This is a genomic window from Pseudovibrio denitrificans JCM 12308, assembly GCF_001310815.1.
GTDB lineage: Bacteria > Pseudomonadota > Alphaproteobacteria > Rhizobiales > Stappiaceae > Pseudovibrio > Pseudovibrio denitrificans.
Map to the genome: position 1 here is coordinate 57,672 of NZ_BAZK01000006.1, position 55,638 is coordinate 113,309.

The window sequence follows — 55,638 nt, forward strand, 5'->3', positions numbered from 1 at the left end:
CCTACGGCGTCGGTGGCGATGAGCCAATCAACGTCGCCATTCTGGAACAGGTCGACCTGTGCGTTGCGCGTTCTTGGAGAAAGAGAGCCGAGCACGACAGCTGCACCACCGCGCTGACGGCGGATGAGTTCTGCGATGGCGTACACTTCATCAGAGGAGAAGGCGACAATCGCAGAGCGGCGTGGGAGGCGTGTGATCTTCTTGGAGCCAGCGTAGGTCAGAATGGACATACGTGGGCGAGTGATCACATTAATACCCGGCATCAGCTTTTCGAGCAGCGGACGGATGGTGGAAGAGCCGAGCAGGAGCGTTTCTTCTCTGCCGCGCAGGTTCAGGATGCGATCTGTAAAGACGTGGCCGCGCTCAAGGTCGCCGGCCAGCTGGACTTCATCAATAGCGACGAAGTCTACATCCAGATCCTTTGGCATGGCTTCTACAGTAGAGACCCAGAAGCGAGGGGTCTTCGGGATGATCTTTTCTTCGCCAGTAATAAGGGCGACGAGATCAGGTCCCTTCTTCTCTACAAGGCGGCCGTAGACTTCTCTTGCCAGCAAACGAAGGGGCAGGCCGATCAGGCCGGATGAGTATGCGCTCATCCGTTCGATCGCCAAATGGGTCTTACCCGTGTTCGTTGGCCCCAAAATCGCAGTGACAGACCGTGATCTTGTTGTTCGGTGCAACGTGTTCTTGTTCATCTAGAAGTGCAATTCCGTAGTCTATGGCCAAACGTATCTCGGCACTCAATTCTTTGGCTGGGATACTGAAAATGCCCGTGCGGTGCCTCACCCAATGAAGTGGCATTTATATGGCAGAGAAAAGCGCTGTAAAGCTCTGGAATGAATAAAGACGAAAAATGCTGATGATGAGCACTGGAATGAAGTTTCAGTTTCATACCGGTATAAAAGGGCTTTTTGTGTATACGTTATCGACACTCTGCGGTTTTCGCTGAATAAGATGCATGACTATAACGTGCACTATATGCCGTTTTGGGGAGGTTACATCGTGTTAAATGGTTACAAGAAGCCAGCTGTTACGCGGATTATGCGTAACACATTTGCACTTGTTACTAGCTAAATTTCTGAGTAACTCTCTTGTTTTAGCTGAAAATTTGCCATTTGGTAATGCCCCCGGACATGCTGCGGATGAGTGCTGCAGGGGGGATGTTGCCACTTCTGTTTTAACCAATGGGTTTCTCCGGGGTGGAGTTATCCCCGCTTTCCCCTCAGGCATATCGTTAAGTTTTTTGCATCTATGCAGAATGAAAAGAAACGGAGAATCCAACTGAGAAAAGTCTCAAAAGGTTGGAATATTTTTCCTATATTACATACGCATCCGTATTGATGCTCGGACAATCTAAGGTTAACGAATTGTTAACCTGCTCCTAACAATAGCTTTTTCCTAAGAAATAAGAATTCTCGTTTTAAGTCTAAAGTTTTCCCGTCGGCACTTTTCGAAAAAGACATAGTGCAATTTAACAATGTCAATATATATGGCCGTATTTCTATTGGGAGAGAAGTTAAATTGAATAGATTTCTTTCCCAATATGAAAACAATGAGCTCGAATAGAAGATGGGTGATAGATACACCTTCTATATTGAGTGGATATTGCGTAGAGTAAGGTTGTTGGAGGCATAATATGTAGGGGTGTATAAAATGAATCCGTTGACTGCTGCACTTGAATTTGTTGAATCTATTAATAATGAAGAGACACCTGATGGTGTTTCTAAGCGTATTGCTGAACTTGGCCAATCTTTCGGCTTTACAAGTTTTTGTCTCGCTGCGATCCCCGAAGCCGGCGCATCTTTTGATGGGTCAATTATGTTGAGTGTTGGCGCCCTGAGTGGCAACAACGTTATCTCGACCGTGATTATGTACAAAATGATCCGATTGTCGCGAAAGCGCGCACTGCTAGTCGTCCATTCCTATGGTCCAGTGTTGCACGTGATCGCAATTTGACAGCAGCTGCACAGCAAGTCCTTTCCGAAGCACGTGATTACGGAATGTATGATGGTGTTTGTGTGCCGGTGCATGGCCTTCAAGGCTATCAGGGCATGCTTATCTTTGGTGGACCTGAGGTGCGTTTGAATGAACGCGAGATCAGTGTTCTTCATCTGGTTGGTATTTACGCAAGTAATAAGGTGCGTGAGCTTGTTGGTGCGAACACCAACCGTCCTCGCCATCGCCTTACTCCTCGCGAGCTTGAATGTCTGAAGTGGTCCGATGCAGGCAAGACAAGTTGGGAGATCAGCCAGATTCTGAATATCTCACAGCATACTGCAGATTGGTACCTGGCTTCGGCTGCCAGAAAGCTGCATGCTGCGAACAGAACACACGCGGTGGCTGAAGGTTTCCGCCTGGGTCTTATTCGTTAAGCTATAACGACACCTACACATGCACTCGGCAGGGTTCGCTATGCGAAGCCTGCTGTTTGCACTTGTGCGGATGAGTATAATTTGCCTCCTTTAGTCGTAAAAGTAGAAAAATTTGCATGAGATATATTAGTGAAGTCAAAATTTAGGGTATTTGTGTATATATTTTTACGTGTTTAGTTTTTCTCAATTGTACGATAAACTCCTTAGAATTTCCCCGTTTTCTTAATGTTTTATGACCCGTTAAATATAGTAATGGCTCAAGTGACTATAAATTAATCTTTCCATAGAGGGATTTGCTCGACTATAAAGCCCCAAAATACATAGAGACTGGGGGACCTACTTTGGCTATTCAACGAATATTGGTTGCTAACCGCTCAGAAATTGCAATTCGAGTTTTTCGAGCTGCAAACGAACTTGGTCTCCAAACGGTTGCTGTATTTGCTGAAGAAGACAAGTTGGCTTTACATCGCTTTAAGGCAGATGAAGCTTATCAGGTAGGTAAAGGCCTGGGCCCGATTGAGGCTTACTTGTCTATCGACGAGATTATCCGCGTTGCAAAAGAACAGCGCGTTGATGCAATTCACCCTGGTTATGGTTTCCTTTCTGAAAGCCCGGAGTTTGCTGAGGCTTGTGCAGAGAACGGCATTATCTTTATTGGCCCTTCTCCTGAAACTATGCGCCGCTTGGGTAACAAAGTTTCTGCACGCGAGCTGGCAATCAAAGCCGGCGTACCGGTGATGCCTGCGACTGATCCGCTTCCAGATGACATGGAAGAAGTGAAGCGCCTTGCGCTGGAGATCGGTTATCCGGTGATGCTCAAAGCATCCTGGGGCGGTGGCGGTCGCGGTATGCGCGTGATCAAAGATGAGGAAACGCTGGAACGCGAAGTTGTTGAAGCTAAGCGTGAAGCACGTGCTGCCTTTGGTAAGGATGAAGTTTACCTCGAAAAGCTGGTTGAGCGTGCCCGTCACGTTGAAGTGCAGATCCTTGGCGATCAGCATGGCAACCTTGTTCATCTGTTTGAACGTGATTGTTCTATTCAGCGTCGTCACCAAAAAGTGGTTGAGCGCGCTCCGGCTCCTTATCTTGATGAAGAGAAGCGCCGTGAGCTTTGTGAGTATGGCCTGAAGATCGGCCGTGAAGTTGGCTATTGTGGTGCTGGTACTGTTGAGTTCCTGATGGATGCCGATACCGGCAAGGTTTACTTCATTGAAGTGAACCCGCGTATTCAGGTGGAGCACACGGTTACTGAAGAAGTGACTGGCATTGACATCGTTCGTGCGCAGATCCGTATTGCTGAAGGTGGTCGCATTGGTGATGAGAACGTCACCGGTGTTCCTGAGCAGGCTGGTATTGAGCTGAATGGTCATGCCCTTCAGTGTCGTATTACCACCGAAGATCCTGAGCATAACTTTATTCCGGATTACGGACGTATCAGCGCTTATCGTGGTGCGACCGGCTTTGGTGTTCGCTTGGATGGTGGCACCGCGTATGCAGGTGCTGTGATCACCCGCTTCTACGATCCGCTGCTTGAGAAAGTCACTGCGTGGGCGCCGACACCTGAAGAAGTTTGCGCGCGTATGGATCGTGCTCTGCGCGAGTTCCGTATTCGCGGTGTTGCGACGAACCTGATCTTCCTTGAGCGGATCATTGGTCATCCGTCATTCAAGGATAACTCTTATACGACCCGCTTCATTGATAATACGCCTGAGCTGTTTGAGAACATCAAGACGGCTGACCGCGCAACGAAGCTTTTGAACTACATCGCTGATGTGACTGTAAACGGGCACCCGGAAACTAAGGGGCGTCCGACACCACCAGCAGATGCGCCATCACCTGTTGCGCCGAAGTTCAAACTACCAGTTATGGATGGCACGCGTCAGAAGTTGGAAGAGCTTGGTCCCAAAGACTTTGCCAAGTGGGTGAAAGCGCAGCCGCAAGTGTTGGTGACTGACACCACCATGCGTGATGCGCACCAGTCTTTGCTTGCTACACGCATGCGTACCTATGATCTGGTGCAGGTTGCGGACAGCTATGCGCAGGGTCTGCCTGAGCTGTTCTCTCTGGAATGCTGGGGTGGCGCGACCTTTGACGTGTCCATGCGCTTCCTGACTGAAGATCCATGGGAGCGTCTGCGCCTTGTTCGTGAGAAAGCGCCAAACCTGCTGATGCAGATGTTGCTGCGTGGTTCCAACGGTGTGGGGTATGCGAACTATCCGGACAACGTGGTGCAGCACTTTGTTCGCCAAGCTGCTGAATCTGGCGTGGATGTGTTCCGCGTGTTTGACTGTCTCAACTGGGTTGAGAACATGCGCGTGTCTCTGGATGCGGTTCAGGAGCAGGGCAAGCTTTGTGAAGCAGCGCTTTGTTACACTGGCGACATTCTGAACAGTGCGCGTCCGAAGTATGATCTGAAGTACTACGTCAATCTGGCGAAGGAGCTTGAAGCGGCAGGTGCGCATATTCTTGGTATTAAGGATATGGGCGGCGTGCTGAAGCTCAGGCCGCCAAGGTTCTGATCAAAGCGCTGAAAGATGAGATCGAAATTCCGATCCACTTCCACACGCACGATACTTCCGGTATCGCAGCCTCAACTGTTCTGGCAGCTGTCGAAAGCGGTGCGGACATTGTTGATCTGGCGATGGATTCCCTGTCCGGCCTGACTTCTCAACCATGCATGGGCTCTGTTGTTGAAGCGCTGAAGGGTACTTCTCGTGATAGTGGTCTGGATACTGACCGTATTCAGCAGATTTCCTTCTACTGGGAAGCTGTTCGTACTCAGTATCGCGCATTCGAGAGTGATCTGCGCTTTGGTGCTTCTGAAGTTTATCTGCACGAGATGCCAGGTGGTCAGTTCACCAACCTGAAAGAACAGGCTCGTTCGCTTGGTCTTGAAATGCGCTGGCACGAAGTTGCGAAGGCCTATGCTGACGTGAACATGATGTTTGGTGACATTGTGAAGGTTACGCCAAGTTCCAAGGTTGTTGGTGACATGGCGGTGATGATGGTGTCTCAGGGCATCACACCTGAAGATGTGATTGATCCGAACAAGGAAGTTTCCTTCCCAGAATCCGTCGTCAACATGATGCATGGCGATCTCGGCATTCCTCCGGGAGGTTGGCCTGCAGACCTGCAGAAGAAGGTTCTGAAAGGTCAGGAGCCGATCACGGTTCGTCCGGGTTCTCTGTTGGAAGCTGAGGACATGGATGCCAAGCGTGAGGAACTCTCTGGCATTCTGGGCCGCAAAGGCTCTGAGCAGGAACTCTCTTCCATGCTCATGTACCCGAAGGTTTATACCGAGTTCACCAAGGCACAGGACAAGTATGGTCCAACCAGCGTGCTGCCAACTCCAACCTACTTCTACGGTCTGGATGTTGGTGATGAAATTATGGCCGAGCTGGAGCCGGGCAAGACCATGGTTATCTCCTGTCTTGCGATTGGTGAAACTGATGAGCATGGCGAAAAGCGTGTGTTCTTTGAGCTGAACGGTCAGCCACGTAATATCCGTATCATCGACCGTACCCATAGCGCAGCCAACACACCTGCGCGCCGTAAGGCAGATGATGACAATGAGCTTCAGATTGGTTCACCTGTGCCGGGCGTTATCTCAACGCTGGCGGTGAAGGCAGGTCAGACCGTGAAAGCTGGCGATCTGCTGGTCTCCATTGAAGCGATGAAGATGGAAACATCTGTTCATGCGGAACGTGACGGTGAGATCAGTGAAGTTTGTGTAGCACCTGGCGATCAGCTTGATGCGAAGGACCTGATTGTTACCTTTAAGGGATAGTGCTTGAACTGCACTGATTGATTGAGATTAACCAGCAATGCGTTTGGTGCATGAGCACTATGCATTGCTGGTTTTTTCGTTTGTAGGTTTTAATTATCTAATTATATCAGTCGTTTAATTGATTTTTGAAGCTACGTTTTACGTTAGGTATTGCTACGTTCCGTAGTAGTGCGGTTGTTCCGGTTTCGGCCCTTCTGTATTCAGCGCTCCAACTAATTCGAGAGTGTGTTTCCCAATTTCTGTTCTTCAGGAGCTGTCTTCCTAATGGGTCAGAGTTGGGTTTTTTATTGAGGGTGCGACCGTGCAAACTAAAACAGGAAACCCAGCAGTTATCGGCCTTGCTGGATTTGGTATGACGACCTTTGTTCTGCAGATGGTGAACATTGGCCTGCTGGACAATATGGGTCCGGTTCTTTGGCTGGGCGTTTTTGTTGGTGGCCTTGCGCAGTTGGTTGCAGGTTTCCAGACTGGTAAAACCGGCAACAACTTCGGCTACAGCGCGTTCACCATTTACGGTGCATTCTGGCTGGCGTTTGCAGGTATTCTTGTTGGAAACAAACTGGGCTTCTACACGTCATCCCACACCGATATCGGTTTCTTCCTGCTGCCATTCACCATCTACACTGGCATCATGTTCTACGGCGCGCTGCACATTCACACTGCAGAAGCTTCCATCTTCGGTAGCCTGCTGCTTGGCTTCATTCTGCTGGTCCTGGGGCACTTTGGTCCTGCATTCTTCAACGTGATTGCTGGTTACGTGCTGATCCTGTGCTCTTTCTGTGCGTGGTACGTGATGGCGCACATCATCTACAAAGATGTATGTGGTCGCGATGTTCTGCCAGTTGGTTCTCCAGTGCTGCAGCCGGGCGAGAAAGTTTCTGCAGCTGAGGCTGTTGCTGCTGAGTAAGCTGCGTCCAAACCAATGAAAAAGGCCCGGCAATGACCGGGCCTTTTTATTATTTGCCTGTGTGGGATGACCAACTGCTGGCTGGCTCGGATGCGTACCCGATCCAGTTATCCATGAAGGCTTCCAACCAGTGCAGAACCGCTGGGTCATACACGAAGCGCTCGCGGAAATGTTCGCCGCGTTTTTTTGCTCCCGGAAGTACCAGACGGTGAGCAGCGCGTGTGGTCCAGCGGTTCATCATGGCGTAGGTCAGTTCCGGATGAAACTGAATGCCGAATGCATTCTCGCCAACTCGGATGGCCTGATTTTCGTAGGTCGGACTTGAGCTAACAATTCTGCGCCTGTAGGAAGAGAGAAGCCTTCGCGGTGCCATTGGTAGACCTGTTTGGGCCATTCCATGAGGTCGGCGCCGGACTCGGTAGCTTCCAGCGGATAATAGCCAATCTCAACCAGACCATCGTCATGACCGGTGACCTTGCCACCAAGGTTTTTGGAGAGCATTTGCGCTCCAAGGCAGATGCCGAGGAATGGCTTGTTTTCCTTAAGCGGAACGCTGATCCAGTCGATTTCCTGCTTCACGAAGTCATCGCCGTCATTGGCACTCATCGGGCCGCCGAAGATGATGGAACCTGCGTGATCTGCCAGAGTTTCTGGCATAGGATCGCCAAACCGTGGGCGGCGGATGTCCAGCTCAAATCCACGTTTGATCAACTGCTGCCCGACACGACCGGGATTGGATGTTTCCTGATGCAGTACGACCAGAACTTTGGCCGGGTGCTGTTTGTTCCGCTCTAACATTTCAAACTAAAACCTTCAGGTAGAGGAGGGGCTACTACCACTCTGTCGCTGAGCTACTTTCTGCTTAAGCTGCATGCGGTCTCTGGAGGAGACGCCAAGAAGCTCTGCAACGCGCCAAATTGTGTTGTCTTCAAATTCATGGACGGACCCATCGGCGAAGACCATCTCCCAGAGAGCCTCGATCACTTTCAGGCGCTGTTCCGGTTCCAGCTTGCGCTTGAGAACGGAGGTAAAGCCGTAAAGATCGACCGCTTCTTCGTCGCGCACTTTGGCGAGCTCCATGAGCTCTTTCGTGTCTTCCTCGTTCAACTCATATTGTTGCTGCAAGACGCGTTTCAACTGGTCCAGTTCCTGCTGCTCAATCTCGCCATCAACGGCGATGATGTGGAACATGAGTGCTGCGACCGCCAGCCGTTCATCATCTTCAGAAAAGCGTCCAGCTTCCTCCTGCTCGTTTGACAGGTCTTTGAAGAATTTTTTCAGGGCGTCCAGCATTCATGTGCTCCGTGCAACTATTGGTTTTCTTGCACTTTTAAATAGTGCATTTCTGAGGTGCTTAAAGATGATTCAGGTCCGAATGAACTACTATTGATACGCAAAAACAATTACAAATGCCAAAGAAAAGGACCGAAATACGCCAATTTGAAGCCACGTGATACTGCGACAATTGGGAGCAAATATGATAGGACTCTCTGGTTCAGAATACGTAGTTCTTTTGTTCTGGCCCTTGAAAGGCTTTAACTAATCATAATTTAGACGTTTTCTACGGGCTTTTTGCCCTGTATTTGTTGAGTACAAGCTGCTTACATGAGAGTCCTTTTCCGGGCCTCACGAAATCGTCCACTAGGATACTGAGACTAAATGAAACGCTCTCTTCTTATCTTTGGAGCTCTTGCCGCTCTTGTGGTTTGTGGTCTGGTGCTTGCACCGCTGCTCGTTCCACAAAAACAGCTGAAAGCCCAAATTGCAGAAACGTTCGAGACCGCGACCGGGTGGAAGCTGCGTCTTGATGGGCGGACGAGTGTGGATCTGCTGCCGACGCTGGCCATCGAGATTGAGAATGTTGGTGTTGCCGGTGTTGCACGAGCTGACGGGATTGAGTTCGCGCGGGTTGAGAAAGCCCGTTTTGAGCTGAACTCTCTGCGTTTGCTGACCGGTGGCAACATCATCCGCAACATTGAGCTTGTTGAGCCGACCTGGACTTTGGAGTTTGATCAGAAAGGTGGCGCTTCCTGGCAGCCGCAGCTGGCAAACGGCAAAGAAGGGGAAGCCTCTTTGGTTGCTGCCAACATTGCGGGCCGCGTGGCCTCCTTCATGCAGAAGTTGGATCTGGATACCGTCGGCATTCAGCGTGGCGTTGTTTCTTATAGCGAGCCTGATCAGTCGGCTCCGCTGGTGTTCTCTGATATTGACCTGATACTGAACTTTGAGAGCGGTGGTGATGCGCTGACAGCTGAAGGTGCGTTTGTTCAAGGTGATGAACAGTATGCTGTTGGTGGTCGTGTTGGCTCTGTTACTGCGCTGAGTGAAGCGCGGGCGACCTCTGTTGAGGCGCATCTTGTCGGACCTGCACAGGAGAAGATTGGCTTTAACGGTCAGCTTGCGTTTGGTGTGCGGCCTGTCGGAACGCTTCAGGTTTCTGTTGAGTTGCCGGATCTCGCTGCTGTTGCTGCCCAACATGAGGCGAAGCTGCCCGAGGCTGTTGGGAGTGCTGCGCTTTCTACTGAGCTTCAGTTCCGTCAGCGTGGCGTTCGGACCAAGGATCTTTCGATCACTGCTGGCTCTGTTGGTTTTGGCGGTGATGTTGCGCTGAACTATCTGGAAGACGGCTATGAGCTGAAAGGGCAGGTTGGCGGACAGTCTTTGAACTTTGAGCAACTGCTGCGTTTGGCTGGGCTCGACGTTCCTGCTTCCGGTTTTGCCAATGTGGATGCCTCCTTCTATGGCGTTGGCCAGTCTTATGATGAGCTGGTTGCTGCGCTGGAAGTTGATGGCGGTGCTATCCTGCGCAAAGGGCGCGTCTCGGACATTCAACTGCCGAAGTTGCTGGCAGTTGATGGGCGTGATGAAGCTCTGGACGATATGGATCTGACCTTTGTGTTCTCTGGTTTGTCCAAGCCGCTTGAGCTGAAAGGCACTGCGCGTTGGAATGGTGAGCCGATTGTTTTGCAGGGCGGATTACGCTCTGATGCGAATGTTGATTTAGCATTTTCGAGTGAGATGTTTTCTGGAAGCCTAACCGGTCCATATTCTCTGCGTGATGGATTTGGCGGTATCTTCGCATTCCAGACTGATGACTTTAACAATTTTGCGCGTTGGTATGGACGTCCGTTGCCACGTTATCTGCGTGGACAGAAGCTGGTGCTCTCTGGCCAGTTTGATGCGGATGCAAATGGTGTAGCGTTCCAGAATGCGCGGTTCCAATTGGATGACACCAGCCTTCAAGCAATGGCCGGTTGGATACTGGTGAAGTTCCAAAGTTGAGTGGCCAACTGGAAGTGGCGCATGCCTCCTTCGACAAGATGTTCTCTCGTCATGATGCCAAGAACGCAAAGGGGGAAGGGGATTATGACTTCTCTGTTTTACGCAGCTTTGATCTGGACCTTGGGCTAACCATTCAAGACCTGAAGCTAGGTGCTTTGCGTGGACAGAATGCTGAATTGAGAGCCGCGCTTTCAGAAGGTCGGTTGGCTTTGGATGTGAAGCGAGTTGGTCTTTACAAAGGTGAAGGGGCTGGCAAGCTACTGCTGAATGGTGCGACTGTGAAGCCAGGTATTTCTGCTGAGTTCTCGCTGAAAGGTATCAACGCAGCTCCGTTCCTTGCTTCTCTCGGAGATATGCCGCGTGTGGATGGCAATCTCTATGCTGAGATGGACGTAAACACCTCTGGTAAGACGCCGACCGATCTTTGGGTCAATATGGGCGGTGCGCTGAGCTTCCAGCTTGGCAATGGCATGCTGCATGAGCTGGATGTTGATCGCCTGGTTGCATCTGTTGGCAGCAAAGGTATCACCGGCTGGCCGTTTGCTGAGGCGGATCAGACTGAGTTCTCCAGCTGGGGTGCTGACGTTATCTTTGAACAAGGCACTGCAGAGTTTCAGGCTTTGACCTTGCAGAGTAAAACGGCTCTGGTGGAAGGTCGCGGTGCAATCAACATCAAGGATGGTGAGGTTCTCTGGTATTTGCAGCCAAGTATGCTGGATCAATCCAAGCTGGATGGTGAGGGGACCGCAATCACTCAGACTGCTGATATGGCGCCATTGAAGATCCGCGGTTCTATCAATCTGCCGAGCTTTGAGACTGTTGATATTCAGGAGTATGCGAGTGCGTCCTTCGGGGATGTAAAGCAAACCCAGAAGCTTTCTGAGAAACTGGCGCAGGATTTGGAGACTGCAAAGACAGTTGAGGAAGCTCAGCGTTTGCGGGCAGCTGCTGCTAAGGATGCGCTGACAGCATCTTCTGAAAGTGCTGAGGCTGCCCCTGAGCTGACTGTGCTCGCAGAGCCTGCTACTGAAGGAGGCGCTGTGAATACGGCTTCCATCGGTGATGGGGATTTGCCTCCACTGGCTGAAGGGGCTGTTGCCAACACTGACACTTCTAAAATCCTCATGCCTGTCGCGAAGCCGGGTGAAGCACCAGCATCGGCACCTGCTGCTGTGGCGGAGGCACCGAAGAAGTCACGCGTTATCGCTGCTCCGAAGCGCGATCTGAAGCGGCGTGATGTGGTGCCTCGTGGGCCAGGCAATGTGAACGTGGAAGCGGTTGCTGAGGGAACGGCAGATACGGATGCAACGCTGACCTCACTGGAAGAAGCGTTTGGTATGCCTGCTGGTTTCCTATCTGACTGATCTAAGTTCAATCTGAATAGAAAAAGCCCGGAGCGGTGAATGCTCCGGGCTTTTTTTTGTTGTTAGATGAAGTCGATCTCGTTGCTGAGTGGCATTTGCCTGATGCGTTTGCCGGTTGCCGCGAAAATCGCATTTGCGAGAGCTGGTGTTGACGGTGGTGTTCCCGGTTCACCAGCTCCCCCCATACGTGGAGAGTTCTCCAGCAGCTCAATCGTGATCTTCGGTGCCTGATACATGCGCATGGCGTCATAGGTGTCGAAGTTGGCTTGCTCCACCTGTCCGTCTGCCCATGTGATTTCCTGACCGAGCGCCTGGCTGAGGCCGAAGTTGATGCCGGACATGATCTGGTCTTTGAACATGCTGGGGTCCAGCACGATGCCCGGATCTGCAGCTGCCCAGACTTCCTCGATGGTGACGGTATTGTCTGTGACGTCGACCTGAACCACTTGTGCTGTCCATGTGCCGAATGAAAGAACATGGGCAATGCCACGTCCTTTGCCTGCTGGCAGCGGTGTGCCCCAGCCTGACATCTCTGCAACGCGTTTCAGCACTTCTCGAGCTGGCAGGAACTCGTCGCTGGTCAGATGGCTAGGCGGAACTCAAGCGGGTCTTTGCCTGCCTTGTGGGCTGCCTCGTCCATGAAGCTTTCATGGAAGAAGCCGTTGATGGAGTTACCGACTGAACGCCAGAAACCCAGTGGAACCTGAAGGTCGGCCACATGGGCCTGACAACGGATGTTTTCGACATCCAGAGGCTGATTGAATGCGCCATCAAGCACTGTGTTATCCGGGCCAGCTGGGCTGATGCCCGGGAAGATCCTTGGCATCACGCTTTGGATGATGGATGGGGAGGCCACGTGCATGTCCATGGTCTTCAAGGTGCCATCTGGTGTGACCTGACCTTTGAACTCACCAATCGCCATTGGACGGTAGGTGTCATGCTGCGTGTCTTCTTCTCGCGTCCATGTGACTTTGACTGGATGCGGCGCCGTTGCTTCCGCGATCACTGCGGCATAGAGAGCGAAGTCGACTTCTAGACGGCGTCCAAAACCACCGCCGAGGCGTGTTGTGGTGACGTCGATATCTGCGCTGTCCATACCGAAGTGACTGGAGACCACAGACTGGATCAAGCCGGGAGCCTGCGTACCGGTCCAGACGCGGATTGTACCTCCGTCGTGCTGAGCGGTTGCGTTCATTGGCTCCATAGTGGCGTGGGCGAGGAAAGGAACGCGGTATTGAACTGATACGGCTTCACTTTCCGGAATGGAGGTGAAGACTTCGGCGTCAGATCCTGTGCCGCCGAGCTCAAAGGTGGCTTCCTGTGTCAGCGCGTTTTCAAGGGCGGACCACATCTGATCGGTGTTTTGAAGGGAAAGTGGATCGTCCCACTCGACTTCGAGCGCCTCTGCGCCTTTGAAGGCCGCCCACGTATTTGTCGCGATAATGCCGAGACCTTCGCCAGCGATGGTTTTGATCTCAACCACGTCTTTTACGCCGGGAATAGCGAGGGCTTCAGTTTTGTCGTAGCTCTTGATGCTAACGCCCTTGCGTGGGGCCATTTTGACGGTGCCGTAGAGCATATCCGGCAGCTGGACGTCGATGCCGAAGATACGGCCACCCGTGACTTTCTCCTTCAACTCAACACGCTTCTGCGATTTGCCGAGGATCTTCCAGTCTTTGGCTTTCTTCAGCTTCATCTCACTTGGTGGGAGATAGCTGCTGCTTTGCGGGCCAGTTCGCCGTACGTGACGGACTTGCCTGAGGCTTTGTCCGTGATGGTTCCGTCTGCGAGCGTCAGGTTCCCTTCAGAGGTGCCAAAGTGCTCAGCTGCGGCTTTGACCAATACGTACTTTGCTGCGTATCCGGCTTCGCGCATCTTCACGAAGGCGTCGGTCATGGAAGAGGAGCCGCCGGTCATGTTCAGGCCGAGGAATTTGGCGACGATCTTCATGGAGCCACGGGCCATCTCTGCCAGCACGCTTTCATCGTAGAACGGGAATGGTGCGGACTCTTCCAGCATGGAAGAGTTGTAATAGGCCGGGCTGGATGGTCCGTGTTCTACGACAACCTGTTCCAGTGGAACTTCCAGCTCTTCTGCGACCAAAGCTGCGAGGGTTGTGTGGACGCCCTGACCCATTTCAGCGCGAGGGGCGATGATAGTGATGGTGTTGTCTGCATCTACCATCACATAGGGATTGAAGGGTGTCTCGCCTTCCGCCTTCTTTGCGTCCAGCGGGTTGGCATAGGGCTTCTGGTAGAAGTAGTAGCCCACGGCGAGGCCACCGGCAGCTGCAACGCCAAGGCCGAGAAAGGCGCGGCGGGTGTATTTTCCCAATCGGCTCATCTTCAAGCTCCCAGCGTTTGAGCTGCGTCTTTGATCGCGGCTTTGATTTTTGGATAGGTGCCACAGCGACATAGGTTGGTCATGGCATCGCTGATGTCTTCATCAGATGGGTCCGGGTTCTCTTCCAGCAGAGCAACCGCAGCCATGATCTGGCCGGATTGACAGTATCCGCATTGCGGGACGGAGTGTTTCATCCAGGCCTGCTGAACGGCGTGGAGCTCATCTCCCTGAGAGATGCCTTCGATGGTGGTGATTTCACCTTCTACTTCGCCTACTGGCTGGGAACAGGAACGAACAGCTTCTCCGTCAATGAGAACTGTGCAAGCCCCACAGGCGGCGACACCGCATCCGAACTTAGGACCTTTGATGTCCATGATGTCCCGAAGCGCCCACAGGAGTGGCATTTCCGGATCGGCTTCAATCTCTTGTTTTTGACCATTCACGGTCAGAGGAATTTTCGGGTACATTTGTTTGGCGATCCCGTAAATTTAAAGTTAGGAGACTTTCGTTCTCTTAACTTATGATCTAACGGAAGTTTGTCAATGCACATTGCCAAGATTAATTGACATGCATTGGAAGGGGACATATCACCACTTTATGACCAACCAGAGTTTTCAGCGCGCCAGATCCGCCGAAGCAAAGGCGCAGCGCCATAATGATCTTATTCGTGCCGCGACCTGTGTTCTTGAGCAGGACGGTGTAGATGGACTGACCCTGCAGGCGATTGCCAGCCGCGCGGGCATTGTGAAGTCCAATATCTATCGGTACTTCGAAACGCGGGAAGCCATTCTGGTGGAATTGCTGCTGCGTGATTTCGTGGAGCTGATCGAAGATATGGAAACCAAGGTTTCTGGTGAGATGGCGCCTGCCGATATGGCGCAGCTTCTTTCTGAGATGTTTGCATCCCGTCAGCGTCTGTGTGAGCTGATGAGCGAAATTGCGCCGACAATGGAAAAGAACATCTCCATTGATTGCATTCGCAACTTCAAGCGGGCTTTACTGGCTGAAGCCAGTCGGGCAACTTCTGTTTTGCAGAAAGGTCTGCCATGGCTGAATGCTGAGGAAGCAATGGCTGTGTTCTTCAGCATTCACGTGTTTGTTGCCGGGCTATGGCCTGTGACCAATCCTCCGCCTGCTCTGGTTACACTCTACGAAGAGCCGGAGTTTGCACCGCTCAAGTATGAGTTTGCACCGGCGTTGTTTGGTATGATCACCGCCCACCTGCTTGGTCTGGAAGCGTCCAAAAAGCTCAGCGCATAAATGCTGTGATTGCTTGTTCCAACCGGTTGATGCCGACCTGAGGATCGTTGGTGTTCTGAATTTCCACCAGATGCGGCAGCTCGGGCAGGGACAAGTCTGCACGTCTTAAGCGTTGCTCAATGTCTTCTGCGGTTTCGCGGCCTCTCATTGATAAGCGCTGGGCGAGCACGTGGATCGGTGCCGTGATGTGTACGACCAGCAGTTTCTCGTATTTCTCGACTGCTTCTGCCAGTGCTTTGCGGGAACCGTTGGCGATGGCTATACCGCCTTTGGTGATGTGGTTATCGACACATTCCGGCAGGGCGTAGGTTAGTCCATGGGCGGGCCAGGATAAGGCGACGCGGCCTGATCAATGAGCTGAGACATCTCTTCATTGCAGACGGCTTCATGTGGCTCGGATCCTGCATCTGCTGGCCGGGTGATCAAGCGGCGAGCAAACATGATGTTTGCGTCACCTTCACATCGATCTTTATAGCCATAGATGAGCGTGTCTTTGCCTGCGCCGCTTGGGCCGACGACCATCACCAGAGCGCCGGGACCAAGTTTGCCTGCTTGCTGGCTGGTTTTGTCCAGAACTGTCACGACAGATCCATCTCCTGATTGCCTGCGTTAAGCGACGCGGTAGCCTTCGCGCCAGACACCGCGCACGATTGGCACATCACCGACCATGCGTACCTGAACCAGATCAGCTCGGCGGCCAACTTCCAGCGCTCCGCGATCAGCAAGACCAACGGCTTCTGCCGGGATCTTGGTGACTTTCTGGAGAGCGTCTGGCAGGGAGATGCCTTCGATTTGCTGGGCGAGCAGGAAGGATGCTTGCAGGAGGGAGACTGGGACGTAGTCTGAAGACAGAACATCCAGATAACCAGCTTCGGCCAGCTCACGAGCGGAGATGTTGCCGGAGTGGGATTTACCACGCACAACGTTTGGCGCGCCCATGAGCACGGCCATGCCAGCTTCGTGAGAAGCTTTGGCAGCTTCCAGCGTGGTTGGGAACTCAGCCACGTTGATGCCGAACTGAACAGCTTCTTCCACGTGGGCGAGGGTAGCATCGTCATGGCTAGCCAGCATAATGCCTGCTGCTTTGGCCCGTTCTGCGATAGCGCTGCGGTTTTTGTCGGAGTTGCGTTCAGCACGTGCTTTCATTTGCTGCATGAACTCCTGCAGCCGCTCCTCTGAGAAACCTTTTTTGGTTTTGTAATAGAGCTCGAACTGTTCCAGTGAGGTGAACTGACGTTGTCCCGGCGTGTGATCCATCAAGGAAGCAAGGCGCACGCGTGGGTCATCGTTGAACAGGTCGAAGCCTTCCACGCAGTTGTCTGCTGAGACTTCGCAGCGCAGGTGGATGTAGTGATCTGCGCGCAGGCGGCCTTCCTGCTGGCCAATCTCAATGGCATCCGCCATGGCGCGCATGTCTTTTGCGGTCAGGTCTGCATCATCTTCCATGCCAACGCGCAGAGCATCAAACACGGTTGTGATGCCGGAGCAAGCGATCTGGGCGTCGTGGGCTTGTACTGCAGACACCGCATTCCAGGTTACGCCTGGGCGTGGTTTGTAATGGTTTTCGAGGTGGTCAGTATGCAGTTCAACAAGGCCGGGTATGAGGTAATCGCCTTCACAATCCAGCGCATGAGAAACGTTGCCGCTGCTTAAATCGCTGATTTTGCCTTTATCAACCGCCAATGTGCCTTCCACCACCTGATCAGGCAGGATCAGCTTTGCGTTGGTGAAGGTCATTGGTGTGTGTGGTTCGACCATTGTTGATGTCTGGTGTGGCGCTTCGCCGACTAATACATCGCTCATGCTGATTGTCCTTCCAATGGTCTGATTTCAATGACTTGAAATGGCGCTCCGGCCTCTGGTTCAACACAGAGGGCGAGGTGCGAAATGGAGATTGGTTGATGAATGACAGGCTTGAAGTGGTCTTCTGCGGCAGCTTTGAGAGCTTTGCGCTCCGTCTCGTCTTCAAGCCGTTTTGACAGGGTCATGTGAAAATGGAAATGCTCGAAAATATAAGGGTAGCCCCATTCCAGCATATAGGCATCCTGCTGTGGTGTCAGGTTGGCCTTACGGCGGCGTTCGATATCCTTGTCGCTTAATGGAGCGCGCAGGTGATCGAACTCCTTGATGCATTGTGCTGCCAGCCCGTTGAGTTGCTCTGACGGCTGGGTTGGTGTCAGCGCTAGAAACTGCCCCAGAAAGTTGGGTGCTAATCCTTCAATGGTGAAGGCCGGTGTTTGCCTGGCAAAAGCGGAAAATGTTGCTTTTACATCCTTCAAGGACCTTCCAGTTGCCAGATGAAAGGGTGGCTTCATGGTGGCATGAAAGCCGTAGCGACGTGCGTCCTCAGTAATTGAATGCAGGCGTTCTTCAGCCAGCGCATTGAGTTGAGGTTGCTCAAGACTTTCATTTGAGAACGCTGATCGCCCGAGCCACTGACTGCCCAGTTCGGTAAGTTTGGCTGACTGCGGGTGGGTGAAATAGATTGAGTAACGCATTTCCAGAATATCCTTGGGCTTCGAGTTACCGGGCAAACAGTGTCAGTCCTATGACACGTCAGGCCGGTTCGAAGTGATCCAGAAACCTTTCCACAGTCATTGATTGAAACAGCGGGAGACGCTCGAAGATATCGTCTTCGTGCCAGTTCCACCATTTGAGTTTGATGAGGCGGTCTGCCGCTTCCTGCGAGAACCGCCTTCTGATTGGTTTGGCAGGAACGCCGCCTACGATTGTGTAGGGTTCAACATCCTTTGCCACCACAGCACCAGCTGCGAGGATTGCTCCGTCACCGACGGTTACTCCGGGTAGTACAGTTACACCGTGACCGATCCAGACATCATTGCCGATGGTGACGCGTGCAGCTCTCCGGTCAGCAAAGAACTTGTGGTCCCGCTCTTTGTCTTCACGGTAGTACTCTGGTGTGTAGGTGAAGCGATGTTGGGAAACCCGCTCCATGGGGTGATTGGGAGGACCAAGACGAACATTGGATGCAATGGCCGTGAACTTGCCGATTGTGGTGTCCGCAACCGTAGAGTTCGGGCCAATGTAGGAGTAGTCGCCGATCTCACAATATTCCAGATAGGTTGGGCCAAGCACTTCGCATTGCTTGCCAACCTGAGCCTCTCTTTGGATGACGGTTGACTCAATGACCGTCTCCGCAACTTTGGGGGGCTTTACCATGGAGCGGGGTTCCCTTTTCTGCATACCTGTTGCAGGCATGCGTTAAGCAGCTGAGGCGAACGAGGTGACGTCGATGATCCGGTCAGCAATGGCATCGCGCACATCATGGTCGTGCAGGATGCCAACCATTGCCACACCTTGTTGCTTCTTCTCTTCCACCAGTTCCACCACCACAGCTCTGTTGGCAGCATCGAGGGAAGCTGTTGGTTCGTCGAGAAGCAGGATTGGGTAGTGTGCGATGAACCCGCGGGCGATGTTGACGCGTTGCTGCTCGCCGCCGGAGAATGTGGCCGGAGGCAGTTGCCACAGGCGTTCTGGCACGTTGAGGCGGGAGAGCAGTTTGCCCGCTCGTTCAAATGCTTCGTCTTCTGCAACGCCTTGCGCCATCAAAGGCTCAGCAACCAGTGTGAGAGCTGGCACGCGCGGGATGGCCCGTAGGAACTGGGAGACATATCCGATTGTGGTTTCGCGCAGGCGGATGATGCGGCGCGGGGTTGCATCTGCCACGTTCACGATCTCATCGCCGTCCGTAATCAGGATCTGGCCTTTCTGGCAGCGGTAGTTGGCGTAGATCATCTTAAGGATTGAGCTTTTGCCGGACCCGGATGGTCCGCCCAGCACAACGCATTCTCCAACAGACACCGAGAAGTTGACACTGGAGACAACCGGGATTTCCAGGCCGCCCTGCAGGTGCATTTTGAAGGACTTGGCAAGATCTGAAACGAGCACTTTCGTCTTGGGTGTGTTTGACATCGTCTTGTCCTTAAGGCTGTAGAATGGAGGAGACGAGGAGCTGGGTGTAGCTCTCTTGTGGGTCGTCCAGCACCTGATCTGTCAGGCCGCTTTCGATCACGTGGCCGTGGCGCATAACCAGAATACGGTGTGAGAGCAGGCGGGCTACTGCCAGATCGTGGGTTACGATGATCACGGAGAGACCGAGGTCTGCCACAAGACCGCGCAGAAGATCCAGCAAGCGGGCCTGTACGGATACATCGAGGCCGCCAGTTGGCTCGTCCATGAACACGAGGCGCGGGCCAGTCACAAGGTTCCGCGCAATCTGAAGGCGCTGGCGCATGCCGCCAGAGAAGGCGCGTGGGTCATCGTCGATGCGGTCTTCTGCGATCTCTACACGGCCAAGCCAGTCTGTTGCGGTGTCACGGATGTTACCGTAGTGACGCGCGCCGACTGCCATGAGGCGTTCACCAACGTTGGCGCCTGCTGAGACTGTCATGCGCAGGCCATCTGCCGGGTGCTGGTGGACGAAGCCCCAGTCAGTGCGCATAAGCATGCGGCGTTCTGCTTCGCTCATCTCATAGAGATTGCGCATCTGGCCCATGCGGTTGCGGTAGTTAACCGAGCCGGAGGTTGGGGTGAGGCGCGTTGCGAGGCAATTGAGCAGCGTTGTTTTGCCCGAGCCACTCTCGCCTACAATAGCAAGCACCTCACCCGGATAGAGGTCGAAGCTGACATCTTTACAGCCAATGCGACCGCCATAGAGTTTTGTCGTGTTGCTGACTTGAAGTAGCGGAAGGTCTTCAGTGCTTTGAATAGGCAGAGACATTAGTCGTTTCCTTCTGCTTCCAGCGGGTTGGTTCCCAGGTGACCAACATGGCCTGCTTCGCGGCGGTCCTCGCAGAAATCACTGTCGGAGCACACGAACATGCGGTTGCCGTCGTCATCCAGAATGACCTCGTCCAGATAGACGCCTTCTGCTCCACAAATGGCGCAGGGTTGCTCGAACTTGGTGACTTCAAAGGATGATCTTCAAAGTCGAGGCTCACCACCTTGGTGTGTGGCGGGATGGCATAGATGCGCTTTTCGCGGCCTGCTCCAAACAACTGGAGCGCTCCATCTGGTCCATCTTGGGGTTGTCGAACTTAGGTGTCGGAGATGGGTCCATCACATAGCGATCCTGCACCATGACCGGATAGGCATAGGCCGTTGCGATGTGGCCGAACTTGGCGATGTCTTCATAGAGCTTCACATGCATGAGGCCGTACTCTTCCAACGCATGCATCTTGCGGGTTTCGGTTTCGCGAGGCTCTAGGAAGCGGAGTGGTTCCGGGATTGGGACCTGATAAACAAGCACCTGATCCTTGGTCAGAGTGTCTTCCGGAATACGGTGGCGGGTCTGGATGATGCTGGCATCTTTGGTCTTGGTTGTGGTGTCTACGCCTGTGGTTTCAACGAAGAAGTTGCGCAGGGCGACAGCGTTTGTGGTGTCGTCGGAGCCCTGATCAATCATCTTCAGGCAATCATCTTTGCCGATGACAGCAGCCGTCACCTGAACACCGCCAGTGCCCCAGCCGTATGGCATTGGCATTTCGCGGGCGGCGAAGGGGACCTGATAGCCGGGGATCGCGATGCCTTTGAGGATTGCACGGCGGATCATGCGTTTGGTTTGCTCATCCAGATAAGCGAAGTTGTAATGCTCGCCGGAGATGCCTTGTGTCTCAACGTGCTCGGTCATTGTGCTGCCTCCGCAACGAGTTCCTGTTCAGCTGCTTCGCGCTTTTCCTGCCATTCCTTGCGAACCTTGCGGATCAACTCCAGCTCTGACTGGAAGTCCACGTAGTGGGGCAGCTTGAGGTGCTCAACGAAGCCGGTGGCCTGAATGTTGTCTGAGTGGGAAAGGACAAACTCCTGATCCTGTGTTGGAGAGTCGATCTCTTCCCCTAGCTCTTCAGCTCGTAAAGAGCGGTCTACGAGAGCCATAGCCATGACTTTACGCTCGCCCTGACCGGGAACCAGACCGTAACCGCGAGTGAACTGCGGTGGAGCGGAGGCAGAGCCTTTGAACTGGTTGATCATCTGACATTCGGTGACTGTCATGGTGCCCAATGGAACCTCGAAGCCGAGCTCTTCCATGAAGAAATCAACCTCGACTTCTCCCAGGCGGATTTCGCCTGCGAATGGGTGGGTTCTGCCGAAGCCGCGTTGGGTGGAGTAGCCAAGAGCTAGCAAGAAGCCTTCGTCTCCGCGGGCGAGGTTCTGCAAGCGTAGATCCCGATCAGCCGGGAAGGTGAGTGGTTCGCGGGTGATGTCGCCAACCGGTGCATCTGGTGCGCGTGGCTCGTCTTCTTCAATCAGGCCTTCGTCATTCAGGAGATCGGTGACACGAGGAACAACTTCTTCCTTTTCGAACTCCTGAGTTTTGGGTGCTGGTGCTTCACCATCTGCAGCCAGTTTGAAATCGAGTAGGCGCTGGGTGTAGTCGAAGGTTGGGCCTAGCAGCTGTCCACCGGGGAGATCCTTGTAAGTCGCAGAAATGCGGCGGCGGATCAGCATCTTCGCCGTGTCGATCGGTTTGGAGTAGCCGAAGCGTGGCAGGGTGGTTCTGTAGGCGCGCATCAGGAAGGCGGCTTCAATAAGGTCGCCGCGGGATTGCTTGATGCCCAGTGCTGCCAGTTCAGCGTCGTACAGTGAGCCTTCTGCCATCACGCGGGAGACGGAGAGGTAGAGCTGCTCGGAGATTTGCTTGAGACTCAGGGATGGGATGCTGGTATCACCACGGCGATCTCGAGCCATGAGCTTGTGGGCGTTTCGGATGGCTTTTTCGCCACCTTTCACAGCAACATACATGGGTTAAGCCTCCAAACCGGTGATTTTCGTAGAGCGTGGCAGGCCTGCGACCTGATTGGCTCCGGCGAAGATGACGTCGATGCCGAGCGGATAAAGCGTGCTGTTGTCTTGCATCTGCTGCCAGAAGGTTGCTGGTGCAGGTGTGATGCTGAACTGCTTCTCAGTTTTGATACCCGGGCCTTTGAGGGTGACGCCGGTATCTTCGGTCAGTTCGTCGACCATTAGGATGATTGTTGTCGAGCGGTCCGGATACTCTGCTGTTCCTGCTGAAAAGCTCGCGATGGCTGGTAAGAGCTTGGTATTTGAAACCAATGCGAATGCTGCATCTGCAGGGCTTTCAACAAAGGGAGCTGCTGTGTGGAAGCGGATGTAGTTTTTTACGCTTTCATCCGCTGCAAGCGCAGGGTCCAGCCATAAAGGCGTATCGTAATCGCAGAGTGTCAGTACTAGTGCTGTTGCAGCAACGGACAACGGTGCTGGAGGTGTGAGTGTCAGATCATCCAGCTGCTGCACTGTGCCTGGCTGTGCCAATGCGTTCATGGTGGAACGGAAGATGGACTGGGCGTTGTGGACTGGATCTGCAAAGCCGGGAGCGGGTGCTTTTGCGAAAATTGAAGTTGCGGTTTGCGTGCTCATGTCATTCTCCCCGTACCATGGTGAAGAAGTCCACTTTGGTGGCGGCGACTTCAGCGCGTGTTTCGTTTTCAGCTTGCCCCTGAGCATTTGCCAGTGCTGAAGAATTTTCGCTTCAATCAACTCGCGGTTTTCGGGCTGTTGCCAGAGAGCATCGACCAGTGCGGCTTGCAGAACCTTTTGCTTATCCCGGCCAAGGGCCTGACCAAATCCTGTGGTGCCGTCTTCAAGGGCGATGACGCAGCGGGTGACGGTGGCTTCGCACATGTTGAAGGGAGCACCGGTGCCGCCTGCGCGGCCACGGACCATCACCAATCCGATTTCTGCTGGACGGATAACGGTGTAGCTCGGCTCCAGACCGAGGTTGCTCCAGACGTCAGCAAGATCTTGCGCTGAGGCCTTGGCCAGAATGCCCATGGCATTCTGCCTAGCTGCAATTTCGGGTGAATGCTCTTTGAGCGAACTTGCCGTCATTTCAGCCCCTTTGACTTTCAGGAACACGCTGGTTCTCTGACATTGTGTGGTGACGCTTTGATCAGGAGGTTGGTCTGCGCGTCTGAATTTGGTTGCTAAGCTAGAATGAATGTTGTCTAGTTGTATAGACAAATATTTTGCTCGCCAACTGAGTAGTGTTGTTTCATGACGAAGACATGACGAATCCGATGAAATTTGATTTTTCTCCGATTGAGCGACGTGCCGGCGTTGCCATGTGGAAGCAGATTGCAGAAGTGCTGCGCACTGAGCTTTCGCGTGCTGAGGTTTCTGAAGGCGAGAAAATTCCTACAGAACAAGAGCTTGCCCAAAGTTTTGAGGTGAACCGCCACACCGTTCGGCGAGCAATTTCAACGCTGATTGAAGAAGGTTTTCTGCGTTCAGATCAGGGGCGGGGCACCTTTGTTGCCCGGGCTCCGCTGGTTTATCCCATCGGTCCGCGCACGCGTTTTTCGGAGAATTTGTCGGGTCAGGCGCAAGAGGTTTATGGGGATATCTTCCGTACAACAGAGGTGGTGGCAGATGCTTACACCGCTGAATTGCTGGAGGTAGACCTCGGCACGGCGCTGTTTAAATGCGAGTCTGTGAGCTATGCCGATGGGACACCGGTTATCGCAGGAACGCGCTGGTTTGAGGTGTCTTGCTTCCCAAACCTGCCTGCAGATTTGCGGGAGACCAACTCAATCACGAAGATCATGGAGAAGTATGATTTCGGCGATTACCGGCGCAAAGAAACGCGGATTACTGCGGCTCTTTGTAGTGCACACAATGCGGAGCTGCTGAAGATTTCCGAAGGATCGCCGGTGCTTGTGATGGAATCCATCAATGTGAATGCGAGCGGTGCACCTATACAAATCGGTCGGGCTTATGTGGCGGCTGACCGGATGCACCTGACTGTCAGAAACGACTGAACCTGGATCAGTGCCAGTATTTGGGGGCTTCTACCGCTGCGTTCCAGCGTTCCTGGGCTTCCAGCCAAGCGTTGTCGGCGCGGGCTTGATGCCAGCCAGCGACGAAGCCGATGACTGTTGAGACTTCGTTGTTTTGTAAGGATTGCGGAAGCTTCATTGCGACGAGACGGTCTGCCATAGCTACATCATTCAGGTAGCCGAAGGTATTTTGCAAGCGTTTCAGGCACTTAAGGAAAATGCGCAAGTCTTCTGGCTCGTAGAGTGAGCGGAAGAACTCAACGGTGTAACGCATTTTTTTGAGCGCTTTTCGCAGATCATGGCGTTGCTCAATCGTAAGATCCTGCAGGTTCTCAGCCCGCTTTTCGCAAGCCCGCCAGCGTTTGGAGAGGGCGTTTTGTGCGAAGGTCTGGATCGGCAGGTCGAGTTTTCTGGTGTCTGTCAGGCCCAGATTTTCTTTCCATGCCGGGCTGTGAGAAAGTTCCCCCAGCTGCAGTAAGAAGCCGTTGAGTTGCGGATTTATCAGGTCTTGCCTCAGCTCAACCTGCGCTTCCACATGGGCCAGTTTGATGGCTTCGAAGAGTGGTTCGACCGAGTGGGTAACTGGTAATAAAGGAATGACGGGTGTGATGATGTCTTCCACCAGCACATCGATATCCCTTTGATTTCCTGCTGTTGTTGCCAGTTGTTTTGCGGAGGCATCTAGGTCAGCGATGATTTCGTTGTTTGGTAAGGCTGCCTTGTAGATGTTGAAGGCGCTTCTTAAACGGCGGAGACCAACGCGCAGTTGGTGTGGACCTTCGGAGATGTCTTGCTGCAAAACACAGGAGCGATTGGCGACGATCTGATTGAGACATTCGCCAAGGATTTTCTGGAGGGCGGACCCTGCACTTTCCTCTGGTTCCAGCTCGATATAATTGGAATGCTGTGCTTCTGATGGGAGCTCAGGTGGTTGACCACTTGCCAGCCGGTAGCCAACTCCTGCTTTGTTGCTGTTGGAAAACAGAATTGGTCGATCTTTCATGAGAGCGCCAGCCAGTTTGTATAGGCTCTCGACCGGACCTTCCATGAGCTCCAGTTCCACTTCGTGGATGGGATGCTCATCTGTCTTGGTTTTGGCAATGCCGCTGTCAAAAGCGACTTCGATCTTGGCACCGGCTTTGTCGGTGTAGTAGGTCAACGTGCGGGAGATGGCGGTTTCAAAAAGGATGCCCCAATCTTTATCTTGCAGCAAAGACAAGAGCTTCTGACGAACTTCCTCATCTGTGATCGCATCAAAGTCTGGTTCGATCCCACCAATGGGCAGCTCAAGCTCAATCCGTTTGGAGAGCCCGGACTGCATGCCGCCGCCTTGCTTGATGGTTTGCAGCCAGTTGGTGCCGTTGTGGCGGGTTCTGAGGGAAATACGTGCTTTTTTGAGCGTGTGGTCTGGCGTGTCGTAATAGACTGAACGGAGCTTTTTAGTCGACTGTTCGCTGACAGCAAAGCCTTTGGGTGGCTTGGCCTTGATCAGCTGCGCCAGTGTTGCTTCATCGACGGAAAGTTTGAGCTCAATCTCGTGCATGATCGCAGGACCACCTTAAGCACAGCGTGCGATGCGGAAGCGTGTTCCATCCCACTCTTGTTGATTTTACGTAGTAAACATCTCGCGAACGCAACCCGGTGTAAAGGGTGCAAAACGTCTATGGGAATTTATCAAAGATATAATCCCCATTTGGCAACGGTATCATGAAATGTGCTCTATGAATGCCCGTTGGTGCGTTACGCGGGTGTGAGTGGATCCTGCTGGAACAGATAGGCATCAAAGGCTGGATCATCCACGTCAGACAGCTCCATAAGGCGCTTCTTGACGTTCTCAAGGTGTTGCCACATCGCCTGTTTTACTGCCTGCGGATCGCGGCGCTGAAGGGCGTCCAGAATGTCCTGATGGTCGTTCAACCACTCTTCGCGATAAGTGTGGTCGAAGATGCGTTCGTGCAGTTTGTCCCACATTTTGGAGCGGGTGCGTTGCTGCCAGAGGTTTCTGACCATGTCGACCAAAACGGAGTTCTGAGTGGCTTCTGCGATCAGAAGGTGGAACTCTTCGTCTGCTTCGTAGCCACCGGAGCCTTTGGCAAGGTCTTCGCGTTCCCGTTCCAGAGCATCGCGCATGCGCAGGATGTCGGCTTTGGTGACCATGGATGCAGCGAAGGCAGCGATGTTGCTTTCCATCAGCTGGCGTGCCTGTAGCAATTCGAATGGGCCAATGTCTTCCAGATTGGAGTTGGGAGTAACCTGATCGGTATCCGGTAGGCGAACGACGTAAGTGCCTGAACCTTTGCGCACATCGATCAGACCTTCAATCTCCAGCATGATCATAGCTTCGCGCAGGAGTGAGCGACTGACGTTCATTTCTTCAGCAATCTGGCGTTCCGGACGCAGGCGATCACCGACCTTGAACGTTCCGTTGCTCAGTTCTTTGCGCAAGACTTCAGCTACTTCCTGATAGCGGCGGCGCTGACCATCCATTTCGCTTGTTCTCCCATGCCTGCGCGGTTGGCGTATTTTTAATGATTGCTGCACGCTTAAGATACTAAATAAAGCAGATTTGCAAGCGAGACAAAAGGCCAGAGATCTGCGTTGTTACTCTGGCCTTTCGCATTCTTGTAGAGGCTTACTGGGTCAACGCTTTGATGCGTGTGATCAGGGAGCCAACTCTTTCAGATTTTTCCGCTGCTTCTGCATGCATTGGCAAGACAGCTTCAATGAATGGCGCTTTATCCACCTCAACGAACTTCACGCCCAGCTCAGATTTTGCCTGCTCAATGTGCTTCTTGGTCATGTCATTCCACTGGGCACGGTGGAAGTGCATGGATGACTTGGCGGCGTCACGAATAGCTGTTTGTTCGTCAGCGCTTAGCGTGTTCCAGATGGTTGTTGAGATCACCACGATAGATGGGATCATGGTGTGACCGTCATCGGAGTAGACTTTGGAGACTTCGCCGTGGCGTGCTGTGGTCAGCGCGAGTGGGTTATTCTCTGCACCATCAACCACGCCCTGCTGGAGTGCACTGTAGAGTTCGCCCCAAGCAATTGGGGTTGGGCTGCCGCCGAGCAGCTCCACCATGCGGATTGCGGATGGGGATGGCTGAACGCGGATCTTCATGCCTTTGAGATCGGCTGGTGAGTTGATGGCCTTGTTGGCATAGAAGGAGCGGGCGCCCTCCACGTAAAAGGTTAGGCCAATGAAGCCCTTGTCTTTGGAAGCGGCAAGGATGTCGTCGCCAATTGGGCCGCTGAGAACGTCGAAATAGTGGTTCTCGTCAACGAAGATGTAAGGCAGGTTTAGTGCGGAGTAAGACTCTTCAAAGGCTTCGAGTTCGCTGGCGTTGGTTTTGGCCATGGCGAGGGTGCCTTCCTGCACTAACTCCATGGATTCCCTCTGAGTTCCCAAAGCGCCGTTGCCGTAGATGCGGATTTTGAGTGAGCCGTTGGTGGCTTCCGCAACTTTGTCTGCCATGTGCTGCATGGAAATGTGCAGAGGATGCTCTGGCCCCTGATTGTGGCTGAGTTTCAATGTCTTCGCGTAGGCGAATGAAGTTGTTGCAAGTAGAGCAGCGCACAGAACTGTCGCTTTGGCAATCTTTCTCGTAAACATATGCTTCCCCCCTGATTATCGCAGCGAATGTATTCGTGAGATGAAACTAAGGAATGCTGAGGCCGCGATATGTAATGGAAAGCATTGGACGGATTCGGGGAGTTGTCAAACCATTTTATATATTGGTTGACCTTATGTGAGTGCGTTTAGTTTTCCGTCTAAGGTGAATTTATATATTTAATCAGGTCAGTAGAGAGAGGAAAATATTTGGCTATGTAAATGAGTTGTTTTGATTGGTCTGAGTTCTTCTAGGGAAGGTGCAGATTGGTCAACCGAAACAGGCTTTATAGAAAAACAACCCCAGAAGTTGTCTTCATGGGGCTGTGATTGCTGATATCAGTTCATGTTCTTTGGCTTCCATCGCCGCAGCAGCATGGCGTTGGTGACTACAGATACTGAACTCATGGCCATAGCTGCGCCTGCGATGACTGGCGAGAGTAACCCGAGCGCTGCCAGTGGAATACCGATGATGTTGTAGATGAAGGCCCAGAACAGGTTCTGTCTGATTTTTCTGAGGGTTGCCTTGGAAATGTCGAGTGCTGTCGGGATCATTTTCGGCTCGGAGCGCATGAGAGTAACTCCTGCAGTTTCCAGCGCAACATCAGCACCAGATCCCATGGCTATGCCCAGATCAGCAGCGGCCAGAGCAGGGGCATCGTTAATGCCATCGCCAACCATGGCTACATGATAGCCTTGTTCTTTCAGATCGTTGACGACTTCGTTCTTGCCTTCTGGCTGAACGCGGGCCTGGAACTCGTCTACGCCGACCTGATCGGCGATGTTTTTGGCGGCGAGTTCGGTGTCGCCGGTGATCATGACTGTGCGAATGCCTTGTTTTTTAAGGGATTCTACAGCTTCTCTAGCGGAGTCTCTTGCCTGATCTACGAAGGCCAGGACGCCGATGGCGCGGTCGCCGAGGGCGACTGTGACGGCGGTCTTTCCGGCGGATTCATAAGTCTTTACAAGGCCATCGCCCATCATTGAGGGGGCGACATTGAGGTCTTTCATCAGGCTGCGTTGCCGATGGAGACCTGCTGGCCGGTGAGCTCTGCGATCAAGCCTTTGCCGGGGATAGCTTTGATGGACCGTGGGCGGGTGAGCTTGAGGTTGCGCTCCTCTGCTGCGCGGATAAGTGCGCTGGCGAGTGGGTGCTCACTGCCCAGCTGGATGCTGGCGGCGATGGTCAGCAGGCGGTCGTCGTTGCGATCAAAGGCCTGAGCATCCGTCAGAACTGGCTTGCCGACTGTGAGTGTGCCGGTTTTGTCGAAGAGGATGGTGTCGACTTTGTGTGCCCGTTCCAGCGCTTCGATATCGCGGATAAGTATGCCTGCTTTTGCTGCTGCACCGGTACCCGCAACCAGAGCTGTTGGGGTAGCAAGTCCCAGTGCGCAAGGGCAGGCGATGACGAGGACGGCGACGGAGGCGCCGACGGCTGATGTGACATCGCCGGAGTAGACCATCCAGCCAGCGAAGGTTGCCAGTGCGATCAGGACGATAACGGGGACAAAAATAGCGGCGACTTTGTCGACTAATTTCTGCAGAGGCGCCTTGGAGGCCTGTGCGCCTTCAACGAGGCGGATAATCTGGGCTAAGCGTGTTGATTCACCAAGGGCGGTGGCGCGCACAAAGATTGCACCGGAACCGTTGATTGTTCCACCGGTTACTTGATCGCCTGTGTTTTTGTGCACCGGAAGGCTCTCGCCGGTGAGCATAGATTCATCCAGCTCGCTTTCGCCGTCTTCAATCAGGCCATCGGTTGGAACACGCTCACCAGGTTTGACAACAATGTAATCACCCAGACGCAGATCAGAGATGCTGACGGGGATAATCTTGTCGCCAACGATCTTGTTGGCTGTTGTCGGGCGTAGGGCAATCAGAGAACGGACAGCAGCGGATGTGGAGCGTTTTGCTCTGATTTCCAGATACTTACCCATCAGAATGAGAGTGAGGATGACAGCGGATGCCTCAAAATAAAGGTCCGCGGCCTCAGCCTGAGACGCAAAGAAGACGTTGTATACGCTGTAAAGATACGCGGCGGATGTGCCCAGAGAAACGAGGACATCCATGTTTGCGCCGCCATGGCGCAGGGCTGCGAATGCGCCTTATAGAATCGTGCACCGACGAAAAGTTGAATTGGCGTTGCTAATGCAAACTGCAGCACGCCAGAGAGCTCAAACTGCACGCCAAACGCCATCAAAACCATTGGAATCACTAGAGGAATTGCCAGCAGCGTCGATAGAGCGAAAAGTTGAAAGGTTTTGCGTTCTTCTGCGTCGCTATGTGCTTCGCGCTCTTCAAAAGCCTTTTGTGCTGCCTCGGCTTCATCCCGGCGCTCTTTGGCCTCAAAACCAGCTGTGGTGACCACATCAACCAGATCGTTTGCAGCGATCTGTGGCAGGTGGTCGACCTCTGCCATTTCCAGCGCGAAGTTGACGGTGGCGTTGACCACACCTTCAGTCGCTTTCAGAGTCTTTTCCAAGCGGGAGGCGCAACCTGCGCACGTCATTCCGGTGATGTCGAGTTTGACGGTTTGGGCTGCGGAGGCTGAGGGTGTGTTCATCAGAGCTATCTTCGGTTGCCGAGTTCAGACCATCAGGACTTATTACCATTGGTGATGGCGGGTCAAGAGGTTGTAGAGTGGGTGAATACGCAAGCTCCCCTATGTGATGTAGAGCTGCTGTGATCGTGATCAAAGCTGCGATCACGCTTTGATCAAATTTGCAGAGAACACATAGGGTTTGAGGCTCTTTGAGGTGTTTTTGCTTTGCTGTGTTGAAACGTGGTGCTGTGGATAGTCACGTTATGGGAAGTGGTTGAAACTACGTGGTGAGCAGGGAGATGATCTGGCTGATCTCTGCTGGTGGGTTTGGCAGGCTGGCGCATTCCAGGATGAGGGACTTTCCGGTTGGGTGCCATGGGGTGAAAGGGGCTTTGAGATCGCCCTTTTGCAAAGACGGTTCGACAAGGGCTTTGTGACCCATCAGAACGCCAGCGCCGTTTCTGGCTTCTTCCAATGCGATGGCATAGAGGGAATAACTCGGGCCTTGGTTTAAGCCTTTGAGTTTGGGCGCGTTTGCTTTTGCCCAGAGTTGCCAGTCTTCGGCCCAGATCGCGTCATGCAGGAGTGTGGTTTGCTCCAGATCTTCCGGTGTTTTCAGCTGGCTTGCTGTTGAGGGGGCACAGACCGGAGTGATGAAGTCTTTTGCGATGATCCGCTCCTGAGCTGTGCCTTTGGGTTTGCCGATGAAGATGGAGAGGTCGTAGATCTCACGGTCCAGATTGGGCGGTGTTTCCAGTGCGATGACGGAGATGTTGGTGTCTGGCAGAGCTGCGCGGATTTTGGGCAGGCGTGGAGAGAGCCAGAGTTGAGCGACGCTTGGCAGGGCGGCTATGTGAATGGTTTTGCGGCTGGTTTTGGCTCTCAGCTGTCTGACAGCATTGCCCAGTTCATCAAAGGCCTTTGAGAAATGCGGGGCGATCTCCTGTCCTAGCTCCGTCAGGTGAACGCCTTGCGAACGGCGCTCAAACAGGTCTGTGCCGACCCATTCTTCCAGTGCCTTGATGTGCTGCGAGACGGCACCCGGGGTGACGCTCAGTTCTTCTGCTGCATTGGCAAAGCCGCCAAGGCGGGCTGCTGCTTCAAAAGCGCGGAGGGCGTTGAGGGGCGGGCCTTTGGGCCGGGATGGAGAAACTGACATCGCTTAGCCTTAGTTTTTCTAGGCCAATAATTACATATTCTGGTTTGCGCTCTCAAGCATCCTGTCCGCACACTGCTCTTAGCAATTGGGAGGTTGTGATGGTTTTAGCGAAACGAAATTGGGTACCGGCTGAGTGTGAAGCACTGGTGCAGGAGGTTGTGCAGCGTACGCAAGCGCAGAGTTCCGCGGCTTTGCTGGATAGACTGGATACGCTAGCTGCTCAGAACAGAGAGATTCATGAGGAGCAGTGCTTCAACCTGAACCCGGCGACCAATGTGATGAACCCGCGCGCGGAAGCGTTTCTGGCTTCTGGCATTGGCTCTCGCCCTTCGCTCGGTTACCCCGGTGACAAGTATGAGATGGGTCTGGAAGCCATTGAAGAGATTGAGGTGATCGCCGCTGAGCTGAGTGCGGAAGTGTTTGATGCTCAGTACGCTGAGATCCGCGTTCCTTCTGGTGCCATCGCCAACCTTTATGGGTTCATGGCCACCTGTCAGCCGGGAGATACGATCATCGCGCCGCCAGCTTCCATCGGCGGGCATGTGACGCATCACATCGCAGGCTGTGCAGGCCTTTATGATTTGCGGACTGTGCCAGCTCCGGTGAATGCGGATGGCTATACCATTGATGTGGATGGGCTTCATGAGCTTGCCAAAGCGGAAAAGCCGAAGCTGATCACAGTTGGGTCCAGCCTCAACCTCTTTGAGCATCCGGTGCGTGCTGTTCGTGAGATTGCCGATGAGGTGGGCGCGAAGGTGATGTTTGATGCGGCCCATCAGTGCGGGATTATTGCAGGTAAGACCTGGGCGAACCCGCTGGAAGAGGGCGCGCACTTCATGACCATGAGCACCTACAAGAGCTTGGGCGGGCCTGCAGGTGGTCTGATTGTCTCCAACGACGCTGAGCTGATTGAGCGGATGGATGCCATTGCGTTTCCCGGTATGACGGCCAACTTTGATGCGGCGAAGTCTGCTGCTTTGGCGGTGACCATGCTGGATTGGAAAGAGTATGGGCAGGCTTATGCTGCAGAGATGATTGCCGTCTCCAAGGCTCTGGCACAGGCGTTAGATGCGGAGGGTATTCCGGTCTTTGCCAAGGCGCAGGGCTTTACGCAGTCGCATCAGTTTGCGGTTGAAGCTGCTGAGTTTGGTGGCGGGCAGGCTGCCTCCAAAAAGCTGCGCAAAGCTGGCTTCCTTGCTTGTGGCATTGGATTGCCGATTGCAGAGGTGGACGGCGATATGAACGGGCTGCGCATTGGCACCCCTGAGCTGGTGCGCTGGGGCGTTGGTGTGGAGCATGCCACTGAGATGGCTCGCCTGATTGCGGCAGCGCTGCGTTCTGACCAGCCAGAACAGTATCTCGCAGAGGTTTCTGCATGGCGTCAGCAGTTTGACAAGCTGTGTTACGTGATGGCTGGAGAGCCTGTTTCAGCATAACCACTGCTTTGCAGAGAGCGTGTCCGCCAGCAGGTCGAAGACCAGGCGGATGCGCTTTGAGGTGTGCAGCTCGCGGTGTGTTGCCAGCCAGAAGGGCACATTGAACGGCTCAAAGCTTGGCAGCACCTGTTCCATCTCTGGAAACTTATCTGCGATCTCCCGGATCATGACGATGATGCCGAGATCGTTTCTTGCCAGCTCCCACCCCACCAGACCGCTGGCGGTGGTTTGCTTGAAGTTGTGCTCGCTCAGCGGCAGGTCTGTTTCGCTGAAATGCTTGAGGAACAGATCTGGCCGATCAAAAGCGATGAACTCGTGGGTTGCCATGTCGCTGGTGGTCTGAGGGCGGCCTTTGCGGTCCAGATAGGTTTTGCTGGCGTAGAAGTGGGCCGTTGTTTCCCTGACGAGCCGTGCGGTGAGGTCTGGCTGTTCCGGCCTAACATGGCGAATGGCGATATCGGCTTCGCGCAGCTGAAGGTCGCTGACGGCATTGGTGGCGACGATCTCAACATGGATGCCGGGTGCGATCTCGCGGAGTTTCTTCAGGATTGGTGGGAGGATGTAGGCTGAAGCCGTGTCGCTGGCACTGATGCAGACGGTGCCGTCGATCTCCTGCGATTGGCCTGAAGCCGTCAAGGAGATGCGGTTGGCAGCCTCGCCCATGGACTTCACGTGTTCCAGCAGTTCCATGCCTGCCTGCGTGAGGGAGAGCGAGCGGCTAGCACGTTCAAACAAGGTTACGCCGAGGGCTTCCTCCAGCGCTGTGACCTGTCTGCCCAGTGTGGGCTGGGTGAGGCCCAAAGCCCTTGCAGCAGCCGAGAGGGAGCCTTCCTCCGCAGTGACGAGGAAAGCGCGGGCCTGGTTCCAATCAAAAGAGACGCTCTGCCAATTCATGCATATTTGTATACCTCAGCTGCGAATTTTGGCAATTTGTTTTGAGAATATGCATGGATACACTGCAGGAAATGGAGGGTTTTCTATGCGGGATACTGCAGGATTTTGGGACAAACATGCGCCGGGATATGTGGCGCGTCCTATGAAAGACGTTGCTTCCTATGAGAAGGCAATGGACCGTGTACGTTCTTATCTCACCGCTGAGCAAGAGGTGCTGGAGCTGGGGTGTGGTAGTGGTTCAACCGCGATGCTTTTGGCCAAGCATGTCAAGCACATGACTGCCAGCGACATTTCCGGAAAGATGATCGAGTTTGGGCAGGAAAAGGCCTGGAACGATGGCATTGAGAACATCAGCTTTGTGCATACTCCCGCTGGCAGCAGTGTGTTTGAGGGCAAGAGCTATGATGTGGTGATGGCCTATAATGTAGTTCATCTGATCAAGGGGCCTGCCAGTGTTCTCAAGCAGGTACATCGGATGTTGAAGCCGGATGGGTTGTTTATCACCAAAACGCCGTGCGTGGGTGATTGTCCGTTTTACTGGCGGTGGTTGATCAACGTGATGCGTCTTGTTGGTTACGCGCCCTATGTGAACTACCTGAAGCAGGTGCAGCTGGAGCGGATGATTGAGCAGTCGGGTTTCAAGATTGTTGAAACCGGCAACTACCCATCTTCGCCGATGGGCCGCTTTATTGTGGCGCGGAAGGTTCAGGCTGCTTAGAGATCGACCTGTGCATAGAGGCCGTGGTGGTCTGAGCCGTAATAAGGGCGGAGAAATGTTTGGCCGCCCTTTGGTGCGAGTACATGGTCAATACGCATGGCGTAGGTGCCTTTGAACAGGAAGCTGGCTTTGAACGGGCCAGCCATCTGTGTGTTCGTTACCTCGGTGTATTGGCCCATAATATGGGACCAGGGCACCATGTTGAAATCACCCGCCACGAGCTTGAGGCCCTTTAGCTCAGACAGGATCGGGATGATCTGTTCCGCCTGATTTTCCTGATAAAATGGCCAAGGCCAATGCTGGTGGATGGAGACGACCCACAGCGGGCCTTCCTTGCTTTGGATATGCAGGGCGGCAATTCCCAGGCCGATCTCACAGCGGAAAGAATCCGTGGCGAGAGGCAGGCGGGAGAGCACGGCCACAGCGCCGACTGCCGTGAACGGGCAGACGATGTGGTAGGGGTAGTTTTCCTTCAGCGCGTTGATCAGAGGCAGGTGCCTTTTATGGACCTCCTGCATGGTGATAACGTCCGGTTTCAGCATCAGGATATCTTCCAGCACATCTACACGGTCGCCGGGGCGGAAGCTCAGGTTCTTCTGGTAGACGGTGAGGTCATAGCTGTTTGGAACGCTCTCTCCCTGATACGCCCACAAAACCGTTGCGCTGCTGAAGATGGCGATGATGACGCCGGTGATCATCATGGTGGGCTGGCGGTAGCAGAACAGGGTGAGGACTGCGAGCAGGACCGCCAATGGCAGCCGGAACACTGACAAGCTATCGCCGAGCGGATGTACCATGCCCAGAAAGGACATGAGGAGTAAGAGGATTACTCCGATTATGGAAAGGCGCATAAACATGACAGGTTTTCGTCTGCGAAAGAAGGAAGATGCGAACCTGCTATGTGTACGCCTAACTTTGGCGAATATTTGACAGCGCAATCATTTGGCGGAAACGCTTGGTTTTTGGGAAGTTTGACGGGCCGCCGTGCGCCGAAGAAAATGCCGCGCCACTGGTGGGTGGCACGGCATGAGAAGCTGCTCGTTTACTCGGTCAAAGCTTGTTTTGTGCTCTAACGAGCTAGAGGCTTGTCTTGTCAGGATTTGTCTGGTTGTCCAACAGTGATGTGACCGCGGCAGGTGCCATCAGAAAATACGCCAGTGACTGGATTTTCACCGATCAGGCCGGAGGCAAACATCTGCACTTCAACAGGTGGGTTGTTTGCGCTGTCTTCAAAGACGATTTCGTAGGTGTTTGAAATCGTGAAGATGCCTTCGCCAACGGTGCCGTCAGACTCTGCAATTAGAACGCCGGAATCCTCGGAGGCTGCCTGATCTTGGCTTGTGTCAGCTTTTCCGTTCTTCGGGGTTGCTGTGTAACCGCCGGAGTAACGTGTTTTGCAGGTGCCATCATCAGGCGAACCATCAACCAAAGACAGGTTGGTGAACTCGACTTTGGGTTGGCCGGTGTCGTGATTGTCAGCCAGTACTGGAGAGATGAAAAGGGCCAGTGCGCCAAGGCCAGCGATGGTAGCAGTTGTTTTTTTCATTGTGAGCCTGCTCTGATCGGGAGAAATTGCATTTGTAGCTTTGAGTCCTCGCGGACGCGCAGACCATAGCGGCGGTATCCTTAACGAAAATCCTAGTGTGCCACGTTAGTTTTCTCTGAAGGTAATACGGGGTGAAGATGGAGATGGCGAGTTTAAACGCTATTGAGTTAGAGGTTGTGGGATCGCGTTAACTTGTCTGGCGGCGTGCTGGCAAAAGAAAAGGGCCCGTGGGGGCCCTTTGTGGTGTTTGGGGTTTGGGTGGCGTCAGGCCAGTTCTTCTTCTAGGTTCTGGCGGGACAGGCCTTCCATGCTTGGCATCAGGGAGAGGAGCTCCTTGGTGTAAGCGTGTTGCGGGTTGTCGAAGAGGTCTTCGGTGTCCGCGACTTCCAGAAGCTGGCCGTGGCGCATAACGCCGGTGCGGTTACACATCTGCCGGATGACTGCGAGGTCGTGGCTGATGAACAGCATGGTGAGGCCCAGCTCGTCCTGCAGATCCTTCAGCAGGTTGAGGATCTGTGCCTGAATGGACACGTCCAGCGCAGAGGTTGGCTCATCACACACCAGGAAGCGTGGGCGGGTCGCCAGTGCGCGGGCAATGGAGATACGCTGACGCTGACCGCCGGAGAACTCATGCGGGAACTTGGCAGCCGCTGCAACGCCAAGGCCGACGTGCTCCAGAAGGTCATCAACGATCTGGTTTACTTCGCTGTTGGTGCTGGCCAGTTTGTGGAACTTGATTGGTTCCGCAACAATGTCACGCACACGCATGCGAGAGTTTAGGGACGAGAACGGATCCTGGAAGATCATCTGCATCTGACGACGCATTGTCAGAACCTGCTTCTTGTCCTTCAGACTGGTCAGTTCCTGTCCGGCGAAGTGGGCGGTGCCACCTGCTGGATGGTAGAGACCAGTGATGACGCGGGCCATGGTTGATTTACCGGAGCCACTTTCGCCCACGAGGCCAAAGGTTTCACCTGCGTGGATGTCAAAGCTGACTTTATCCAGAGCGGTGAAGTACTGCCTGTTCTTAGAAATCCATGCGTCCTTGGTCAGGAACTTCATGGTGATGTCTTTTACATCCAGCAGTGGGCCATCGACAGACTTGTAGTCACGTGCCTTGCCCAGCCAATGGGTGGCAATGTCGATCTGCTTGAATGGCTTTGCGGAGCCTTCAATATAGTCCACCTGTGGGAAGCGATGCACTTTCACGTCTGGACGCGGCACAGCAGCGATCAAGCTCTGGTATATGGGTGCTTTGGAGCGCCCAATACCTGCTTGGATTCGCCGTACTCAACCAGATCACCACGGTACATAACCGCCACGTGGTCGGTGAGGTCTGCAATCACGCCCATGTCGTGGGTGATGACGACCATCGCTACGTTCTTCTCTTCACACAGACGCTTCATCAGCTTCAGGATTTGCGCCTGAATGGATACGTCGAGAGCCGTTGTTGGTTCATCAGCGATGACAACTTCCGGGTCTGCGCAGAGGGCTAGTGCAATCACAACGCGCTGACGCATGCCGCCAGAGAACTGGTGCGGGTACTGCGAGATACGCTCTTGCGGGTTTGGAATGCCGACCTGATCCAGCAGATCCACCGCGCGGGCACGCGCTTCTTCCTTAGAAAGCGGCAGGTGCAGGCGGATGGTTTCGACCAGCTGGAACTCGATGGTCTGAAGTGGATCCAGAGAGGTCAGCGGATCCTGGAAGATCATGCCGATGCGCTTACCACGCAGCTTACGCATGCTTTCCGGATCAAGGTTGTCGATGCGCTGACCGTCGAGGTGGATTTCACCTTCTGCAATGCGGCCCGGATGTTCCAGCAAGCCAATGGTGGCGTTACCAACGGTGGACTTACCTGCGCCACTCTCGCCCACAACGCCGAGGATTTTACCGGCGTCTACGGAGAGGTTGACATTGCGGGATGCCGTGAAGACGTCTTTGCGGCTCGGAAACTGAACGGTGAGGCCGCGAATATCTAAGATGCTCATGGTCTCTCTCCCTAGCGCAGTTTCGGGTTCAGTGCGTCGCGGAGCCAATCGCCCAGCAGGTTCACTGCCAGAACGAGGATCGCGAGCGCCAGACCTGGGAAGATCGCAATCCACCACTCGCCTGAGAACAGGAAGTCGTTACCGATGCGGATCAGCGTGCCCAGAGATGGCTGTGTTGATGGAACACCAACGCCGAGGAAGGAGAGAGTTGCTTCTGTGATGATTGCCAGAGCAAGGTTGATGGTTGCAATAACCAGAACCGGGCCAAGTACGTTTGGAAGTACGTGACGGATCATGATGATCCATGCCGGAATGCCGATCACGCGGGCTGCCTGAACGTATTCCTTGTTCTTCTCAACCAGCGTGGAGCCGCGGACTGTACGTGCATACTGTACCCAGAAGGACAGGCCGATAGAGAAGGTGAGGATCCAGATCGCCCAGGTTTCACGGTCGATGTTACCGAAGATGCCGTTTGCGATACCGTCAATAAGCAGCGCCAGCAGGATTGCTGGGAAGGTGAGCTGAACTTCTGCGATACGCATGATGATCGCATCTGTGCGGCCACCCACATAACCGGAGATCAGGCCCAGAGAAATGCCGAGCACAGCTGCGAATGCAACGGACAGGAAGCCCACTGCCAGTGAAATGCGCATACCGTACAGGATGCCGGAGAGCAGGTCACGGCCCTGATCGTCTGTGCCCAGCAGGTAGCGTGGGTCGGACCATTCCATGCCGATTGGCGGGATACGTGCGTCCAGAATGCTGATCTGGGCCAGATCGAACGGGTTGAATGGTGCCACGATTGGTGCAAACAGAGCGGCCAGCATCAGACCCAGCGTTGTGATGGCCGCAAGAACGGTCACCTTAGAGCTGAGGAAGCTGTGAAGCAGGTCGCTGTCCAGAAAACGAGCTAATGCGGAGCGGGAGGCTTCTGAAGCCTCGCTGCCGGAAACGGTTGGTGTGTTATCTGTCATGATTGTTGTCCTTACCGTTTCTTATGCGCGGCCGCGTTCGGTGCGCAGGCGTGGGTCAATCACGACGTAGAGAATGTCTACGATGAGGTTGATGACCACGAAGATGAAAGCGGTGAGCAGCAGGTAAGCTGCCATGATCGGAATATCCACGTTCTGCACGGCTTGCAGGAAGAGGATGCCCATACCTGGCCACTGGAACACGGTCTCGGTGATAATCGCGAAGGCGATGATGGAGCCGAGCTGCAGGCCGGTGATGGTGATAACAGGCACCATCGTGTTTTTGAGTGCGTGGATGTAATAGACGGACCGGTTCGGCAGGCCGCGTGCGCGGGCGAACTTGATGTGATCGGTGCGCAGAACTTCCAGCATCTCAGCGCGAATCAGGCGCATGATGAGGGTCATCTGATAAAGACCGAGCGTGATCGCTGGCAGGATGATTGCCTTGATACCACTGATGGTCAGGAAACCTGTGTCCCAGAAAGAGCCGAGCTGGGTGACTTCGCCACGGCCGAAGCTTGGCAGCCACTGCAGGGTGACTGAGAACAGGAAGATAAACAGAATGCCGATAAAGAATGTTGGCAGGGAGATACCTACGAGAGATACCGACAGGAACATCTTTGAGAGCCATGAATCGCGGTTCAGACCGGTGTAAACGCCCATTGGAATGCCGAGTGCCAATGCGAAAACTGCAGAAGCAAAGGACAGTTCCAGAGTTGCAGGCAGACGGCGACCGATCAGGTCTGCCACAGGCTGCTTGAACTGGTAGGAGTTACCGAAGTCGAATTGGATCGCACCCATGACATAGCGGAAAAACTGAACGAGAACAGGGTCATTCAGGCCGAGGCTTTGGCGCAGGGCTTCACGTTGCTCTGGGGTGGTCTCAATGCCCACCATCTGGTTTACAGGATCTCCAACGAAGCGGAAAAGCAGGAAGGAGATTAAGGCTACGACAAACATGACCACGAGAGCCATGGCGATACGCCGGGAGATAAAGCCAAACATGGTGTTTTATAGTTGTTCCTGAGAATAGAGGTGCCCGGCGCCGAGGGCGCCGGGCTATTATCTTTTTTTGGCTAAGCGTTAAACTTAGTTCTTCACTACATATTTGAAGTGGAACTCGTTATCCGCGCGCTGCTTCAGAGTAACCTTGTCGGAAACACCCCAAGCCAGACCCTGCTGGTGCAGAGGAATGTGAGATACTTCGTCGTTCAGGATTGTGTAAGCTTCTGAAATCAGAGCGTTACGCTTCTCTTCGTCGTTTTCGGAGAGAACCTTCTTGGTCAGCTCGTCAACTTTCGGGTTACAGTAACCACCCAGGTTGAATGGGCCGCCAGCGCCTTTGTCGTCACGACAGTTGTTCAAGTTCAGCAGAACGTTGTAGCTGTCGAAGGAACCTGGGGTCCAGCCGAGCATGTAGAAGGAGGTGTCGTAACCGCCGGACGCGAGAACCTTCGCGAAGTACTTCGCTTTAGGCTGTGCGTTCAGGTTCACTTTGATGCCTACGCGCGCGAGGAATGCTGCGGTTGCCTGACAGATTGCTTCGTCGTTCACGTAACGATCGTTCGGGCAGTCCATGGAAACTTCAAAGCCGTCACCGTAGCCAGCTTCTTCAAGTAGCTTCTTGGATGCTGCTGGATCGTATGGGTAACGAGAGAAATCGCCGGAGTTTGCGAACAGGAATGGTGAGATCATCAGAGCTGCTGGCTCGGACAGACCACGCATGATTTTCGCTTTGATCGCGTCAACGTCAATTGCCTGGTAGAACGCCTTACGAACGCGAACGTCCTTGAATGGGTTCTTGCCTTTGATGTTGGAGTGGAGCAACTCATCACGCTTCTGGTCGAAACCGAGGAAGATGGTGCGCAGCTCAGGACCTGTCAGAGCAGTAGTGCCTGCATTGCCGTCTACACGCTTGATGTCCTGTACCGGGATCGGGAACGCCATGTCCAGCTCGCCAGAAAGAAGAGCTGCAACGCGGGTTGCGTCAGATCCGATTGGAGTGAACTCAACGCCAGTCAGATTGTGTACTTTGTTGTCCCACCAACCGTCGTTTACGGTGAAAGTGGTTTTAACGCCTGGCTCGTGCGTTGCGATCTTGAACGGGCCGGTGCCGTTTGTGTTCAAAGATGCGTAGTTTGGATTGGTGTCAGAAGCAGAAGTCACCTTTACAGCGTTGTTTGCTTCAGTCCATTCCTTATCCATGATGTACCAAGTGGACCACTCGGAGTGCAGGATTGGGTTTACGCCTGGCAGGATGAAGTCAACGGTGTAGTCATCGACCTTAACAACCTTCACGTCCTTCGCGATGCGGGTTGTCATGTCGGAGCCTTCAGCGCGCACACGGTCTGCAGAGAAGACCACGTCGTCAGCTGTGAAGTCGTTACCGTTGTGGAACTTTACGCCTTTGCGCAGGTGGAAGCGCCAGCGGGTTGGCTCAAGAACTTCCCAGCTTTCAGCGAGAGCTGGTTCGATCTTAAGGTCTGCGGAACGGCGCACGAGGCCTTCATATACGTTGCCGTGCATGCCGAGTGTAAAGGTTTCGTTCAGGCTGTATGGGTCCAGCTGGTTGTATGTCCCCTGAAACGCGAACTTAAACGTTTCTGCATTTGCCTGAGTTCCGGCAGCAAGCGTCATAGCCAATGCAGCGGATGCAATCTTTAAACGCATTCTATTTTTACTCCCCTTGTCCCCCTCATGCAGATAATTAATTGTTCTGCAGGGGCCCCTCTGGTTTCGCCGTCCACTTATTAGGCGGATTCTGGCGTCTTAGTGATATTACCCATATGAATGAATGCGTCTAGGGGGCATTGCGTAGTTGAAACGAGGAAATAATGTGGGAGCAGCGCAATTTCATAGCGTATTCAGGCGCTAAGGGATGTATTTCTTGCGGTTTAATGCGTATCTGTTGAGAGACACTCCAACGTTAAGATGAGTATATTTCATCTAATGATGAGGAAATGAAGGGTTCTGATCTTGTTGATTATGTATGGTATTCGCAATTGCGACAGTGTTCGCAAGGCTCGTAAACTTCTGGATGAATCAAAAGTCGACTACACTTTTCACGATTACAAAAAAGATGGTGCAGATGAAAATGCACTGAACGAGGCCTGTGAAAGATTCGGGTGGGAGTCTGTTCTTAATAAACGCGGTACCACATGGCGCAAACTGGACGATGAAACCAAGGCGGGCGTGAGTGATCAAGGCAGTGCTATCGCGTTGATGATGCAAGAAACTTCATTAATTAAAAGGCCACTTATTACGGGCGGAAAGCAGCTTTTGCTTGGTTTTGATGCGGCTTTGTGGGGTGAAATTATGGAAAAAGGAGAGCTGTAAAAGCTCTCCTTTTTTGGACGGGAAAGTTCCAGGGTTGGGATCCTTTGGGCTTTGCCATCCTTCCAATGGTATGAGGCGCTGGCAATCACGAAATCTGAAGCGTGGTTGCCAACCCGAAATCTTTTATCTGACGAAGTTTTCTCGAAGCTGACCGCGACACTGAGTAAAAATGCTGCGAGAATTCTTCCGCCCCTGCCTCAAGCTCTTCACAGCTCATGTTTTTTGGTTGGTAGACGGCGTGGGCACCATCGTACTCCCCCCAGTTGTCAGAGAGTAATCTGTCTTCCTGTTCCAGCTGTTTGTAGAAGCGTGAACCAGGGAACGGAATGGCAATGGCTGGGGCAGTAATATCGACCCCTATCTCATGGTAGAACTTGGCGGTTTCGATGAAAATTTCTGGTGTATGTTCGTCAAAGCCAAAAATTGCTGTGGTGTCGACAATAATGCCATGTGCATGAATGTTAGAAATTTGAGATTTTAAGTTTTCAGGTTTCACAAAACCCTTTCCGGCACGCTTAAGAGCTGCTTTGGATGGGGTTTCTATTCCAATCAGCAAGTACTTCGCACCAGACCGGGCAGCTGCTTCGAGAAGTTCCGGGTCATCTGCTATGCGAATAGTGGTCTCACCAGCCCATCTAATCTTGAGCGGTTCTAACGCTTTGAACAGCTCAAGAGCGTAGTCGCGATCTTCGGTCAGGTGGTCGGCGTGAAGCTCCACCCAATCCGTTTCCATTTCAGAAATCTCATTAATAATGTCTGGAATAGGCCGGTAGCGGGTTTTTCCGAGCATGCCGGGGATGATGCAGAAGCTGCAATTGTGTTTACAGCCACGGCTCACCAGCACGGACCACTCCCAATTGTATTGCTCAGCCGTGATGAGGTGGCGTGGATATGGGTTGAGTTTGGACATGTCGGCATAGGTGCCGGTGTATCTTGGTTTGAGGTCGCGGTTCTGGGCGTCCTGCAGCAGTTCATCCCAGACGTTTTCGCATTCACCTGTCATCACTGCATCTGCATATTCGCTGGCTTCATCCGGCATGAAGGTGGCGTGGAGGCCGCCGATCACAACCTGACTGCCTTTTTCCGAGAAGGCTGAGGCGAGCTCGTAGCCTCGGTTGGCATCAGGAGTTGCGAAGAAAAGCACCACGAGGTCGGCGGTCACCTTGCGGGGATCGACCATCCTGATGGTTTCGTCATGCATCTCCAGCTGAAAATGGCGGGGGGTTGCTGCCGCAGCTGAGAAGATGGACTGAGGCGGGCCTCCACGCGCTTTCTTGTAATCTTTAAAGTAGCTCGGTGCAGATGCTTTGATGAGACAGATCTTCATTGCCAACCTCATGTGTTTGTTTTGAGTAAACTGTCACAAATGACAATTTATGGCAAGGGGAATTTTTGCGAGGCATTACCGCGTTGAAATTGCGTGATTAATTCAGGTTCTGGTTAGTTCGTGTTGAAAGAAGAGACATCAAATCTTTGCACGTCACGCAGGAGTTTGATGAACTCCTGAGAGGCATGTGTGAGGGAAGCCTGACCTTTCTCCGCTGTGGCGAGCGCCGCGTTGCCGAGGGCTCCGGTCTTGTTCAGATCCTCGCTCATCCAGCCATATTGATGGCGACCATGAGCGCGCAGGTAAGCATCGTTGTTGATGTGCTCGGTTTGGGTGGAGGTGAAGTCTGTTGCCTGATCCATGCGCACCAGATCCGGACGCAGGGCCAGCATGATGGATGTTTCGATGTCGCCGCCATGAATGCCGTAGGTGAACTCCTCCTCAGCATAGAGGCCTTCCGGTTGCCCGAAGCGGAGCCAGCTGGATTCCACGGCGAGCATATTGTGTTTGAGACGCAGATCGCGGGTGATGATGTCCATCAGCGGTGAGTTGCCGCCGTGGGAGTTGGCCAGCACCAGTTTGCGAATGCCTGCTCTGGCGACACATTCCCCAATCTCAATCCAGGCTTTGACAGCGGTTTCCCATGTGAGGCTGAGTGTGCCGGGGAATGAGTGATGCTCGTCTGACTTACCGACAGCCTGAACGGGCAGGAATGTGACCGGCAGATCATCGGGTAACAGCTCAATCGTGCGAGCGACTTGCCCTTCCGCGATGCAGGTGTCTGTGTAGACCGGCAGGTGAGGGCCATGCTGCTCAATTGCCGCAATCGGCAACACCGCGATCCAGTCGCTGGTGTCATTCTCAGAGAAGTCAGTCGTTGTCATCTCATGCCAAAAACGGCGGGGCAGGGCGCTCATATTGTTTTCCGGTGCTTGTTGTCTTGCGCGCAGAGTAACGCGTCGGAGTGCGGACGTCATGGGGGAAGGCGTGGGATGCTCTGGTTTTTCAGAGGTAGTGGGTAGGGAGGCGTTTACTCTGGTGATTGGCTGTTGGGTCTAACGGTTCACGCGGGGAGCAATGCCCCGTCCTTCTTGGTGGCTAACAATAAGAAGGAGAAGCCGATTATGTTTTCCAGAAAGACACGAAAAGGACTGCTCGGCGGCGTTGTGCTGGCGCTGGCTGGGCTGATGGCTGGTGAGGCTGGTGCTGCAGGAGGAATGCTCATTACTAAAGCTTACTGTGACAAGTTTACAAATCCACGCGATATCCTTTGGGCACATTCTCAGAGAGACCATAACAACCGTCGCAATTACACAAATCTTTTCTATATGAAGCCCAATGGAAACATCATCAAAGTGTTTGGTGAGAATGCATTTGATGAGGTTGATAAGCTTTTCATCACATCACACGGAACCTGCGCTGGCGTTGGGGATGTTGGAGGTATGGAAAATGCGGCCTTTGCGCAGAGCATTCGAAACGCGCAGGGTGGTCATGCACGATTGAATGAAATCTTGACGGTCTCGTGCCAGGCTGCGAGCAGAACGGCTGGCGGCCTTGGACCAAGTTTCCTTAAGTCCTTGGCAGACAATGTGCGAACGAATGCAGCGACTACAATTTCTGGCTGGCCCGACAACGTGGTGATGGTTGGTGGCAATGGATTGCTTGTCAATTCCATTTATACAGATCAATTTGATGTGGCACAGCCTCAAGACTTGGCAAACTTGATATTTGCCGCGTCGTCAATTTCAAAACGTTGGGATAATGAAATTGTACGCATGGAGCTTTTGCCTCAACGGATTTACACGAACTCATTCAGAGCGCAGTGTGAAAATATGCTGGAGACGTTCGAGGTAGATGGTCCATCTGCTCTGACGGCAAATCAGCGGGAGCGCATGTTTGAAGAGTTCAACAGTGTCGTCAGAACCAAGTTTCTTCCGGCTGATCCATATCGAAATCCGATCAGATCTTTTGCTTATCTTGCAGGCTTGACCAGGAGCACTGCAGACAACAAAGTCACCTGTGGACCAGGTGTTGGTGTAAACTGTCCATAATCATCGAAGAAACTGGCAGATGATGCTATGCGTTTGTTATTGGCGCATAGCACTCCATGAAAGATCATCCAGATGATAAACTCCCCCCTCCTATCCCTGAACAACATCTCCAAGACCTTTGAGAATGGCACCACCGCAATTGATAGGTTTGATCTGGATGTACGGGCGGGGGAGTTTTTGAGTATTCTTGGGCCGTCAGGGTGTGGGAAGTCTACTATTCTGCGGCTCATTTCCGGGTTGGAGGAGCCAAGCTCAGGCGAGATCGTTCGGTCTGGACAGGGTGAGGTTGGGTTTGTGTTTCAGGAACCGACCTTATTGCCGTGGGCGAACACCTTTGAGAATGTCTACTGGCCGTTGAAGGTGAAGGGTGTTTCTAAGCGGGATGCGAAGGATCGCGTGGAAGAGGCGCTGGGGATGGTTGGGCTTTGCAATTTTGCGACGCATATGCCCTCTGAGCTTTCCGGCGGTATGAAGATGCGGGTTTCCATTGCACGGGCTCTTGTGACCAAGCCGAAGCTGTTGCTGATGGATGAGCCGTTTGCGGCGCTGGATGAGATTACCCGTAACAAGCTGAACGATGATCTGCTTGAGCTGAAATCCACCCATGACTGGACCATTCTGTTTGTGACGCATTCTGTTTATGAGAGTGTGTTCTTGTCTTCCCGCATTGTGGTGATGGCCGCTGGGCCGGGGCGGATTACCCATGATATGACGCTGGATGCTTCTTACCCACGTTCGCTGAACTACCGCATGGAATCACAATACGCGGCGTATTGCCGTGAAGCGGTGGATGCTTTGGAGCAGGCTATGGGACACCGGATAAAAGTATCCGCGTAACCTCAAAAATCCCACTGAGTAGAACTTAAAGAGCTTATTCGCCTAAGAAATCTCATTAGGTCACTAAATAATTATCGAACTGTCATCTGAGTTATATATTCGGCGGCTATCACTGCTGTACGGCGCCTTTTTCGGGCGTTTTACGTTGATCGGGACAGCAGCGAGATTAGCCAGACCATGGGTTTCAATTTTAAAAAGAGCACGACTTTTCGTCTTGCTCAGGCCGCGAAAGCGCAGCGTGCGCGTTCTGGGGCACACTTATCGCGCATTGGATTGCATCCGGGGCAGGAAGCGGTTCTGAAGGTTTTAAGCGAGACAGATGGCAAGACCATGAGCCAGCTGGCTTTGGCGCTTGGTGTGCAGCCACCGACAGTTACGAAGATGGTGACACGTCTAACCGCGCAGGGGCTGGTGTTTCGTCGGATCTCCGAGACGGATGGCCGGCTTGCGCGGGTGTTTTTGAGTGAAGAAGGCCGTGATCGGATCTTGCAGGTCGACCGTGCATGGAAGCGTCTTGAGAAAGAAGCGCTGGCTGGCATGGATGACAAGGACCGCAAGAAGCTGCGTCGTTTGTTGCGTCAGGTTGAGAAGAACCTTTCTGCGAGTTTTGAGGATGATCCGGATCTGGAAGATGAGCTGGAGAATGAAGACAAAACTGCTGAAGCGCAGGCGGAAAAGAAAGTAGAGCTGGAAGCGGCTGATTAAGCTGTCGGCTTTGGCCTGCGCATTCAACACAGGCCTTTATATTTTAATGATTTAAGCGTCCTGGCAGAGAAACAGCAGATCTGTATCTGGTGTTTCCAGTCCGAACTGGGTGAGCAGAGTTGTTATCTGCCCCCGGTGATGGGTTTGGTGGTTGAAGAAATGCAGCACCAGATCCCCGAAGTTTTTCGTCGCTGGTATGCCCTTCATGTTGGCATATGAAAGAGCCTCACCTGCCTCAGATGGGGTGATGTCCCCTGCAAATTCTTCAATGATTTTATCCAGGCTCTGACGTGCTGCTTTCAGCTCCTCCCAGTCTTCAAAAGAGATGGAGGTAAGAGCTGTTGGTATTGGAAATGACTCCAGTTTCTGCAGGCTTTTGTAGCTTGGGGAATGCTGGGCGAAACGGCGCAGCATGTCAGGTCTCCCACCACAATATGATTGAAGGTTGCAAAGATGGATTGGAAAAATGCGCCGCGATCTTCCTTCAACTGCTCCTCGCTGAGTTGCTCCGCACATGTGTAGAGCCGGGTGTTCATCCAGGTGTTGTATTGGGCGAGCAATTTGAAGTCGGAATACATATTCTGAAACCTGCCAATGCGATTATGAGTTATCAGCAAATATATCAGGATGTCTGATGGGTTTAACAAGTGACTGAAACTTGAGAATTCATAATGAATTCTCTTTGTTGGCAGTCTGGAGTATTGCTATTTGCTAATGTTGCTGTGCATAAGTGCTTAAGAATACAAAACGGATCCGGCTGGATATGCGAGGACATCAGCATTGAGCGGCACTGGTAAACCATTGAGATTAGGCGATCTTGCTGAGAAACTGGGTGTTTCGACGGCTACAGTTTCCTTGGCTCTGAGAGATTCTCCTTTAATCGCCAAAGCCACCAAAGCGCGGGTGAAAGCCTATGCTGAGGAAGTGGGTTATATCTATAACCGCTCGGCAGCATCTTTGCGGACATCTCAATCCAACATGATTGGGGTGGCGGTACACGATATTCTCAATCCTTACTTCGCTGAGGTGTTTCGTGGGCTGGAAGAAACGTTGGCACAGCACAACAAAACCATCCTGATCTGTAATCACCGCGATATCGTGGAGCGTCAGAAGCACTTTACAGACACGCTGCTGCAGCACCGCGTGGATGGGCTTATTCTTTGCGCTTCCGTTGGCACTACGGAAAAGGACATCAACTCAATTGTGCGGCAGGGTGTGCCGGTGACTTTGGTGTGCCGGGATGTGGCTGGTGCGGATGCACCTTGTGTTCGCGGGGATGACTTTCTTGGGTCCTACCGCATTACGAAGCATCTGATTGAGCAGGGGCATACTCAGATTGCCATGGTTGGTGGTCGGCGTGGCAGTTCTGCTGGCCGGGACAGAAACCGTGGTTGGCGCTCTGCTTTGGAAGATGCGGGCATCAATGCGGATGATCAGATTGATATTCCAGAGCTGATGACGCAGGATGATGGCCGGTCTGTTGCCAGACAGATTGTTGAAGCAGACCCGAAGCCAACGGCTGTGGTGTGCTTTAATGACCTTGTGGCGCTGGGCGTGATGAGTGCTGTGCGGCGACTCGGTGTGGAACCGGGGCCGGAGCTGGCGATTGTTGGCTATGATGACACTGACGGCACCGAAAATCGTACGCCCGCTTTGACCACTGTGGACAATGGTGCGAGCACTATTGGCGTAAAGGCTGCAGAGCTCATGCTTTCTCAGATGAAAGGCGAAAAGCTCAATAGCGAGTTGATGTTAATTGAGCCCAAGCTGCGCATTCGCGAGAGTGCTCCACCTCCGGGTGAGCGCCTTGTTTCCGTGGATGGGTTGTGAGCGAATCCTGAGTAACTGACCTTTGAAATGGTGTGGTGGCCGTGTGATCGTGAAACTGCCGCATTGAAACTCTATGTTTACTATGCCGCGCTTATCTAAGCGGCATCTTGTATTGCGTTTTGGAGTTTCACCATGGTCAGTTTCCGCGGTAGTGTTGAGGATCATAAAGACCTGAAGATGTTCGGCTTTTTCACGCTGGCCATGACCTGTATGGTGCTGCTCGTCGGCTAATCAATCAAACGACTCATCTGTTTTTGATCAAGGAACGCTCTGGAATGAGCGCTCCTTTTGTCGGCTTGGTGCTTAGCCGATATTCCTGATATTCAAGTTGCCGCCCTGAATGCGGATAATGTGCTTGCCGTCGCCTGTATCATTGCTGACAGGAGGCTGGTTGTTGTTGCGTTGCCTGATCAGGTCGCGCAGGCGGTTGTAGCCATTGGTGAGCGCTCCGCCGGTATTCCTCCATTCATCCGTTGCTCCAAATAAAATGGCTTCGTCGAAGTTGGCAGAGTTTTCTTGCAAGCGCAGGCTGTCGATGTAAGCAAATACTGTGTCTGCATCTGCAGCGTTGAAGATTTGCAGGTTGGCTGGCGCAACATAAGGGATTTGCTGGCCGTACATGACGAGATGAGCAGCCATGAAGCGATTGCCAACGCGGACGGCGACGCCGATACACGAGTTCAAAGTCGTTGTGATTGCATAATCGAGCAGGCCTGTTGGGGTGGCAAATTCCTGCTCTGCCAATGCCTGCGGGTTGCAGGCCTGGTTCATAACGTACGCCATTTCGTCTTCCTTGTTTGTTGTTGTTTTGAATGCGGGAAGGGCCGCTGACCTTAGAAGACGAAGAGGCGGTCGATTTGTGAAGCAAATCACCTAAAGCGGATGTGCTTTGCACTTCATGTAAATAATAACTAGTATATAATTTGATTTATTTTAGATTGTATCTGTACTTCACAAGTAATGCGTGTATTTGTTTTTGTGTTAAATCCATGAATAATTTATGTTTTTAGAGCTGTTATCTCTCGCTTAATTTCTTGTTAACCTTGAGTTAACTGATTGCGCCCAGAATCTGAACATAAAACAGATCCTGGAGGCTGTTCGCATGCGTGGGATTTTGAGAAAAACAGTAGTAATGGCTGGCGCAACCCTGGCGTTTGCTGGCTTAGGCGTCCTTTCCAGTCAGGCCAGCGTGATTTCCGGCCACTGGTCCATTTCTGATGCGTTGTCATCCAAAACCTGTTCTGCGCAACTGGAGACTGAGCCAGCTGCGAGCGGGTATGGCAATACGTTCAAGACAACCAACTGTCAGGGGCTTTATGCGCCAATCTCCAAAGCCACGGCGTGGCAGTGGAGCTATGAAGAAGGTTTGTCTCTTCTGGATGCCGACGGGCAGGTGGTGCTTCAGTTCGATATTGACGAACTGGATGGCTTGACCTCAGTTGGTCCGTCCTCGCTGTTCCTCATCATGCAGCCAGTGTATCATGATAGCAAAGTTTCCGACCTTTCCGAGCTGATCGAAAAAGCCATCGTGGTAACAGCGCAGCGCTAAAATTTAGCTCTTGTTCGCGTCCAGAAAGTCGGCCACGCGGCCTAATGCGCGCCTGATGTTTTCCTCCGAGTTGGCATAGGAGAAGCGCAGATAGCCTTCTCCCAAAACGCCGAAATCCGGTCCGCCGATGAGAGCGACGCCTGCTTTCTCCAACAGAGCTGATGCCAGAGGTTTGGCTTGCCAACCGGTTTCTTTGATGTTCGGGAAAGCGTAAAAGGCGCCTTTGGGTGTTTTGCAGGAGATGCCGGGGAGGGCGTTTAGTCCTTCCACTACCAGTTTGCGCCTGCTGTCGAAGGCTTGCATCATCTGATCAACTGCATCCTGTGGCCCTTCAATTGCGGCGATACCAGCGTATTGGCTGGGTGTGTTGACGCAGGACCAGCAGTTCACGGCTAGTTTGCGGGCTTTGTCGATTAGAGATGATGGCCAGACGGAATAGCCCATGCGCCAACCGGTCATCGCCCATGTTTTAGACCAGCCGTTGAGCAGAATGAGCTGGTCTTTCAGTTGTTCGAACTCCAGCAAGGATGTGTGCTTGAGCCCGTCATAGGTCATGCGGGAGTAGATCTCGTCTGAAAGCACCGGCAGGTTTGGGTGGTTCTCCAGGCCTTTGACCAGTTTCTCAATCTCTGAACGTGGTGTAACGCCGCCTGTTGGGTTGGCTGGTGAGTTGAGGATGAGAAGGGCCGTGCGTTTATTGATGAGGTTCAGCGTTTCTTCGGCTGAGAAGGCGAAGTCGTTTTCTTCTCGGATTGGCACCGGGATAGGAGCGGCGCCTGTGAACTCGATCATGGAACGATAGATCGGGAAGCCGGGATCCGGGTAGAGGATCTCTTTGCCGGGTTCTCCAAACATCAGGATAGCCATGAACATGGTGACCTTGCCACCGGGGACGACCATGACGTTGTCTGGGGAGACGCTTGTACCGGTTTCCGCATGAAGGCTTGAGGCAATGGTTTCGCGCAGCGGGAGAATGCCTGTGGCGCCGGTGTAGCCGTGGTGTCCGTCGCGCAGAGCTTTGACGGCTGCTTCCACGATGTGTTCTGGTGTTTGGAAATCAGGCTGGCCGATGCCGAGATTGATGATGTCGCGGCCTCGTTGGGCAAGCTCTGTTGCGCGTGCTAAAACGGCGAATGCGTTTTCATCTCCGATGCGATCAAACGCTTCTACGGTTTTCAGCATGATGGTCTGCCTCCCAGTCCCCCAAAACAATCGGCTGGATGGTAGGAGATGGAAGCAATTGAATGCAAACAGAAAATAGTAGAGTGGATTGAGCCGCTTGCGATTGCTCATACCCGCTTCGCTCATCGATGTTGGCTTCTTGCTTCTGTCAAATAACGGGCCTAGGATCTCCATGTATTTTGATTGGAGACTTTTATGAGTAGCCTTCGTGTGCCTGAGGCAATCAGGTCTATGGGTGTTTTTCAGTTTGTGACGAGAAGCTCGGCGCGCACCTTTGTGACAATGGCGATACTGATTTCGATTTATCTGTTTTTCTTCTCCCCTCTACTGAACAGCAGCATGCCGATTGCGATTAGCGTTGTGGTGTTTTTCATCGTCTTCTGCATTGTTTTCCTGCTTGTTCTGGAGCTTCGGTACAAGTTGGGACTGTGATCCCTACCGAGAGGTATTGGCCAATTCCTGGGGGACAGGAACCCGGATATCAAACAATCAGCAGCTAGGGTCTTTTGCTGGCAGATCAACTGTCTATATTGAGGGCACGAAATTATCGTGCCAGCTGATTGCGAGCGCACGCCCATCCAAGGAGACGTAAATGTCCGAGGCTGCTGATAGCCGTATTCCTGTTACCGTGCTGACCGGGTATCTGGGCGCAGGTAAAACCACCTTGTTGAACCGTATTCTGAGTGAAAACCACGGCACGCGTTATGCTGTGATCGTCAATGAATTCGGTGAAATCGGTATCGACAATGACCTTCTCGTTGAATCCGACGAGGAAGTCTATGAAATGAACAACGGCTGCATCTGCTGTACCGTTCGTGGCGATCTGATCCGTACCGTTGAAAACCTGATGAAGCGCAAGGGGGCGTTCGACGCGATTATCGTGGAGACCACCGGTGTGGCTGATCCTGCTCCTGTGGCGCAGACGTTCTTCATGGATGATGATGTGCGCGAAGCGGCCAAGCTGGATGCTGTGGTTGCTGTTGTTGACGCACGCCATGTTCAGCAGCGCCTGAAAGACACCAAGGAAGCTGAAGACCAGATCGCGTTTTCTGACGTGATTTTGCTGAACAAGACCGACCTTGTTTCTGCTGAGGAACTGACTGGTGTTGAAGCGGCGATCCGCAAGATCAATCCTTATGCGAAGATCCACCATACAGAGCGCTGCCAGATTGAAATCGGTGATGTTCTGGATCGTGGTGCATTTGAGCTGGACCGTATTCTGGATCTGGACCCAGAATTCCTGAAGAAAGCCGAGCACGCGCATGATCATGAGTGTGGTCCGGATTGCGATCACGATCATCACCATCATGGGCATGACCACGGCCACGCACATGATCACGATCATCCTGACCATGAATGCGGCCCGGATTGCGATCATGACCATGAAGATACGCATTCCGTGAAGTCCTTCTCCTTCACAGCAGGTGATCTGGAGCCGAAGGTGTTCTTCGACTGGATCAATCAGGTGACCCAGATTCAGGGTCCTAACATTCTGCGTATGAAGGGTATTCTGGCCTTTAAAGATGATCCGCAGCGTTATGTGGTGCAGGGCATCCATATGATTGTGGAAGGCAATCACCAGCGTGACTGGAAAAACGGCGAGAAGCGTGAGAGCCGCATCGTGTTCATCGGTCGTGAGCTGGATGGTGCAGCGTTGAAGATTGCGTTTGAAGCTTGTGTTGCGGAGTAAGTTCTGGTGCCTGTAACTGCTCCTCTTGATACCGACGGTTTTGTTGTTTCGGCAACCTTCCTCGGAGACGTAGCAGCCTTTGCCAGTGGTGAAGGTTCTGTCTTTTTTGCTGGTGGGCCGGAGACGCAAACTCCGGTTCACAAAAACGGTTTGCTCTGCGCAACGCCTTCCCTGGATGGCAAGTCTCTGATCACCGGTGGTGGTGATGGCAAGATCTGCAAGGTCAGCGCTGATGGCAGTGTTGAAGAGCTTGCTGAGCAGCCTCGCAAGTGGATCGACATTATCGCTGCTGGTCCGCAGGACAGTGTGGCGTTTGCCTCTGGTCGTACAGCTTGGGTTCGCCTGAAGACTGGTGAGATCAAAGAGTTTCAGCTGCCACGTGCGTTTGCAGGTTTGGCTTTTGCGCCAAAGGGCATGCGCCTTGCAGCGTCCCGTTATGACGGTGTGACGTTGTTTTGGGTGAATGCTGCTGGTGATCCGCAGGAGCTGAGCTGGAAGGGTGCACATGGTCATGTGACTTACTCTCCAGATGGCAAGTACCTTGTGACCACCATGCAGGAGAACGCTCTGCACGGATGGCGTCTGGCTGACAGTCAAGACATGCGGATGACTGGTTATCCGGCCAAGGTGAAGTCTGTGAGCTGGTCTGCAAAGGGCAAGTATCTGGCGACATCCGGTGCGCAGGCTGCGATCCTGTGGCCATTCATGGGTAAGTCTGGTCCAATGGGGCAGGCGCCTCTGGAGCTGGGTGTGCGTGGCGACAGCATGGTGACGACTGTTTGCTGTCATCCGCAGGAAGAGATGCTGGCAATTGGCTATCAGGACGGCATGGTGATGGCTGTGCGGTTCTCTGACAATGCGAGGTTCTGTTGCGTCGTCCGGGTGCAGGCCCTGTTTCTGCGCTTGCGTGGGATAAGAAGGGCGATCGTCTGGCGTTTGGTACTGAAGAAGGTGCTGCTGGAGTGATCACTCTGCTGGATTAATTTGGGTATGGGAGGTTTGCGATGATGTTTGCAAGAGTACTGACGCTTGGCGTTGCGCTTGTAAGCGGCACTGTGACCTCTCAGCTTCCCGAGTTTGCGCAGCAATACCGACAGCGCATGGGTGGTGCCATTGATGCGTTGGAGGAAGTGAAAGCTGACTTTGTTGCGGATGCAGCTGCCACCAACCGGAGCATTTCAGAGGCTCTGGCTCATATGGCGCAGAGTGCGGATGAGTTTGTGCAGTTGCGCGGGACGAGCATTGAGCGGTCTCTGGATCGGCTTGAGGCGTTGAAAGACCAGCAACTGGCGATGGCGACCGCCGCTGCATTTGAGCGTGTCTGGATCTTCATGAAGGAACCGGACACCAAACTTTCCAAAGCAACCTGGGAAGACTTTGAGCCCGCCGTGCCGGTGACCGTTGAAGGCGGTGTGTTGGCCGGGCTTGGCTTTACGGCAGGTTTGTTTATGTTGCGTCTGGCTGGGCTTGGCGGGCGTGTTCGCCGCCGCCGTAAACGCCGTGAAAAGCAGCAGGCTGAGGCTCGTTCGCTTTGATTTTGCGTTCCAGAGATATGCTGTGAGAGGTTTGACCGATGGATTCCATCACACGAATTAGATGTTTTTTGCAGGTGGTCGAAAGCGGTGGCTTTTCAGCAGCGGCGCGAGACATGGGGCGCTCTAAAGCTCTGATCTCCAAATATGTGAGCGAGCTGGAAGATGAGCTGGGTGTGCGCCTGCTCAACAGAACCACGCGCCAGATTTCTCTGACACAGGTTGGAGAAGCTTACTTCCGTGAAGCGGGTGAGTTGCTGCAGCGCTTTGATGATCTGAAAGACGCTGTGCAACAAGACCATCGGGAAGTGCGCGGCAGGTTGCGGTTGAGTGCGCCACGTTCTTTTTCTGAAGCAACGCTGGGCAGGGTGCTGGCTTCCTTCTTGCAAGAACATCCGCGGGTTGAGCTGGATATTGAGATGGAAGATCGCTTCGTCGATATTGTCGAGGAAGGGTATGACGTCGCTATCCGCGTGGCCGAGCTTGAAGATTCCAGCCTTATCGCTCGGAAGATCCGTGATGTGCGTGTGGTGGTTTGTGCGTCTCCCGCTTATTGGGAAGCGCATGGGATGCCGGAGAAACCGGGGGATCTGGCCAA

The 55,638-nt window shown here is 53.2% G+C and carries 53 protein-coding genes and 6 pseudogenes (2 of these 59 running past the window's edge); 22 read left to right on the top strand and 37 right to left on the bottom strand.

The features are described 5' to 3' along the window. Window positions 1-695 (bottom strand): annotated as a pseudogene (locus JCM12308_RS08940) (helicase-related protein) (it extends 2,250 nt beyond the left edge of the window). 958 nt (window positions 696-1,653) lie between these two features. On the opposite strand from JCM12308_RS08940, the gene JCM12308_RS29465 reads away from it, so the two are divergent. The 4 genes and pseudogenes from JCM12308_RS29465 to JCM12308_RS08955 all read left to right on the top strand — a co-directional run bounded on the left by JCM12308_RS29465 (window position 1,654) and on the right by JCM12308_RS08955 (window position 7,066). After that, window positions 1,654-1,956, top strand: coding sequence for a hypothetical protein (locus JCM12308_RS29465; RefSeq protein WP_208978402.1), 303 nt, complete (start codon window positions 1,654-1,656; stop codon window positions 1,954-1,956). After that, window positions 1,887-2,372, top strand: a complete 486-nt coding sequence (locus JCM12308_RS29470; protein ID WP_244271870.1) for a helix-turn-helix transcriptional regulator — start codon at window positions 1,887-1,889, stop codon at window positions 2,370-2,372. The genes JCM12308_RS29465 and JCM12308_RS29470 overlap by 70 nt, the downstream gene beginning before the upstream one ends. Window positions 2,373-2,713: 341 nt before the next feature. After that, window positions 2,714-6,159, top strand: a pseudogene (pyc, locus tag JCM12308_RS08950) (pyruvate carboxylase). A 301-nt stretch (window positions 6,160-6,460) separates the two neighbouring features. Next, window positions 6,461-7,066, top strand: a complete 606-nt coding sequence (locus JCM12308_RS08955; RefSeq protein WP_054783494.1) for an acetate uptake transporter — start codon at window positions 6,461-6,463, stop codon at window positions 7,064-7,066. A 49-nt stretch (window positions 7,067-7,115) separates the two neighbouring features. On the opposite strand, the pseudogene JCM12308_RS08960 reads toward JCM12308_RS08955, so the two are convergent. After that, window positions 7,116-7,864: pseudogene (locus JCM12308_RS08960) on the bottom strand (glutamine amidotransferase). A 15-nt stretch (window positions 7,865-7,879) separates the two neighbouring features. Next, window positions 7,880-8,359: a tellurite resistance TerB family protein gene (locus JCM12308_RS08965; RefSeq protein WP_008551624.1), complete on the bottom strand. Its 480-nt coding sequence runs from the start codon at window positions 8,357-8,359 to the stop codon at window positions 7,880-7,882. 366 nt (window positions 8,360-8,725) lie between these two features. Here JCM12308_RS08965 and JCM12308_RS29475 point away from each other — a divergent pair, with 366 nt between their 5' ends. Together JCM12308_RS29475 and JCM12308_RS29480 are read left to right on the top strand one after the other, a co-directional pair. Further along, window positions 8,726-10,348: an AsmA family protein gene (locus JCM12308_RS29475; RefSeq protein WP_208978404.1), complete on the top strand. Its 1,623-nt coding sequence runs from the start codon at window positions 8,726-8,728 to the stop codon at window positions 10,346-10,348. Then, on the top strand, window positions 10,321-11,712 hold the full coding sequence (locus JCM12308_RS29480) for an AsmA family protein (RefSeq protein WP_208978405.1): 1,392 nt from the start codon (window positions 10,321-10,323) through the stop codon (window positions 11,710-11,712). The genes JCM12308_RS29475 and JCM12308_RS29480 overlap by 28 nt, the downstream gene beginning before the upstream one ends. A 62-nt stretch (window positions 11,713-11,774) precedes the next feature. Here JCM12308_RS29480 and JCM12308_RS31420 read toward each other — a convergent pair whose 3' ends face one another. Genes JCM12308_RS31420 through JCM12308_RS08980 form a run of 4 tightly spaced genes read right to left on the bottom strand, consistent with a single transcriptional unit; the run spans window position 11,775 to window position 14,522 of the window. After that, window positions 11,775-12,263: a molybdopterin cofactor-binding domain-containing protein gene (locus JCM12308_RS31420; protein WP_244271863.1), complete on the bottom strand. Its 489-nt coding sequence runs from the start codon at window positions 12,261-12,263 to the stop codon at window positions 11,775-11,777. A 29-nt stretch (window positions 12,264-12,292) separates the two neighbouring features. Next, window positions 12,293-13,408, bottom strand: a complete 1,116-nt coding sequence (locus JCM12308_RS31425; protein WP_244271864.1) for a xanthine dehydrogenase family protein molybdopterin-binding subunit — start codon at window positions 13,406-13,408, stop codon at window positions 12,293-12,295. Continuing rightward, window positions 13,405-14,055 carry a molybdopterin cofactor-binding domain-containing protein gene (locus JCM12308_RS31430; protein WP_244271865.1) on the bottom strand — a complete coding sequence of 217 codons (651 nt, stop codon included), beginning with the start codon at window positions 14,053-14,055 and terminating at the stop codon, window positions 13,405-13,407. Before JCM12308_RS31430 ends, JCM12308_RS31425 begins: the two co-directional genes overlap by 4 nt. 2 nt (window positions 14,056-14,057) lie before the next feature. Next, complete coding sequence (locus JCM12308_RS08980; protein ID WP_083417395.1) at window positions 14,058-14,522, bottom strand: (2Fe-2S)-binding protein; 465 nt, start codon at window positions 14,520-14,522, stop codon at window positions 14,058-14,060. A gap of 130 nt (window positions 14,523-14,652) precedes the next feature. On the opposite strand from JCM12308_RS08980, the gene JCM12308_RS08985 reads away from it, so the two are divergent. Continuing rightward, window positions 14,653-15,315 (top strand): TetR/AcrR family transcriptional regulator, encoded by a 663-nt coding sequence (locus JCM12308_RS08985; protein WP_008551353.1) that lies wholly within the window; start codon window positions 14,653-14,655, stop codon window positions 15,313-15,315. Here JCM12308_RS08985 and JCM12308_RS29485 read toward each other — a convergent pair. Then, a complete protein-coding gene (locus JCM12308_RS29485; protein WP_208978406.1) occupies window positions 15,305-15,463 on the bottom strand; it encodes a hypothetical protein in 159 nt (52 codons plus the stop codon). The genes JCM12308_RS08985 and JCM12308_RS29485 overlap by 11 nt on opposite strands. Window positions 15,464-15,484: 21 nt before the next feature. Between JCM12308_RS29485 and JCM12308_RS29490 the strand changes: the two genes are divergently transcribed. Next, complete coding sequence (locus JCM12308_RS29490; RefSeq protein ID WP_208978407.1) at window positions 15,485-15,628, top strand: hypothetical protein; 144 nt, start codon at window positions 15,485-15,487, stop codon at window positions 15,626-15,628. Here the strand turns inward: JCM12308_RS29490 and JCM12308_RS29495 are convergent. The 9 genes and pseudogenes from JCM12308_RS29495 to phnH form a co-directional block, all read right to left on the bottom strand. Beyond that, window positions 15,625-15,897, bottom strand: a complete 273-nt coding sequence (locus JCM12308_RS29495; RefSeq protein WP_208978408.1) for a nucleoside/nucleotide kinase family protein — start codon at window positions 15,895-15,897, stop codon at window positions 15,625-15,627. The genes JCM12308_RS29490 and JCM12308_RS29495 overlap by 4 nt on opposite strands. Window positions 15,898-15,924: 27 nt before the next feature. Further along, window positions 15,925-17,073 carry an alpha-D-ribose 1-methylphosphonate 5-triphosphate diphosphatase gene (locus JCM12308_RS08995; RefSeq protein ID WP_054783622.1) on the bottom strand — a complete coding sequence of 383 codons (1,149 nt, stop codon included), beginning with the start codon at window positions 17,071-17,073 and terminating at the stop codon, window positions 15,925-15,927. Window positions 17,074-17,114: 41 nt separating this feature from the next. Then, window positions 17,115-17,813, bottom strand: a complete 699-nt coding sequence (locus JCM12308_RS09000; RefSeq protein ID WP_054783495.1) for a DUF1045 domain-containing protein — start codon at window positions 17,811-17,813, stop codon at window positions 17,115-17,117. Between the two features lie 58 nt (window positions 17,814-17,871). Further along, window positions 17,872-18,534: a DapH/DapD/GlmU-related protein gene (locus JCM12308_RS09005; protein ID WP_054783496.1), complete on the bottom strand. Its 663-nt coding sequence runs from the start codon at window positions 18,532-18,534 to the stop codon at window positions 17,872-17,874. A 3-nt stretch (window positions 18,535-18,537) separates the two neighbouring features. After that, window positions 18,538-19,248, bottom strand: a complete 711-nt coding sequence (phnL, locus tag JCM12308_RS09010) for a phosphonate C-P lyase system protein PhnL (RefSeq protein WP_054783497.1) — start codon at window positions 19,246-19,248, stop codon at window positions 18,538-18,540. 10 nt (window positions 19,249-19,258) lie between these two features. Continuing rightward, complete coding sequence (gene phnK / locus JCM12308_RS09015; protein WP_008551522.1) at window positions 19,259-20,056, bottom strand: phosphonate C-P lyase system protein PhnK; 798 nt, start codon at window positions 20,054-20,056, stop codon at window positions 19,259-19,261. After that, a pseudogene (locus JCM12308_RS09020) lies at window positions 20,056-20,965 on the bottom strand (alpha-D-ribose 1-methylphosphonate 5-phosphate C-P-lyase PhnJ). The gene phnK and the pseudogene JCM12308_RS09020 overlap by 1 nt, the downstream one beginning before the upstream one ends. Further along, on the bottom strand, window positions 20,962-22,077 hold the full coding sequence (locus JCM12308_RS09025; protein WP_054783498.1) for a carbon-phosphorus lyase complex subunit: 1,116 nt from the start codon (window positions 22,075-22,077) through the stop codon (window positions 20,962-20,964). The pseudogene JCM12308_RS09020 and the gene JCM12308_RS09025 overlap by 4 nt, the downstream one beginning before the upstream one ends. Before the next feature lie 3 nt (window positions 22,078-22,080). Continuing rightward, the gene (gene phnH, locus JCM12308_RS31435; RefSeq protein WP_244271866.1) at window positions 22,081-23,184 is read right to left on the bottom strand and encodes a phosphonate C-P lyase system protein PhnH; all 1,104 of its coding nucleotides are present in this window, start codon (window positions 23,182-23,184) and stop codon (window positions 22,081-22,083) included. A gap of 188 nt (window positions 23,185-23,372) precedes the next feature. Between phnH and phnF the strand changes: the two genes are divergently transcribed. Then, window positions 23,373-24,113, top strand: coding sequence for a phosphonate metabolism transcriptional regulator PhnF (phnF, locus tag JCM12308_RS09040; protein WP_208609248.1), 741 nt, complete (start codon window positions 23,373-23,375; stop codon window positions 24,111-24,113). A gap of 7 nt (window positions 24,114-24,120) precedes the next feature. Here the strand turns inward: phnF and JCM12308_RS09045 are convergent, their stop codons facing one another. From JCM12308_RS09045 to JCM12308_RS09065, 7 genes are all read right to left on the bottom strand, one after another. Then, window positions 24,121-25,674: a CYTH and CHAD domain-containing protein gene (locus JCM12308_RS09045; protein ID WP_054783500.1), complete on the bottom strand. Its 1,554-nt coding sequence runs from the start codon at window positions 25,672-25,674 to the stop codon at window positions 24,121-24,123. Window positions 25,675-25,871: 197 nt separating this feature from the next. After that, on the bottom strand, window positions 25,872-26,618 hold the full coding sequence (locus tag JCM12308_RS09050) for an FCD domain-containing protein (RefSeq protein WP_054783501.1): 747 nt from the start codon (window positions 26,616-26,618) through the stop codon (window positions 25,872-25,874). Window positions 26,619-26,763: 145 nt separating this feature from the next. Continuing rightward, window positions 26,764-27,747: a TRAP transporter substrate-binding protein gene (locus JCM12308_RS09055; RefSeq protein WP_008551428.1), complete on the bottom strand. Its 984-nt coding sequence runs from the start codon at window positions 27,745-27,747 to the stop codon at window positions 26,764-26,766. 336 nt (window positions 27,748-28,083) lie between these two features. Further along, window positions 28,084-28,755, bottom strand: a complete 672-nt coding sequence (locus JCM12308_RS32180; protein WP_208978409.1) for an HAD-IC family P-type ATPase — start codon at window positions 28,753-28,755, stop codon at window positions 28,084-28,086. Continuing rightward, a complete protein-coding gene (locus JCM12308_RS32185; protein ID WP_280138364.1) occupies window positions 28,755-29,795 on the bottom strand; it encodes a heavy metal translocating P-type ATPase in 1,041 nt (346 codons plus the stop codon). The genes JCM12308_RS32180 and JCM12308_RS32185 overlap by 1 nt, the downstream gene beginning before the upstream one ends. Next, the gene (locus JCM12308_RS31445; RefSeq protein ID WP_244271871.1) at window positions 29,681-30,307 is read right to left on the bottom strand and encodes a cation transporter; all 627 of its coding nucleotides are present in this window, start codon (window positions 30,305-30,307) and stop codon (window positions 29,681-29,683) included. The genes JCM12308_RS32185 and JCM12308_RS31445 overlap by 115 nt, the downstream gene beginning before the upstream one ends. Before the next feature lie 259 nt (window positions 30,308-30,566). Then, window positions 30,567-31,445 (bottom strand): LysR family transcriptional regulator, encoded by an 879-nt coding sequence (locus tag JCM12308_RS09065; RefSeq protein ID WP_054783502.1) that lies wholly within the window; start codon window positions 31,443-31,445, stop codon window positions 30,567-30,569. Window positions 31,446-31,543: 98 nt separating this feature from the next. Here JCM12308_RS09065 and glyA point away from each other — a divergent pair, with 98 nt between their 5' ends. Further along, on the top strand, window positions 31,544-32,881 hold the full coding sequence (glyA, locus tag JCM12308_RS09070) for a serine hydroxymethyltransferase (protein WP_054783503.1): 1,338 nt from the start codon (window positions 31,544-31,546) through the stop codon (window positions 32,879-32,881). Here glyA and JCM12308_RS09075 read toward each other — a convergent pair. Further along, window positions 32,873-33,775, bottom strand: coding sequence for a LysR family transcriptional regulator (locus JCM12308_RS09075; RefSeq protein ID WP_054783504.1), 903 nt, complete (start codon window positions 33,773-33,775; stop codon window positions 32,873-32,875). The genes glyA and JCM12308_RS09075 overlap by 9 nt on opposite strands. An 85-nt stretch (window positions 33,776-33,860) precedes the next feature. Between JCM12308_RS09075 and JCM12308_RS09080 the strand changes: the two genes are divergently transcribed. Further along, window positions 33,861-34,493 (top strand): class I SAM-dependent methyltransferase, encoded by a 633-nt coding sequence (locus JCM12308_RS09080; protein WP_054783505.1) that lies wholly within the window; start codon window positions 33,861-33,863, stop codon window positions 34,491-34,493. On the opposite strand, the gene JCM12308_RS09085 is transcribed toward JCM12308_RS09080, so the two are convergent. From JCM12308_RS09085 to JCM12308_RS09110, 6 genes and pseudogenes are all read right to left on the bottom strand, one after another. Then, the gene (locus JCM12308_RS09085) at window positions 34,490-35,350 is read right to left on the bottom strand and encodes an endonuclease/exonuclease/phosphatase family protein (protein ID WP_037037727.1); all 861 of its coding nucleotides are present in this window, start codon (window positions 35,348-35,350) and stop codon (window positions 34,490-34,492) included. The genes JCM12308_RS09080 and JCM12308_RS09085 overlap by 4 nt on opposite strands. A 236-nt stretch (window positions 35,351-35,586) precedes the next feature. Further along, window positions 35,587-36,039, bottom strand: coding sequence for a hypothetical protein (locus JCM12308_RS09090; protein WP_054783506.1), 453 nt, complete (start codon window positions 36,037-36,039; stop codon window positions 35,587-35,589). A gap of 264 nt (window positions 36,040-36,303) precedes the next feature. Further along, window positions 36,304-38,030, bottom strand: a pseudogene (locus JCM12308_RS09095) (ABC transporter ATP-binding protein). Window positions 38,031-38,041: 11 nt separating this feature from the next. After that, a complete protein-coding gene (locus tag JCM12308_RS09100) occupies window positions 38,042-39,004 on the bottom strand; it encodes an ABC transporter permease (RefSeq protein WP_008551641.1) in 963 nt (320 codons plus the stop codon). A 21-nt stretch (window positions 39,005-39,025) separates the two neighbouring features. After that, on the bottom strand, window positions 39,026-40,006 hold the full coding sequence (locus JCM12308_RS09105) for an ABC transporter permease (RefSeq protein WP_008551674.1): 981 nt from the start codon (window positions 40,004-40,006) through the stop codon (window positions 39,026-39,028). A gap of 84 nt (window positions 40,007-40,090) precedes the next feature. Further along, window positions 40,091-41,671, bottom strand: coding sequence for an ABC transporter substrate-binding protein (locus JCM12308_RS09110; RefSeq protein ID WP_054783507.1), 1,581 nt, complete (start codon window positions 41,669-41,671; stop codon window positions 40,091-40,093). A gap of 315 nt (window positions 41,672-41,986) precedes the next feature. Between JCM12308_RS09110 and JCM12308_RS09115 the strand changes: the two genes are divergently transcribed. Continuing rightward, complete coding sequence (locus JCM12308_RS09115; RefSeq protein WP_054783508.1) at window positions 41,987-42,337, top strand: ArsC family reductase; 351 nt, start codon at window positions 41,987-41,989, stop codon at window positions 42,335-42,337. A gap of 85 nt (window positions 42,338-42,422) precedes the next feature. On the opposite strand, the gene JCM12308_RS09120 is transcribed toward JCM12308_RS09115, so the two are convergent. Continuing rightward, window positions 42,423-43,664 (bottom strand): B12-binding domain-containing radical SAM protein, encoded by a 1,242-nt coding sequence (locus tag JCM12308_RS09120; RefSeq protein WP_054783509.1) that lies wholly within the window; start codon window positions 43,662-43,664, stop codon window positions 42,423-42,425. 113 nt (window positions 43,665-43,777) lie between these two features. Next, window positions 43,778-44,581 (bottom strand): creatininase family protein, encoded by an 804-nt coding sequence (locus JCM12308_RS09125; protein WP_054783510.1) that lies wholly within the window; start codon window positions 44,579-44,581, stop codon window positions 43,778-43,780. A gap of 207 nt (window positions 44,582-44,788) precedes the next feature. On the opposite strand from JCM12308_RS09125, the gene JCM12308_RS09130 reads away from it, so the two are divergent. The 3 genes from JCM12308_RS09130 to JCM12308_RS09140 all read left to right on the top strand — a co-directional run bounded on the left by JCM12308_RS09130 (window position 44,789) and on the right by JCM12308_RS09140 (window position 47,257). After that, a complete protein-coding gene (locus JCM12308_RS09130; protein ID WP_054783511.1) occupies window positions 44,789-45,715 on the top strand; it encodes a hypothetical protein in 927 nt (308 codons plus the stop codon). 72 nt (window positions 45,716-45,787) lie between these two features. Further along, complete coding sequence (locus tag JCM12308_RS09135) at window positions 45,788-46,552, top strand: ABC transporter ATP-binding protein (protein ID WP_054783512.1); 765 nt, start codon at window positions 45,788-45,790, stop codon at window positions 46,550-46,552. A 177-nt stretch (window positions 46,553-46,729) separates the two neighbouring features. Next, window positions 46,730-47,257 carry a MarR family winged helix-turn-helix transcriptional regulator gene (locus tag JCM12308_RS09140; protein WP_054783513.1) on the top strand — a complete coding sequence of 176 codons (528 nt, stop codon included), beginning with the start codon at window positions 46,730-46,732 and terminating at the stop codon, window positions 47,255-47,257. A gap of 51 nt (window positions 47,258-47,308) precedes the next feature. Here the strand turns inward: JCM12308_RS09140 and JCM12308_RS09145 are convergent, their stop codons facing one another. Both JCM12308_RS09145 and JCM12308_RS32190 read right to left on the bottom strand, forming a co-directional pair. After that, a complete protein-coding gene (locus tag JCM12308_RS09145) occupies window positions 47,309-47,671 on the bottom strand; it encodes a DinB family protein (protein ID WP_208978411.1) in 363 nt (120 codons plus the stop codon). Next, window positions 47,557-47,835, bottom strand: coding sequence for a DinB family protein (locus JCM12308_RS32190; RefSeq protein ID WP_306303333.1), 279 nt, complete (start codon window positions 47,833-47,835; stop codon window positions 47,557-47,559). The genes JCM12308_RS09145 and JCM12308_RS32190 overlap by 115 nt, the downstream gene beginning before the upstream one ends. A 202-nt stretch (window positions 47,836-48,037) precedes the next feature. Between JCM12308_RS32190 and JCM12308_RS09150 the strand changes: the two genes are divergently transcribed. Next, a complete protein-coding gene (locus tag JCM12308_RS09150; RefSeq protein ID WP_054783514.1) occupies window positions 48,038-49,087 on the top strand; it encodes a LacI family DNA-binding transcriptional regulator in 1,050 nt (349 codons plus the stop codon). A 303-nt stretch (window positions 49,088-49,390) separates the two neighbouring features. On the opposite strand, the gene JCM12308_RS09155 is transcribed toward JCM12308_RS09150, so the two are convergent. After that, window positions 49,391-49,870: a hypothetical protein gene (locus tag JCM12308_RS09155; protein WP_208609246.1), complete on the bottom strand. Its 480-nt coding sequence runs from the start codon at window positions 49,868-49,870 to the stop codon at window positions 49,391-49,393. 349 nt (window positions 49,871-50,219) lie between these two features. Between JCM12308_RS09155 and JCM12308_RS09160 the strand changes: the two genes are divergently transcribed. Then, window positions 50,220-50,636: an AprI/Inh family metalloprotease inhibitor gene (locus JCM12308_RS09160; protein ID WP_208609245.1), complete on the top strand. Its 417-nt coding sequence runs from the start codon at window positions 50,220-50,222 to the stop codon at window positions 50,634-50,636. Between the two features lie 3 nt (window positions 50,637-50,639). Here JCM12308_RS09160 and JCM12308_RS09165 read toward each other — a convergent pair whose 3' ends face one another. Beyond that, complete coding sequence (locus tag JCM12308_RS09165; protein WP_054783516.1) at window positions 50,640-51,818, bottom strand: pyridoxal phosphate-dependent aminotransferase; 1,179 nt, start codon at window positions 51,816-51,818, stop codon at window positions 50,640-50,642. 195 nt (window positions 51,819-52,013) lie between these two features. On the opposite strand from JCM12308_RS09165, the gene JCM12308_RS09170 reads away from it, so the two are divergent. The 5 genes and pseudogenes from JCM12308_RS09170 to JCM12308_RS09190 all read left to right on the top strand — a co-directional run. Continuing rightward, entirely contained in the window at window positions 52,014-52,250 is a 237-nt protein-coding gene (locus JCM12308_RS09170) for a hypothetical protein (RefSeq protein WP_208609244.1), read from the top strand. Window positions 52,251-52,410: 160 nt separating this feature from the next. After that, window positions 52,411-53,508, top strand: a complete 1,098-nt coding sequence (locus JCM12308_RS09175) for a CobW family GTP-binding protein (protein WP_054783518.1) — start codon at window positions 52,411-52,413, stop codon at window positions 53,506-53,508. Window positions 53,509-53,514: 6 nt separating this feature from the next. Continuing rightward, window positions 53,515-54,491: pseudogene (locus tag JCM12308_RS09180) on the top strand (WD40 repeat domain-containing protein). Between the two features lie 21 nt (window positions 54,492-54,512). Continuing rightward, window positions 54,513-55,043 carry a DUF2937 family protein gene (locus tag JCM12308_RS09185; protein ID WP_054783519.1) on the top strand — a complete coding sequence of 177 codons (531 nt, stop codon included), beginning with the start codon at window positions 54,513-54,515 and terminating at the stop codon, window positions 55,041-55,043. A gap of 38 nt (window positions 55,044-55,081) precedes the next feature. Then, on the top strand, window positions 55,082-55,638 hold the 5' portion of the coding sequence (locus JCM12308_RS09190; RefSeq protein ID WP_054783520.1) for a LysR family transcriptional regulator. 385 nt of this gene lie beyond the right edge of the window; the window shows 557 of its 942 coding nt (coding positions 1-557); its start codon is at window positions 55,082-55,084; the stop codon falls past the right edge of the window.

Bases quoted from the DNA above. Each gene is read 5' to 3' on its own strand.
- JCM12308_RS09155 (WP_208609246.1), bottom strand. From the start codon at position 49,870: ATGGCGTACGTTATGAACCAGGCCTGCAACCCGCAGGCATTGGCAGAG.
- JCM12308_RS09065 (WP_054783502.1), bottom strand. From the start codon at position 31,445: ATGTCAGTTTCTCCATCCCGGCCCAAAGGCCCGCCCCTCAACGCCCTC.
- JCM12308_RS29485 (WP_208978406.1), bottom strand. From the start codon at position 15,463: ATGAGAGGCCGCGAAACCGCAGAAGACATTGAGCAACGCTTAAGACGT.
- JCM12308_RS09185 (WP_054783519.1), top strand. From the start codon at position 54,513: ATGATGTTTGCAAGAGTACTGACGCTTGGCGTTGCGCTTGTAAGCGGC.
- phnL (WP_054783497.1), bottom strand. From the start codon at position 19,248: ATGTCAAACACACCCAAGACGAAAGTGCTCGTTTCAGATCTTGCCAAG.
- JCM12308_RS08995 (WP_054783622.1), bottom strand. From the start codon at position 17,073: ATGGTCGAACCACACACACCAATGACCTTCACCAACGCAAAGCTGATC.
- JCM12308_RS09160 (WP_208609245.1), top strand. From the start codon at position 50,220: ATGGCTGGCGCAACCCTGGCGTTTGCTGGCTTAGGCGTCCTTTCCAGT.
- JCM12308_RS31425 (WP_244271864.1), bottom strand. From the start codon at position 13,408: ATGAAGCTGAAGAAAGCCAAAGACTGGAAGATCCTCGGCAAATCGCAG.
- JCM12308_RS29465 (WP_208978402.1), top strand. From the start codon at position 1,654: ATGAATCCGTTGACTGCTGCACTTGAATTTGTTGAATCTATTAATAAT.
- JCM12308_RS09125 (WP_054783510.1), bottom strand. From the start codon at position 44,581: ATGAGCGCCCTGCCCCGCCGTTTTTGGCATGAGATGACAACGACTGAC.
- JCM12308_RS09090 (WP_054783506.1), bottom strand. From the start codon at position 36,039: ATGAAAAAAACAACTGCTACCATCGCTGGCCTTGGCGCACTGGCCCTT.
- JCM12308_RS09145 (WP_208978411.1), bottom strand. From the start codon at position 47,671: ATGCTGCGCCGTTTCGCCCAGCATTCCCCAAGCTACAAAAGCCTGCAG.
- JCM12308_RS09025 (WP_054783498.1), bottom strand. From the start codon at position 22,077: ATGTATGTTGCTGTGAAAGGTGGCGAAAAAGCCATCCGAAACGCCCAC.
- JCM12308_RS09000 (WP_054783495.1), bottom strand. From the start codon at position 17,813: ATGCGTTACTCAATCTATTTCACCCACCCGCAGTCAGCCAAACTTACC.
- JCM12308_RS09055 (WP_008551428.1), bottom strand. From the start codon at position 27,747: ATGTTTACGAGAAAGATTGCCAAAGCGACAGTTCTGTGCGCTGCTCTA.
- JCM12308_RS09005 (WP_054783496.1), bottom strand. From the start codon at position 18,534: ATGCCTGCAACAGGTATGCAGAAAAGGGAACCCCGCTCCATGGTAAAG.
- phnK (WP_008551522.1), bottom strand. From the start codon at position 20,056: ATGTCTCTGCCTATTCAAAGCACTGAAGACCTTCCGCTACTTCAAGTC.
- JCM12308_RS09045 (WP_054783500.1), bottom strand. From the start codon at position 25,674: ATGCACGAGATTGAGCTCAAACTTTCCGTCGATGAAGCAACACTGGCG.
- JCM12308_RS09050 (WP_054783501.1), bottom strand. From the start codon at position 26,618: ATGGATGGTCAGCGCCGCCGCTATCAGGAAGTAGCTGAAGTCTTGCGC.
- JCM12308_RS09110 (WP_054783507.1), bottom strand. From the start codon at position 41,671: ATGCGTTTAAAGATTGCATCCGCTGCATTGGCTATGACGCTTGCTGCC.
- JCM12308_RS31445 (WP_244271871.1), bottom strand. From the start codon at position 30,307: ATGAACACACCCTCAGCCTCCGCAGCCCAAACCGTCAAACTCGACATC.
- JCM12308_RS09120 (WP_054783509.1), bottom strand. From the start codon at position 43,664: ATGAAGATCTGTCTCATCAAAGCATCTGCACCGAGCTACTTTAAAGAT.
- JCM12308_RS09140 (WP_054783513.1), top strand. From the start codon at position 46,730: ATGGGTTTCAATTTTAAAAAGAGCACGACTTTTCGTCTTGCTCAGGCC.
- JCM12308_RS08985 (WP_008551353.1), top strand. From the start codon at position 14,653: ATGACCAACCAGAGTTTTCAGCGCGCCAGATCCGCCGAAGCAAAGGCG.
- JCM12308_RS09175 (WP_054783518.1), top strand. From the start codon at position 52,411: ATGTCCGAGGCTGCTGATAGCCGTATTCCTGTTACCGTGCTGACCGGG.
- JCM12308_RS09165 (WP_054783516.1), bottom strand. From the start codon at position 51,818: ATGCTGAAAACCGTAGAAGCGTTTGATCGCATCGGAGATGAAAACGCA.
- phnH (WP_244271866.1), bottom strand. From the start codon at position 23,184: ATGACGGCAAGTTCGCTCAAAGAGCATTCACCCGAAATTGCAGCTAGG.
- JCM12308_RS09100 (WP_008551641.1), bottom strand. From the start codon at position 39,004: ATGACAGATAACACACCAACCGTTTCCGGCAGCGAGGCTTCAGAAGCC.
- JCM12308_RS09085 (WP_037037727.1), bottom strand. From the start codon at position 35,350: ATGTTTATGCGCCTTTCCATAATCGGAGTAATCCTCTTACTCCTCATG.
- JCM12308_RS08980 (WP_083417395.1), bottom strand. From the start codon at position 14,522: ATGTACCCGAAAATTCCTCTGACCGTGAATGGTCAAAAACAAGAGATT.
- JCM12308_RS31430 (WP_244271865.1), bottom strand. From the start codon at position 14,055: ATGAGCCGATTGGGAAAATACACCCGCCGCGCCTTTCTCGGCCTTGGC.
- JCM12308_RS09135 (WP_054783512.1), top strand. From the start codon at position 45,788: ATGATAAACTCCCCCCTCCTATCCCTGAACAACATCTCCAAGACCTTT.
- phnF (WP_208609248.1), top strand. From the start codon at position 23,373: ATGAAATTTGATTTTTCTCCGATTGAGCGACGTGCCGGCGTTGCCATG.
- JCM12308_RS08965 (WP_008551624.1), bottom strand. From the start codon at position 8,359: ATGCTGGACGCCCTGAAAAAATTCTTCAAAGACCTGTCAAACGAGCAG.
- JCM12308_RS09170 (WP_208609244.1), top strand. From the start codon at position 52,014: ATGAGTAGCCTTCGTGTGCCTGAGGCAATCAGGTCTATGGGTGTTTTT.
- glyA (WP_054783503.1), top strand. From the start codon at position 31,544: ATGGTTTTAGCGAAACGAAATTGGGTACCGGCTGAGTGTGAAGCACTG.
- JCM12308_RS32180 (WP_208978409.1), bottom strand. From the start codon at position 28,755: ATGAAAGACCTCAATGTCGCCCCCTCAATGATGGGCGATGGCCTTGTA.
- JCM12308_RS09075 (WP_054783504.1), bottom strand. From the start codon at position 33,775: ATGAATTGGCAGAGCGTCTCTTTTGATTGGAACCAGGCCCGCGCTTTC.
- JCM12308_RS32190 (WP_306303333.1), bottom strand. From the start codon at position 47,835: ATGTATTCCGACTTCAAATTGCTCGCCCAATACAACACCTGGATGAAC.
- JCM12308_RS09080 (WP_054783505.1), top strand. From the start codon at position 33,861: ATGCGGGATACTGCAGGATTTTGGGACAAACATGCGCCGGGATATGTG.
- JCM12308_RS29475 (WP_208978404.1), top strand. From the start codon at position 8,726: ATGAAACGCTCTCTTCTTATCTTTGGAGCTCTTGCCGCTCTTGTGGTT.
- JCM12308_RS09105 (WP_008551674.1), bottom strand. From the start codon at position 40,006: ATGTTTGGCTTTATCTCCCGGCGTATCGCCATGGCTCTCGTGGTCATG.
- JCM12308_RS09130 (WP_054783511.1), top strand. From the start codon at position 44,789: ATGTTTTCCAGAAAGACACGAAAAGGACTGCTCGGCGGCGTTGTGCTG.
- JCM12308_RS09115 (WP_054783508.1), top strand. From the start codon at position 41,987: ATGTATGGTATTCGCAATTGCGACAGTGTTCGCAAGGCTCGTAAACTT.